45 protein-coding genes and 1 pseudogene (1 of these 46 running past the window's edge) are annotated in these 57671 nt (G+C 65.6%); 21 read left to right on the top strand and 25 right to left on the bottom strand.

The features are described 5' to 3' along the window. Positions 1-335, bottom strand: the 5' portion of a protein-coding gene (locus F3J43_RS00230; protein ID WP_166882814.1) for a type 1 glutamine amidotransferase domain-containing protein. It extends 355 nt beyond the left edge of the window; only the first 335 of its 690 coding nucleotides appear in the window; it begins with the start codon at positions 333-335; the stop codon falls past the left edge of the window. 128 nt (positions 336-463) lie between these two features. On the opposite strand from F3J43_RS00230, the gene F3J43_RS00225 reads away from it, so the two are divergent. Continuing rightward, positions 464-913 (top strand): nucleoside deaminase, encoded by a 450-nt coding sequence (locus tag F3J43_RS00225; RefSeq protein ID WP_205297541.1) that lies wholly within the window; start codon positions 464-466, stop codon positions 911-913. 58 nt (positions 914-971) lie between these two features. Next, entirely contained in the window at positions 972-2858 is a 1887-nt protein-coding gene (locus F3J43_RS00220; RefSeq protein ID WP_166882813.1) for an ATP-binding protein, read from the top strand. 4 nt (positions 2859-2862) lie between these two features. On the opposite strand, the gene F3J43_RS00215 is transcribed toward F3J43_RS00220, so the two are convergent. Then, positions 2863-3918: a tetratricopeptide repeat protein gene (locus tag F3J43_RS00215; RefSeq protein ID WP_166882812.1), complete on the bottom strand. Its 1056-nt coding sequence runs from the start codon at positions 3916-3918 to the stop codon at positions 2863-2865. Positions 3919-4307: 389 nt separating this feature from the next. Here F3J43_RS00215 and F3J43_RS00210 point away from each other — a divergent pair, with 389 nt between their 5' ends. Both F3J43_RS00210 and F3J43_RS00205 read left to right on the top strand, forming a co-directional pair. After that, entirely contained in the window at positions 4308-5459 is a 1152-nt protein-coding gene (locus F3J43_RS00210; protein WP_166882811.1) for a substrate-binding domain-containing protein, read from the top strand. A gap of 230 nt (positions 5460-5689) precedes the next feature. Continuing rightward, positions 5690-18325: a filamentous hemagglutinin family protein gene (locus F3J43_RS00205; RefSeq protein ID WP_166882810.1), complete on the top strand. Its 12636-nt coding sequence runs from the start codon at positions 5690-5692 to the stop codon at positions 18323-18325. Between the two features lie 24 nt (positions 18326-18349). Here F3J43_RS00205 and F3J43_RS00200 read toward each other — a convergent pair whose 3' ends face one another. Then, positions 18350-18955: an START domain-containing protein gene (locus tag F3J43_RS00200; protein WP_166882809.1), complete on the bottom strand. Its 606-nt coding sequence runs from the start codon at positions 18953-18955 to the stop codon at positions 18350-18352. An 89-nt stretch (positions 18956-19044) separates the two neighbouring features. Then, positions 19045-19881, bottom strand: a complete 837-nt coding sequence (locus tag F3J43_RS00195) for a bifunctional allantoicase/(S)-ureidoglycine aminohydrolase (protein ID WP_166882808.1) — start codon at positions 19879-19881, stop codon at positions 19045-19047. 287 nt (positions 19882-20168) lie between these two features. On the opposite strand from F3J43_RS00195, the gene F3J43_RS00190 reads away from it, so the two are divergent. Together F3J43_RS00190 and F3J43_RS00185 are read left to right on the top strand one after the other, a co-directional pair. Then, positions 20169-21077 (top strand): NHL repeat-containing protein, encoded by a 909-nt coding sequence (locus tag F3J43_RS00190; protein WP_166882807.1) that lies wholly within the window; start codon positions 20169-20171, stop codon positions 21075-21077. A 205-nt stretch (positions 21078-21282) separates the two neighbouring features. After that, the gene (locus F3J43_RS00185) at positions 21283-22035 is read left to right on the top strand and encodes a methyltransferase domain-containing protein (protein ID WP_166882806.1); all 753 of its coding nucleotides are present in this window, start codon (positions 21283-21285) and stop codon (positions 22033-22035) included. 82 nt (positions 22036-22117) lie between these two features. On the opposite strand, the gene F3J43_RS00180 is transcribed toward F3J43_RS00185, so the two are convergent. Next, positions 22118-23656: a P-loop NTPase family protein gene (locus F3J43_RS00180; protein WP_166882805.1), complete on the bottom strand. Its 1539-nt coding sequence runs from the start codon at positions 23654-23656 to the stop codon at positions 22118-22120. A 163-nt stretch (positions 23657-23819) separates the two neighbouring features. Here F3J43_RS00180 and F3J43_RS00175 point away from each other — a divergent pair, with 163 nt between their 5' ends. Continuing rightward, positions 23820-25034, top strand: coding sequence for a YeeE/YedE family protein (locus tag F3J43_RS00175; protein WP_166882804.1), 1215 nt, complete (start codon positions 23820-23822; stop codon positions 25032-25034). Positions 25035-25175: 141 nt separating this feature from the next. On the opposite strand, the gene ppnN is transcribed toward F3J43_RS00175, so the two are convergent. From ppnN to F3J43_RS00160, 3 genes are all read right to left on the bottom strand, one after another. Further along, the gene (gene ppnN, locus F3J43_RS00170) at positions 25176-26549 is read right to left on the bottom strand and encodes a nucleotide 5'-monophosphate nucleosidase PpnN (protein WP_166882803.1); all 1374 of its coding nucleotides are present in this window, start codon (positions 26547-26549) and stop codon (positions 25176-25178) included. 114 nt (positions 26550-26663) lie between these two features. Next, on the bottom strand, positions 26664-27863 hold the full coding sequence (gene pncB / locus F3J43_RS00165; RefSeq protein ID WP_166882802.1) for a nicotinate phosphoribosyltransferase: 1200 nt from the start codon (positions 27861-27863) through the stop codon (positions 26664-26666). After that, positions 27860-28540 (bottom strand): isochorismatase family protein, encoded by a 681-nt coding sequence (locus F3J43_RS00160; RefSeq protein ID WP_286184297.1) that lies wholly within the window; start codon positions 28538-28540, stop codon positions 27860-27862. Before F3J43_RS00160 ends, pncB begins: the two co-directional genes overlap by 4 nt. Before the next feature lie 111 nt (positions 28541-28651). On the opposite strand from F3J43_RS00160, the gene F3J43_RS00155 reads away from it, so the two are divergent. After that, on the top strand, positions 28652-29359 hold the full coding sequence (locus F3J43_RS00155) for an NUDIX hydrolase (protein WP_166882801.1): 708 nt from the start codon (positions 28652-28654) through the stop codon (positions 29357-29359). An 11-nt stretch (positions 29360-29370) separates the two neighbouring features. Here the strand turns inward: F3J43_RS00155 and F3J43_RS00150 are convergent, their stop codons facing one another. Both F3J43_RS00150 and F3J43_RS00145 read right to left on the bottom strand, forming a co-directional pair. Next, on the bottom strand, positions 29371-30459 hold the full coding sequence (locus F3J43_RS00150) for a GlxA family transcriptional regulator (protein WP_205297540.1): 1089 nt from the start codon (positions 30457-30459) through the stop codon (positions 29371-29373). Between the two features lie 95 nt (positions 30460-30554). Next, positions 30555-31304, bottom strand: coding sequence for an SIR2 family NAD-dependent protein deacylase (locus F3J43_RS00145; protein WP_166882800.1), 750 nt, complete (start codon positions 31302-31304; stop codon positions 30555-30557). Between the two features lie 124 nt (positions 31305-31428). Here F3J43_RS00145 and F3J43_RS00140 point away from each other — a divergent pair, with 124 nt between their 5' ends. From F3J43_RS00140 to F3J43_RS00130, 3 genes are read left to right on the top strand one after another with little or no spacing between them, the layout of a single operon-like run. After that, the gene (locus tag F3J43_RS00140; protein WP_166882799.1) at positions 31429-31641 is read left to right on the top strand and encodes a PLDc N-terminal domain-containing protein; all 213 of its coding nucleotides are present in this window, start codon (positions 31429-31431) and stop codon (positions 31639-31641) included. A gap of 11 nt (positions 31642-31652) precedes the next feature. Further along, positions 31653-32198 carry an AAA family ATPase gene (locus F3J43_RS00135; protein ID WP_205297539.1) on the top strand — a complete coding sequence of 182 codons (546 nt, stop codon included), beginning with the start codon at positions 31653-31655 and terminating at the stop codon, positions 32196-32198. Positions 32199-32243: 45 nt separating this feature from the next. Continuing rightward, entirely contained in the window at positions 32244-32663 is a 420-nt protein-coding gene (locus F3J43_RS00130; RefSeq protein ID WP_166882798.1) for a RidA family protein, read from the top strand. 12 nt (positions 32664-32675) lie between these two features. Here the strand turns inward: F3J43_RS00130 and F3J43_RS00125 are convergent, their stop codons facing one another. Then, a complete protein-coding gene (locus tag F3J43_RS00125) occupies positions 32676-33179 on the bottom strand; it encodes a hypothetical protein (protein ID WP_166882797.1) in 504 nt (167 codons plus the stop codon). 116 nt (positions 33180-33295) lie between these two features. Here F3J43_RS00125 and F3J43_RS00120 point away from each other — a divergent pair, with 116 nt between their 5' ends. Next, positions 33296-33799: a GNAT family N-acetyltransferase gene (locus F3J43_RS00120; RefSeq protein WP_166882796.1), complete on the top strand. Its 504-nt coding sequence runs from the start codon at positions 33296-33298 to the stop codon at positions 33797-33799. Positions 33800-33836: 37 nt separating this feature from the next. Here the strand turns inward: F3J43_RS00120 and F3J43_RS00115 are convergent, their stop codons facing one another. From F3J43_RS00115 to mrdA, 4 genes are all read right to left on the bottom strand, one after another. Then, positions 33837-35099: a M20/M25/M40 family metallo-hydrolase gene (locus F3J43_RS00115; RefSeq protein ID WP_205297538.1), complete on the bottom strand. Its 1263-nt coding sequence runs from the start codon at positions 35097-35099 to the stop codon at positions 33837-33839. A gap of 81 nt (positions 35100-35180) precedes the next feature. Next, entirely contained in the window at positions 35181-35498 is a 318-nt protein-coding gene (locus F3J43_RS00110; protein WP_166882795.1) for a DUF2388 domain-containing protein, read from the bottom strand. A 188-nt stretch (positions 35499-35686) separates the two neighbouring features. After that, positions 35687-36124 (bottom strand): GNAT family N-acetyltransferase, encoded by a 438-nt coding sequence (locus F3J43_RS00105; protein ID WP_166882794.1) that lies wholly within the window; start codon positions 36122-36124, stop codon positions 35687-35689. A gap of 111 nt (positions 36125-36235) precedes the next feature. Next, entirely contained in the window at positions 36236-38128 is a 1893-nt protein-coding gene (gene mrdA / locus F3J43_RS00100; RefSeq protein ID WP_166882793.1) for a penicillin-binding protein 2, read from the bottom strand. A 295-nt stretch (positions 38129-38423) separates the two neighbouring features. Between mrdA and pmrG the strand changes: the two genes are divergently transcribed. Together pmrG and F3J43_RS00090 are read left to right on the top strand one after the other, a co-directional pair. Beyond that, entirely contained in the window at positions 38424-39074 is a 651-nt protein-coding gene (gene pmrG, locus F3J43_RS00095; RefSeq protein WP_166882792.1) for a lipopolysaccharide core heptose(II)-phosphate phosphatase PmrG, read from the top strand. Positions 39075-39303: 229 nt separating this feature from the next. After that, positions 39304-42168: an HD domain-containing phosphohydrolase gene (locus F3J43_RS00090; protein ID WP_166882791.1), complete on the top strand. Its 2865-nt coding sequence runs from the start codon at positions 39304-39306 to the stop codon at positions 42166-42168. A 14-nt stretch (positions 42169-42182) separates the two neighbouring features. On the opposite strand, the gene F3J43_RS00085 is transcribed toward F3J43_RS00090, so the two are convergent. Beyond that, entirely contained in the window at positions 42183-43208 is a 1026-nt protein-coding gene (locus tag F3J43_RS00085; RefSeq protein WP_166882790.1) for an LLM class oxidoreductase, read from the bottom strand. Positions 43209-43376: 168 nt separating this feature from the next. Here F3J43_RS00085 and F3J43_RS00080 point away from each other — a divergent pair, with 168 nt between their 5' ends. Next, complete coding sequence (locus F3J43_RS00080; protein WP_166882789.1) at positions 43377-44270, top strand: LysR substrate-binding domain-containing protein; 894 nt, start codon at positions 43377-43379, stop codon at positions 44268-44270. Between the two features lie 42 nt (positions 44271-44312). Here the strand turns inward: F3J43_RS00080 and F3J43_RS00075 are convergent, their stop codons facing one another. After that, entirely contained in the window at positions 44313-44450 is a 138-nt protein-coding gene (locus tag F3J43_RS00075) for a hypothetical protein (protein ID WP_166882788.1), read from the bottom strand. Between the two features lie 103 nt (positions 44451-44553). Next, the gene (locus F3J43_RS00070; protein WP_166882787.1) at positions 44554-45780 is read right to left on the bottom strand and encodes an MFS transporter; all 1227 of its coding nucleotides are present in this window, start codon (positions 45778-45780) and stop codon (positions 44554-44556) included. Positions 45781-46010: 230 nt separating this feature from the next. Here F3J43_RS00070 and F3J43_RS00065 point away from each other — a divergent pair, with 230 nt between their 5' ends. The 5 genes from F3J43_RS00065 (at position 46011) to F3J43_RS00045 (ending at position 49694) form a co-directional block, all read left to right on the top strand. Further along, positions 46011-46775 (top strand): COG4705 family protein, encoded by a 765-nt coding sequence (locus tag F3J43_RS00065; protein ID WP_166882786.1) that lies wholly within the window; start codon positions 46011-46013, stop codon positions 46773-46775. A gap of 17 nt (positions 46776-46792) precedes the next feature. Continuing rightward, on the top strand, positions 46793-47212 hold the full coding sequence (locus F3J43_RS00060; RefSeq protein ID WP_166882785.1) for a hypothetical protein: 420 nt from the start codon (positions 46793-46795) through the stop codon (positions 47210-47212). Positions 47213-47294: 82 nt separating this feature from the next. Further along, positions 47295-47960, top strand: coding sequence for a response regulator (locus F3J43_RS00055; RefSeq protein WP_166882784.1), 666 nt, complete (start codon positions 47295-47297; stop codon positions 47958-47960). Then, entirely contained in the window at positions 47936-49279 is a 1344-nt protein-coding gene (locus F3J43_RS00050; RefSeq protein ID WP_166882783.1) for a sensor histidine kinase, read from the top strand. Before F3J43_RS00055 ends, F3J43_RS00050 begins: the two co-directional genes overlap by 25 nt. A 154-nt stretch (positions 49280-49433) precedes the next feature. Continuing rightward, complete coding sequence (locus F3J43_RS00045; RefSeq protein WP_166882782.1) at positions 49434-49694, top strand: hypothetical protein; 261 nt, start codon at positions 49434-49436, stop codon at positions 49692-49694. Between the two features lie 38 nt (positions 49695-49732). Here the strand turns inward: F3J43_RS00045 and F3J43_RS00040 are convergent, their stop codons facing one another. The 5 genes from F3J43_RS00040 to F3J43_RS24395 all read right to left on the bottom strand — a co-directional run bounded on the left by F3J43_RS00040 (position 49733) and on the right by F3J43_RS24395 (position 52955). Continuing rightward, positions 49733-50716, bottom strand: a complete 984-nt coding sequence (locus tag F3J43_RS00040; protein ID WP_166882781.1) for an IS5 family transposase — start codon at positions 50714-50716, stop codon at positions 49733-49735. 128 nt (positions 50717-50844) lie between these two features. Further along, positions 50845-51357 (bottom strand): Imm15 family immunity protein, encoded by a 513-nt coding sequence (locus F3J43_RS00035; RefSeq protein ID WP_166882780.1) that lies wholly within the window; start codon positions 51355-51357, stop codon positions 50845-50847. 216 nt (positions 51358-51573) lie between these two features. Continuing rightward, on the bottom strand, positions 51574-52038 hold the full coding sequence (locus F3J43_RS00030) for a hypothetical protein (RefSeq protein WP_166882779.1): 465 nt from the start codon (positions 52036-52038) through the stop codon (positions 51574-51576). A 231-nt stretch (positions 52039-52269) separates the two neighbouring features. Then, positions 52270-52515, bottom strand: coding sequence for a DUF7683 domain-containing protein (locus tag F3J43_RS00025; protein ID WP_166882778.1), 246 nt, complete (start codon positions 52513-52515; stop codon positions 52270-52272). After that, the gene (locus F3J43_RS24395) at positions 52512-52955 is read right to left on the bottom strand and encodes a colicin E3/pyocin S6 family cytotoxin (RefSeq protein ID WP_502706592.1); all 444 of its coding nucleotides are present in this window, start codon (positions 52953-52955) and stop codon (positions 52512-52514) included. Before F3J43_RS24395 ends, F3J43_RS00025 begins: the two co-directional genes overlap by 4 nt. Positions 52956-53163: 208 nt before the next feature. Between F3J43_RS24395 and F3J43_RS00015 the strand changes: the two are divergent. Continuing rightward, a pseudogene (locus tag F3J43_RS00015) lies at positions 53164-53307 on the top strand (IS5/IS1182 family transposase); the annotation flags it as partial. A 4-nt stretch (positions 53308-53311) separates the two neighbouring features. Here the strand turns inward: F3J43_RS00015 and F3J43_RS00010 are convergent. Both F3J43_RS00010 and F3J43_RS00005 read right to left on the bottom strand, forming a co-directional pair. Beyond that, positions 53312-53779 carry a Cdi1I family immunity protein gene (locus F3J43_RS00010; RefSeq protein ID WP_166882777.1) on the bottom strand — a complete coding sequence of 156 codons (468 nt, stop codon included), beginning with the start codon at positions 53777-53779 and terminating at the stop codon, positions 53312-53314. Between the two features lie 6 nt (positions 53780-53785). After that, a partial coding sequence (locus F3J43_RS00005; RefSeq protein WP_166882776.1) for a tRNase toxin domain-containing protein occupies positions 53786-57671 on the bottom strand: 3886 nt, incomplete at its 5' end.

Here is a 57671-nt window from a genome sequence, read left to right as displayed (position 1 = left end):
TTGCCGGGGAAGTCCCACATCACGCCATGCCCGCCGGTGTAGTAGATCGCGCCATAGTGCTCGGCCTTGACCTGGCCTGGGTTCAGGGTAGCGCCCAGGCGGTTCATGAACGCCTTGTCGTTGTACCAGGTCCAGTCCAGTTCTGGCGCCATCTGCAGGCTGTGCGGATCGATTGGCACGTAGCCGCCGGCCGGGCTGACATAGTCGACGCTGAAGCCGGCCTGCTGGACCTTGTCGACGAAATGCACCGCTTCGCCCAGCCACAGACCTGTGGCCCGATTCAGCCGTGGGTATCTGGCGGTGTTGGTCAGCACGACCAGGATCTTCTTGTTCATGTGCGCCTGCCCGTCGGGTCCAAGGGAGTACGGATGGCCAGCCAAACGAAAAGCCTATTGAGCATAGCCGTGCCAAGGCAAGTGGTGTGCTAGTCTGCTGCAAAACAATCGCACCCCGGGGATACACCATGGAACAGGGCACAGGCGTTTTCATGCAGGCGGCGATCGACGAAGCCCGCAAAGGGCTGGAGGAGGGGGGCATCCCGATCGGCTCGGTGCTGGTGCACGAGGGCCGGATCATCGGTCGCGGGCACAACCGGCGGGTGCAAAATGGCAGCGCCATCCTCCATGGCGAGATGGATGCCCTGGAAAACGCTGGCCGGCAGCCGGCCCGGGTCTATCGCGAGGCGACCCTCTATACCACCCTGTCACCTTGCGCCATGTGCAGTGGCGCGATCCTGCTCTATGGCATCCGTCATGTGGTCATCGGCGAGAACAGCACCTTCATGGGCGAAGAGCAGTTGCTCAAGAGCCGCGATGTGCACCTGGAAGTCCATGACGATGACACCTGCAAGGCGCTGATGCGCCAGTTCATCGAAGCCCAGCCCCAGTTGTGGAATGAAGATATTGGCCGCTGACGTTCACGGCCCCGGGAAACCTTCGCCAATCCCCAGTAGCGATACCAGGCCTGCGTCGATGCGCGAGGCAATTCTGCGCCACGCCTGGCATGGCACGCCGCTGGGGCCCTTGGTCCGCTGGCCTGCGCCGTTGCGCATCGCCGTCGACATGCTGCTGCTGTCGCCTTTCCCGAGCGCATTGGTCTGGGGGCCGGATCTCACGGTGATCCACAACGATGCCTACCTGGCCCTGCAAGGCGCCACGAGCGGGGCCCAGGGCGAGCGGTTCGACACCCTGTGGGCCGCAGCCTGGCCGAGCATGGGGGCGTCGGTGTTCCAGGCCCTCGAAGGGCAAGGCAGCCTGGTCGACCGCCTCGCTCTGCCGGTCTCACGCAACGGGCAATCGATGGAGGTCTGCTTCACCTGCTGCTATTCCCCGGTGCGCGACGATCATGGAGTGGTCAGTGGCTTCCTGCACACGCTGATTGAAACCCAGGCCGCCGAGTGGCAAGCAGCGGTGGATGTCATCCTGATGCTCGACGGGCAACAACGCATCGCTCAGGCGAGCCCGGCCTGGACCCGACTGCTGGGGTGGCAGGCGCCTGCCGAGGTGCCCGCCTCCCTGCCTGAACTGATGCACCCGGCCGACCGTACAGAAGTGCAACTGGCCCTGGATGGCGATACGCCGTCATTCGATGCCCGCATGCGGCATAAAGAGGGCCATTATTGCTGGCTGCGCTGGAGCGTGGTGCCGGGGAGCAGCTTGCCGGTTCTGATCGGCCGCGACCTCACGGGTGAGCGCAATGCGGTGCAGCGCTTCGCCGAAGCGGCAGTACTGGACAGCCAGCATATGGCGACGGTGGTCAAGCTGGCGGGTGATCTGGGCCATGAAATGAACAGTGTGCTGTTCGGAATCAGCAGCAGCCTGGAGTTGCTCGAGCGACGCCTGGCACAAGGGCGATTGGAGCGCCTGGACAGCTATGTACAAGTGGCCCGCGAGAGCGCCGAGCGGGCCATCGGCCTGACCCGCAACCTGTTGGCCTTTGCCCGTAGCCAGCCACTGGCGCCCACCGTGCTGGATGTGAACCGGCTGCTACGCGAGACTGAGCCTCTGCTGAGGCAGACCCTCGGTACCGAGATGCGTTTGCACTGGCAACTGGACATGGCGCCCTGGTTGGTCCAGCTCGACATCGAGCAACTGCGCAAGGCGCTGCTGCACCTGTGTGCCAACGCCCGCGATGCCTGCCTGGGACGTGGCCAACTGACGGTGCGCACGATCAACGAACGGCTGGCCGCCGCCCCTGGCGAGCGGCCCGGCCTTGCGCCCGGGGACTACGTGGTCGTTCATGTCGAGGACGATGGTCATGGCATGTCGGCCGACGATATCGCCCGCGCCTTCGAGCCGTTCTTCACCTCCAAGCCGCTTGGACAGGGCGCCGGCTTGGGGCTGCCGATGGTGCATGGCTTCGTCCAGCAGTCGGGCGGGCAGGTATGGATCGAGTCGGACCAGGAGCAGGGCACGCGAGTGGTGATGATGTTCCCTCGTTCACTGGATAGCCTGCCGCAGCCGCTGGCGCAGGAGCCTCTCCCACTGGCCAATGGCGAGCGGGTATTGCTGGTCGATGACGAAACCAACCTGCGCGGCCTGATGAAGGAAGTGCTGGTCGAGCAGGGCTATGAGGTGTGCGATGTCGAGGATGCCAATGCCGCGCTGGGCAAGTTCCGGCACGAAGGGCCTTATGACCTGGTGATCACCGACATCGGCCTGCCGGGTGGTTTCAGCGGCCGCCAGGTCGCCAGGGCCATGCGCATGCTCGAGCCGCAGCAGAAGATCCTGTTCATCACCGGTTTCACCGAGGAGCCGGTGGAACAGAGACTACTGGACGAGCCGGGCACTGCCTTGTTGCTCAAGCCCTTCAGGCTCGAGACCCTGGCCCATGAGGTTCGGCGCTTGCTGCACGACTGAAGGCTCACAACCCTTGCTGCAATACCGGGTCGTCCGGGTTCTGTCGCTCCAGTTCGGCGAGCAGCACCTGGACGTTCTGCAACTGCCCGGTCTCCTTCCAGTACTGGATCAGCAGCACGCGCGCCTTGCGGTTGGCCGGCTGGCGGCTGAGCACGGTCTCCAACTGCTTCTGCGCGGCCTCGACCTGCTCCAACTGGTGCAGGGTCTGCGCCAGGGTATAGCGGTAGTCGTTGTTGTCCGGCTCCAGCTCGACGGCACGGGCGAATGCCAGCAGGGCGTACTCCTGCTGTTCGTGGCGGGCTAGCCATAGCCCCAGTTCGTATTGCAGGAAGGCTGAGTCCGGGCGCAGGGCCAGGGCCTTGGCCAGCACGTCCCGGGAGGCGTCGTGCTGGCCCTGACGCTCCAGCAAGCGCACCTGCATGGCCAATGCATCCAGCCCCTGAGGGGCCACGGCCAGACTGCGCTGCAGGGCCTGCGCGGCTTGTTCGTAGGCTTGCTCATGCATATACAGGCGAGCCAGGTGGACCTGCGCAGCAGCATCTTCCGGTTGTTGCTCGAGGACCTGTTCGTACTGCTCAAGCACTTCCTGGAACGGGCCGAAATACAGGCCGATGGCATCCGGGTCCAGGCCCAGCAGGGCATCCACCACGGCGAAACGCACGCTTTGCTCGTCATCCTCCAGCAATGGCCCCAGCACCAGGCTGCGCTGGGCGGCCGGCAGCAAGCGATGGATGCTCGCCACCGCGGCGCGGCGGACCATCGGGTCGCCATGTTCCAGGTCCGCCTTGGCCAGCTTCAGGGCCAGGGGCGAGGGATAGTTGGGCAGCTCGGCGTACAAGGCGGCACGGCGGATCGCGGGCAGGTCGTCGCGCTGCAGTTGTTGGTACAGCACCCGCGCCGCGCCAGGCAAGCCGTCATGGGCCTGGCGCAGGGCCTTGGCATAGCTGTGCGCGGGCAGACTAGGCGGCGTGGCCTGCGGGGTATGCCACAGGTAGCCGATCACGCCCGATACCAGGATCAGGAGCGATAGGGCGATCAGCAAGGGGCGGCGTCTGGGCATCGCGCGGTCCGTGACGGCAGGGATCCCAGAGCTTGGGACAGGCGGGCGGCAAATGCAACCGACCACGCATTTGCACAGGGACAGGCGTCGGCGGATGGGCCGGGCCTGCCGAGCTCCCGTGTGCGTTGCCACGGATCCTCCTGAGCGTGCTCCCCCGGCACTGTTGGCCGCGCTGGCGCGACAGGCCGCTGCGGCGGCGAAATCGACGGCGAAAACCCGAGAAAATCCCTGTCGAGCTCCCGAGATTTTTTCCTTTGGCTGTCACCACAAGCTGCGAATGTTGGCTCCGTGGACAGGCCGCCAGCCCCTCTGGATCAGGGTATACGGTCTGTGGCCATAGCAATGCGCGACCCACTTAACGTACGAACACGACGATAGGAGATTGCTTCATGTTTAAGCGTACTGTGATCGCCGCCTCCCTGGTGGCTGCTACCCTGGCTTCGGCTCAATCCATGGCTGCCATTGTCGGTGGTGGCGCCACCCTGCCTGAGCCGCTGTACAACGGCAAAGGCGCCCTGGGCGGCATCCTGCCAGCCGGCTTCACCTATGTGGGCGTGGGCAGCGGCGGTGGCAAGACCGCCTTCCTGACCAACGATGGCGCCTCGATCAACCAGGCCGGTGTCGACGTCGACTTCGCCGGCTCCGACTCGGTGCTCAACGCCGATGACTTCGCCCGCTATGCACCGGTCAAATCCGCCTGGGGCAACTTGATCCAGATTCCTTCGGTCGGTACCTCGGTCACCATTCCGTACAAGAAATCCGGCAACACTACCCTGCAACTGAGCGGTGCCCAGCTGTGCGCCGCGTTCTCCGGTTCGGCCACCACCTGGGGCGCCTTGCTGGGCACCGCCGACGCCACGCCGATCACCATCGTCTACCGTTCCGGCAGCAGCGGCACCACCGAGTTGCTGACCCGTTTCCTGAACGACAGCTGCCCGGCCAGCTTCAAGGTCAGCAGCACCTTCTCCAGCGCCAAGCTCAGCGCCGTGCCGGCCAACTGGAAAGGCGTCTCGGGCAGCGGTGACGTGATGACCCAGATCAACGCCACCGAAGGCAGCATCGGCTACATCAGCCCTGACTACGTCAACCCAGGCAACAACGCCGTGGTAGCCCGCGTCAGCAAGCTGCCGATGGCCGCCGGTACCGCGCCGCTACCGACCTCGGCCAACGCCCAGGTAGCCCTCGGCACCGCCATCGCGCCGAGCAACGACACCGATCGCGCCGACCCGACCAAGTGGGTGCCGACCTTCGGCGCCGCTGCTGGCGACCGTCCGGTTCCGTCCGCCGGTTATCCGATCGTCGGCTACACCAACCTGCTGGTGGGTCAGTGCTACAAGACCGCTGCCGATGCCACCGCCATCCGTGGTTTCCTGAACGACCTGTACAGCGGCAACAAGTCGAGCCTGGTCACCGCCCACACCTTCGTCAACCTGCCGACCGAGTATGCCGGCGAGATCAAGAAGGTCTTCCTCGACAACACCTACGGTAGCGGCCTGGACATCAACAACCCGTCCGTGTGCAACGGTATCGGTCGCTGGTAAGCCATGCCTCCGGGATCGCCTGAAGTCTCGGTGATCCAGGCAAGCCCCTGGCGGCGGTCGCAAGACCGTCGCCAGGGGCTTTTTGCCGTGCGTCGGTACCAGCGCCACATAGCCCAGGCAGATGAACTTTGCATGACAAAGCTTCGGTGGCCCGGCGCCCGACCTGCCTTATGGCAAAGCGGCATCACGGCCGCGCCTCTTTCATGTCTTCAGCACAAGGAACCGAAGCGATGCCGCGCGGCCCCTCCCAGCCAGCCTTTCCCGCCCCAGCCGTTCAGCGCCGTCGTCCGTCGAGCGTCGGTGAGCCTTTGTCGCTCAAGCCGCTGGCCCAGGCCATTGCCTTGCTGATGCTGGCCAGCAGCGCCCAGGCCGCGCAGCCGTTCAGCTCGGCCTGGTTCGCCGCCAAGGGCGCCTCCAGCGCTCCGGCTGCGGGGACCGGTGCCGCCGGCACGCTGCCGCAGCCGGGTTCGCCACCGGCACTGGCCCAGCAGCAGCGGCTCAACCAGCAGTTCCAGCGTTCGCTGAGCAACCTCAACGACACCGTGGCCGCCATCGCCGCGCAGCAGGCCGCCCAGGCCAATGGCCGGACCCTGGCCCAGGTGCAGCCGCAGGTGGTGCCCAACGGCCTGGGCGAGGGCGGCCTGAAGGTCGACGACAATCCGCTGACCCAGGGCTGGCGCAACGCCAAGGCGCCACAGCAGACCCAGGCCGGCGGCAAGACCCAGGTGCGCATCGAGCAGACCGCCGACAAGGCCGTGCTCAACTGGGAAACCTTCAACGTCGGCCGCGATACCACGCTGACCTTCGACCAGCAGGCCCAGTGGGCGGTGCTCAACCGGGTCAACGACCCCAGCGCCCGGCCGAGCCAGATCCAGGGCCAGATCGAGGCGGCCGGCACGGTGATGCTGGTCAACCGCAATGGCGTGGTGTTCAGCGGCAGCAGCCAGGTCAATGTGCGCAACCTGGTGGCCGCCGCCGCCCAGGTCAGCGACGAGCAGTTCACCCAGCGTGGCCTGTACGTGGACAACAGCGCTAGCCAGGCGACTTTCACCCAGGCAGGTGGCAAGGTGCTGGTCGAGCGTGGCGCGCAGATCGCCACCCGTGAACCGGCGTCTTCCACCCAGGGCGGCGGCTATGTGCTGCTGCTCGGCAGCGAAGTGCACAACGACGGTACGATCAGCACCGCCAAGGGCCAGGCTACCCTGGCCGCCGGTGACGATTTCTACATCCGGCGGGGCCAGGGCACCGAGGCCAACAAGTACTCGACCACCCGTGGCAACGAGGTGGCCAGCAGCCTGCGCGCCGGCAGCAGTGCCGGGCAGGTGAGCAACAGCGGCCTGATCCAGGCCAGCGGTGGCGATATCACCCTCACCGGGCACCAGGTACGCCAGGACGGCGTGCTGCTGGCCAGCACCTCGGTAGATCGCCGTGGCAGCCTGCACCTGCTCAACTCCGCCAGCGATGCCAGCGGCAGCGTGAGCTTCGGCCAGGGCAGCGTCAGCGCCGTGCTGCTCGATGCCAGCAGCGCCCTGGACAGCCAGCGCGAGGCGGCCCTGACCCAGGTCAACGGCGTCAACGGCAACCAGGCCAGCGGCCGCTTCGACAACCTCGGTACCCTGATCGATCGCCCGGAGCAGTCGCGCATCGAGGTGGTCAGCGGCGGTACCGTGCACTTCCAGGAAGGCTCGCTGACCCTGGCCACCGGTGGCCAGGTCGCCGTCAGTGCCGGGCGCCGCAGCCTGGTGGACGACGGCGCCCGGCTGGATGTCGCCGGCGCCCTGGGGGTGAAGGTGGCGATGGAAAGCAACAACATCAAGATCAGCGTGCAGGGTAACGAGCAGCGCGATGCTGCCGGCAACCGTGACCGTGGCGGGTTGATCAACAGCGACGTGTGGGTGGACGTGCGCGAACTGGTGCACGTGGCGGCCGGGGTCAACGGCTATGCCAGCGAACGCTGGTACACCGGCGGTGGCCTGCTGGAAGTCGGCGGCTACCTGGGCACCCGTAGCCACGGTATTGGTGAGTGGATGGCCCAGGGCGGGACCCTGACCTTTACCGGCCAGGACTTGGTGACCCGCGCTGGCGCCGAAATCAACCTGTCCGGCGGCACCCTGGCCGTGCAGGACGGGGTGATTCGGCAAAGCTGGCTGCGTGGCGCGGACGGGCGCTTGTACGAGCTGTCGCGGGCGCCCGGCGACCTGCTCTACAGCGGTGTCTACCGCGGTTTCGAGGACAGCAGCGTGCGCTGGAACCAGACCCGGCTGTTCTTCAACCCGCTGATCGCCCCGCAACAGCGCCTGGAGCAGGGCTACACCGTCGGCCGCGATGCCGGCAGCCTGGTGGTGGCGACCCAGGCCGCGCTGCTCGAAGGACGGCTGGTCGGCCAGACCTGGCAGGACGAACGCCAGGTGCAGGCGCCGGTGAGCGGGCTGGACGGCTACCAGCAGGTGCACACTGCCCGTGCCCGTGGCGCGCAACTGGTGGTGGGGCAGCAGGTGCCGACCTACCTGGCGGCGAGCAAGACCCTGGCCTACAGCCTGAGCCCGGTGCTGCGCGAGGTGCAGTTGCGCAGCGGTGGTGGCGGCGAAGCCGCGGCGGTGACCCTGCAGGGCGCCACCGAGGCCGCGCGCCTTGGGCGCCTGCAACTGGACACCGAGCTGCTCGACAGCTTCGCCCTCGGCGGGCTGACGGTCGCCGCCCGCGAGCAGGTACGGGTCGAGGGCGCGCTGCACCTGGCCGACGGTGGCCAACTGGCGCTGCATGCCGCCCAGGTGGCGGTCGATGCCGACCTGGTCGCCCGTGGCGGCAGCATTCGCCTGGGGGATGTACTGCCCCAGCTCAATGGCAGCGAACTGGTCGACCGGGCCCTGGCCACCCCGGCGGGTCTGCGGGCCCAGGTGCAGGTGGCGCGGGATGTGCGCCTGGATGTCAGCGGCGTGCGCAGCGACCGCTTCGAAGCCGCCGCCCGGGCCTGGCGCAACGGCGGCAGCCTGTCGCTGCGCAGCACCGGCGATGTGCTGCTCGACAGCGGCAGCCTGCTGGATGTTTCTGCCGGCGTGGTGCGCCGCGAGGGTGGGCGCCTGCTCGGTGGCAGCGGCGGCGACATCACCCTGCAGACGGCCTTCGTCGGGGCGCGTGGCGGTGTCGACGGCAGCAGCCGGCTACAACTGGACGGCCAGTTGCGCGGGCATGGCAGCAGTGGCGCGGGGACCCTCGACATCCGTGGCGCGCGGGTGCAGATCGGCGGCGCACGGCCGGCCGACGCCGGCGTCTACCTGGGCGAAGACTTCTTCAACCTGGGCTTTGCCCGCTACAACCTGCGCGGCAGCGAGCGCCTGGAGGTCGCGGCGGACAGCCAGGTGCGGGTGGCCCGTCCGGTGCAACTGCTCGACAGCCTCCAGCCCCTGGGGGAGCCGCTGCCCTGGTGGCTGCCGCCACTGCTGCAGGAGGACGCGGTCAAGGGCGTGCTCGGGCAGCGCGGCGGCGCCAGCCTGAACCTGGCCGCCGGCGATGTGCTGCTCGATCAGGGCGCGCGTGAATCGGCGCGCTTGCTGGTCGGGCGCGGCGCGACCCTGGAAGTCGATCCGTTGCAGTCGATCGCCCTGAGCAGCACCGCCAGCCTGACCCTCGAGGGCAGCCTGCTGGCCCATGGCGGCGCGGTCAGCCTGCTGCAGGAGCGGCCGCTGTCGGTACGCGACGGTATTGCCGAGGCGCCGCACCAGCGCGCCATCCGCCTGGGCGACACGGCATTGATCGATGTCGGCGGGCGGGCCTATATCGCGCGTGACGCCCAGGGCCGTCGCTACGGTCGGGTCGACGACGGCGGCAGCATCGTCATTGGCGGCACCCTCGATCATGCCCGCGGGGTCAGCGATGCCGCCGACCTGTTCGTGGTCGTCGAGTCCGGCGCCCGATTGCGTGCCGACGGCAGCCAGGCGCTGCTCGACATCCGCGGCCAGGGACCGCTGGCGCTGGCCAGCGCTGGTGGCAGCATCAGCCTGGCTTCGAACAACGGCCTGCGCCTGGACGGAGCGTTCAGCGCTGCAGCCGGGGGCAGCGGCGCCGCCGGCGGCAGCCTGACGGTGGCGTTGGATACCGGTCTGTATCTGAACCGGGCGCTGGTCGACAGCCTGATCGCGCCCCGTGAGCTGTTGCTCGAGCAACAGGCCGGCGCGGTGCAGGACGGCCCGCTGCGCTACGGCCAGGCGCGCCTGGCGGTGGAGCGCGTGCAGGCCGGCGGCTTCACCCGTTTGTCGCTGCTCAGCGACGGGGTGCTGGCATTCGCCGGCGATATCGACTTGAGCCTGGCCCAGGACCTGCGCTTGTACAGCGGCTCGCTGGTGCTTGCCGACAGCGCCGATGCCAATAGCCGGGTGCGCTTGAGCGCGCCCTACGTGCGCCTGGCCGGCAGCACCCATGACAGCCTCGACCTGGCCAAGCGCCCGACCGTCAAGGGCGGGCAATCGCTGCGCGACAGCCAGGCACAGCTGCAGGTCGAGGCCAACCTGATCGAACTGCGTGACAGCCTGAGTCTCGGCGCCCATGGCAGCCTCGGCCTGGCCGGTGGACAGAGCCTGGTGTTCGATCGCCGTGGCTTTGCCCTCGGGCGCCTGCGCAGTGACGGCGACATCCGTTTGCTGGGCAGCAGTAACCTCAAGCAGAGCGACCGCGGCCGGCTCTCGGCCAACGCCGACCTGGAACTGCTGGCCGCGCAGGTCTATCCGGTGACGGGGGCTTTTGGTGCCCTCGAAGCCGGCAAGGACGCGACCTTGCGCATCGGCCGCAGCACGGTGGCGACACCGGCGCTGCCGCTGTCGGCGTTCGGCCGCCTGCAACTGCTCGCCGGCACGGTGGAGCAGGGTGGCGTGGTGCGCGCGCCTCTGGGGCAGGTGATGGTCGGCGGCGACAGTGGCGAGTTGCGCGGCGGCGACGTGCATCAGGTACGCCTGCTGCCGGGCAGCATCACCTCGGTCAGTGGCGCAGGGTTGACGATGCCCTATGGCGGTACGGTGGATGGCCTGACCTACCTGTATGGCGGCGAGGCGGTCAAGTTGCTTGGCGGCGCTGGCGACAGCGCCCATGGCGTGGTGCTCGGCGGCCAGCAGGTGGATGTGCAGGCCGGTGCTCTGGTCGATCTGTCCGGTGGCGGTCAACTGACCGGCGCAGGTTTCGTGTCCGGGCGCGGCGGCTCCACGGACGCTCGTTACCACCCGCTGGCGCAGCTGGATGCCGATGGGCGCCTGCTGTTGCCGTCGCTGACCAGCAATCCGGTCTACGCCATCGTCCCCGGCCTGGCCCTGGACTACGCGCCGCTGGCCGGTGCCTCGGGCGCGGCGGACCCGGCCATCGGCCAGCAGATCACCCTCGATCACGGCATTCCCGGGCTGGCCGCCGGCACCTACACGCTGATGCCGGCCAATTATGCACTGCTGCCGGGGGCGTTCCGCGTCGAGCTCAATGGCGTGGCCGCAGCGGGCCAACAGGCTGGCAGCCTGGCGCTGCGCAACGGCTCGTGGAGCACTTCGGCCAGCTTGTCGACGCGCCACACCGCCGTACGCCAGGCATTGCCGGGCCAGGTGATTCTCACCGCCGGCGAGGTCCTGCGTCGCTATTCGCAATACAACGAAACCTCCTACGCGGCCTTTGTCGCCGCCGATGCCGCGGCCAAGGGCGTGCCGCGCGCGGCCATCGAAGCCGACGGCAAGGGCCTGACCCTGGCCCTGCGTGCCGGCGCCAACGCGGCGGACAACCTGCGGGTGGCGGGCACGGTGAACTTCGCCGCGGCCAAGGACGGGCGGCCTGGCCATGCCACGGTGCTTGGCGCGCTGATGGGCATCGAGGTGCTCGCCGACGCTGCCGGCGATGCCAGCGGCGATCCCGCGGTACTGGCCCTGCGGGCCAGCCAGCTCAATGCGCTGAAGGCGCCGCGGCTGGTTGTCGGGACCCGCGCCGAGGTCACCTATGGCCAGGGCGGCAATCTGGTCAACTTCACAGGTGGCAGCCGCAACGTCTGGGTCCGCTCGGGGGCCGAGCTCAGGGCCGGGGAAATCTGGCTGTCGAGCAACTCGGCCAGCGGCGGCGTGTTCGTCGAGCAGGGGGCCGGCCTGGTGACCCTGGGCCAGGGCACGGTGCCGTTCGATGCCAGTGCCGGCTACCTGCTGGCGCCGGGCAAGCGGGCCTTGCTGGTGGTGTCCAACGGCCGGGTCGACGTGCAGCCCCCGGAGCCGGGCGACATTACCTCGAGTCCCGGCACCATCATTCTTGGCGAGTGCGCCAGCGGCAGTTGCCAGGGCAATACCCGGCTGTACTCCGAAGGTTCGCTGTTCGCCGCCACCGACAACAGCTTCAGCCTCGGCGAGCAGGTCAGTTTCGGCACCCGTCACCTGGGCCTGGCCGTGGGCCGGATCAACGTCGGCTCGGCCCAGGCCCTGGCCAGCGCAGCAGCCGATGGCGTGCTCGGGCGCGGCCTGACCCTCAACCAGCAGGTGCTCGACCGGTTGTTCCGCGGCGACGCCAGCACTGGCGTACCCGGGCTGGAAACCCTGACGCTGTCGGCGTCCGACTCGCTGAACTTCTTTGGCAGCAGCGTGCTCGACACCTTCGATCCACTGACCGGCAAGAACCGCCTGCAGGACCTGATCCTCGGGGTGCCAGCCATCTATGGCCAGGGCCACGCCGACGATCGCGCGGTGATTCGTACCGGCAGCCTGATCTGGAACGGCGCGCGCACGCCGGCCGGGGCACCGATTGCCGGCGGCGCCGGCAGCGGCGATGGTGTGCTGGATATCCAGGTGAGCGACATGGTGTTCGGCTATGGCCCTGCCAGCCAGCCTGACGGCAGCGCCGACATGGCGCGCCAGACCCTCGGCTTCGCCCAGGTGGCGATTCATGCCAGCCACCAGGTCAGCGCCAACCACAAGGGCAGTCTGCAGGTGCATCATCGCCGTGGCGACTACCAGGCCGACGGCGGCTTCCAGTACCGTGGCGGCGACCTGTTGGTCGATACGCCGCTGTGGACCGGCGCGGCCGGCTCGCGCAACCGCGTCAGCGCCGGTGGCACGCTGAGCGTGCGCGGTGGCGGCGGTGCCCTGGCCAACGGGCGCGACAAGCTCGGCGCCGAGCTGCTGCTCGAGGGCCAGCACCTGGACCTCGACGGCACCTTCAGCCTGCCCAGCGGCAAGCTGACCCTGGAGGCCCGCGACGACCTGCTGCTCGGCGAACACGCGCGCCTGGACCTGGCCGGGCGGGCCCTGGCGTTCAACGACGTGACCCGCTACAGCTGGGGAGGCGAGCTGGTCCTGCGTAGCCAGGACGGCAACATCCGCCAGGCCGCCGGCGCGCGCATCGACCTGAGCGCCAGCCAGAACCGTGCCGGGCGCCTGAGCGCCATCGCCCTTGGCGAGCAGGGGGGACGCATCGAATTGCTCGGGCAAATCCTCGGTGCCGCCAGTGGCAGCTACAACGCCGGCGGTACCCTGGTGCCCTATGCCCAGGCGCAGGTGGATATCCGCGCCCAGCAACTGGACGACTTCGCCGCGCTCAACCAGCGCCTGAACCGGGACCAGGTGTTCGGCGCCCGGCAGTTCCAGATCAAGCAGGGCGACCTGGTCATCGGCAACGAACTCAAGGCCCACGCTGTCGCGGTGTCCCTGGACAATGGCCGGCTCACGGTCGATGGACGCATCGACGCCAGCGGCGAGCAGGTCGGCAGCATACGCCTGGCCGCCCGGCAAGGACTCACGGTGACCGGCAACGGCCAGCTGGACGCCCATGGCAGCGTGCTGCGGGTCGACAGCGATGGCGCGATCATCGACGCGCCGAACCGCGCCAGCATCGAGCTGAGTAGCGGCGAGGGCCTGCTGAGCCTGGCCGGTGGCGCGCGCTTCGACCTGCGCCACGGCACCGCGGCGCCCGCCGGCAGCGGTCCCGGCCAGCACGACGGACGCAGCCTGGGCAGCATTCAACTGATCGCGCCACGGCTGGGCGGCGACACGGCCGGCGACATCGCCATCGAGGCTCGCGAACCGCTGCAGATCCTCGGTGCCCGCAGCATCGCGGTGGTCGGCAACCAGCAGTACCGCGATGCCCCGGACGGTGGCACCTCCGCCAGCGGCCGGCCCGTGCAGGTCATCGACCAGGCCTACCTCGACGGCAAGCACCTGCGCAGCAGCCAGTTCATCGACAACCTGCTGGGCAACCGCGAGCTGCTCGACCAGCGCCTGGCCGGGCTGAACAACGCCACCTACGCCAAGGCCTTGCACCTGCGCCCAGGGGTGGAAATCGCCAGCCGCGACAGTGCCACCGACCTGGTGGTGCAGGGCGACCTGGACCTGTCCGCGCACCGCTATGCCAGCCTCAACCCCGGCTTGCAGAAGACCACGAGCCCCGGCTCGGGCGAGGTTGGCAACCTGACCTTGCGTGCCGGTGGCAACCTGGAAGTCTACGGCAGTATCAACGACGGCTTCGCCCCGCCAGACCTGGCCAGCGACGAAGCGCGCATGGACGGGCGCGGCTGGCTGTTGCTGCCTGGCAAGCAGCCCTTCGACAGCGACCTGGTGATCCCGCGCAGCGGCGTCGAACTGGCCGAGGGCACCCAGTATCCGGCGGGCAGCGTGCTCAACTTCGACCTGCTGTTCGCCGAAGCCAGCCTGCCGGCCAATACCCGCCTGCCCAGTGCCATGAGCCTGGCCGCGCCACTGCAGCTGCCGGCCGGCACCGTGCTCGAGGCCGCCGTGCGCGACAGCGCCGGCAACCTGCTGCATGCCGCCGGCACCTTGCTCGGCCAGGCACTGACCTTGCCTGCCGGCTCGCGGCTGGACGCCGGCAGTCGTTTGCCGGTGGCCGTGACGGTGCAGGGTGGGACCTGGAACAAGGGCGTGGCGCTGCCCGACGGTGGCCTGATCCAGCGCGGCAGCCTGGCGCTGGCGCTGGGCTCGCGCCTGCCTGCCGGTACCGACGTCAAGCTGGCTGCCGGCGTCGATCTGGTGGAATTGCGACCTTCGCTCGGTGGCCAGCAAGGGCGCAACTGGGCCTTGGCGCAGATGCTGCCCGCCGGCAGCGAGTCGTGGTCGATGCGCCTGGTCGCCGGTGCCGACCTCGACGCCGCCGACAGCCGCCTGACCCGTCCGCAAGCGGACGCTGGGCTGCTGCGCCTGGCCGACCAGCACTACATCGCCGGCCAGGTCAAGACCGGTGGCACGGGCCCGCTGCCAGGCACCGGCAAGGTCTGGGCGCCGGATAACGGTGCTGGTTTCCCGGCGGGCGAACCGGTGGCCGAAGACCAACTGGTGTTCTGCGAACTGGTGCCTGACTGGTGCGTGGCGGCGCCTACCACGCCGAACAAGCCCGGACTGGTCTGGGCTCCTGACAACGGCGCCGGCTTCCCCGTTGGCGAGGCGGTGGGCGAGGACCAACTGGTGTTCTGCGAACTGGTCCCGGACTGGTGCGTGGCCGCCCCGGCGAAGAAGCTCATCGTCTGGACAGCGGATAACGGCGCCGGCTTCCCGGCAGGCGAGGCGGTGGCCGAGGACCAGTTGGTGTTCTGCCAACTGGTGCCGGAATGGTGCAGCGAGATCGACGGGCCGACGCAACCCAAGCCAGACCCCGAGCGGATCGTGGTCACCCCGAGCACCCAGCTGTACAGCGTGCTGCGTACCGGCACTGGCGACCTCGACCTGATCAGTGCCGGCGACTGGCGCCTGGACTCGCTGTACGGGGTCTATACCGCCGGTACCCAGGCGGCGCCGCTGACAGTCGCTGGCCGCGACCCGCACCAGATCGCCCGTGGCCGTCAGGCCGACGGCTCGCTGCTGGGCCAGCCGGGCGCGGCCTATGAGAGCGCCACCGCCCAGGCCTACCACACCTGGTACCCCGAGCTCGGCGGCAACCTGCGTATCGAGGCCGGCGGCAACCTGGTCGGCAATCTCCTGGCCGGTAAGCGCGAGCCTCAGGGCGTGCGCCCGCAGCAGGCCACGGCGGCGGTCGGCACCTGGCTGTGGCGCCAGGGCCAGAACGAGGCGGGGACACCGGCGGCCTGGGGCATCAATTTCGGCACCTACGCGCAACGTCCCGGCAGCGACGCCGTGGCTCCCTGGCTGGTCGGTTTCACCGGCATCGGTACCCTCGGTGGCGGTAACCTGGCCGTCAGTGTGGCCGGCGACGCTGGCCTGCAGCAGGCCAGCAACGCGCTGGAGTCCTATGTCGAGCGCAGCCAGGGCCTGAACCTGGTGGTGGCCAGCAGCGGCCGCATCGATGCCAGCGGGCGCTTGCGCCAGACCGGGGGCGGCGACCTCGACCTGCGTGTCGGCGGTGGCCTCAATCCGGGCCTTGCCGCGGTGACGGCGGCGCGCACCCGCGAAGACCTGGGCGGGGTCCTGGTCAACCTGCGCGGATCCACCCAGGTCGAGGCAGGCAGTGTCGGCGTGGTCCGGCCGATGTTCGGCAGCTTGGGCAATCAGCAGGACAACAGCGAGTCCCGCGCCTACGACCCGTACACCGCCACTCGCGCGCCGTCGCTGGGCGGCCTGACGCTGATGCCGGGCGACAGCCCGATGACCCTGCAGGCGCGCGGCGACGTGGTGCTCCAGGGTGTCGGCGACCCGGGGCGGATCCGTCAGTTCAACAGCCAGCCGTTCACCGGCAACGATGGCGTGGCCTACTCGGCCAACGGCGACAGTTGGTTCTCCTTGTGGCGTCCCGGCACGGCCATCGACCTGCTCAGCGCCGGTGGCAACCTGGTGCCGATCCTGGCGCAGAGCAACCTTGGCGACAGTGGCGACAATCTGCCGGTCCAGGGCGGACGCTACTTCTACCCGAGCGTGCTGCGCGCGGTGGCGGCCAACGGTAGCCTGTACTACGGCAGCTCGGCCATCGGTGCGCAAAGTGGGCCCAGCTCGCCTTACTCGCTGATGCTGGCACCGTCGCCGCTCACCGAGTTGCAGTTGCTGGCCGGCAACTCGATCTATGCCGGCGGTTACGTGATCAGCCAGAGCGGCACCGACAGCTCGGCGCTGGCCAGCGCGCAGCGTCCGGCATTCCTCGCCCGCGAGGGCGGGCAGGTCAAGGCCAGCAACCTGCATGGCGACCTGCCGCGCGCAGCCTGGAGCTACCCGCTGTTCACCTATGGCGTCAATACCTACGCCAGCGGCAGTGCCAGCCCGCAGGCACCAGCGCGCTTCTACGCCTTGGGCGGTGACATCGTCGGTCTGGCGACCGGCGAAATCCTGGCCTTCCGCGAAGATGGCCTGCGCCTGTTCCAGGGGGCAGGTCCGGTACGCATCATGGCCGGGCGCGATATCGTCAACGCCGGCGTGCCGCTGGGCAGTCGGCGCCTGGCCGCCGCCGGGGTGGTCGATGCACGCTTCGGCGGTTTCAACGACGTGACCTCGACCGGCAACCTGATCATCCATGGCGATGCCCGTGACGTGTCGCTGGTCAGCGCCGGGCGCGACATTCGCCTGAGCACCTTCAACGTCGCCGGCCCCGGCCAGCTCGAAGTGGTCGCCGGGCGCAACCTCTACCAGTCCGGGCAGGGGGTCGCCTCGGCCTACCAGGAAGCGGCGTTCAACAGTATCGGGCGCATCGGTGGCGCCGACAGCGGCAGCGACGGCGCGTCGATCGCGGTGATCGTCGGGGCCGGCGAGCGCGGCCCTGACTATGCCAGGTTGCTGTCGCGCTACCTGGGCGCCGGGCAACTGGCCGACCCGGCACTGTCGCTGGCGGCCCAGCCGGACAAAGTGGCCAAGGTCTACGACCGTGAGTTGCGGACGTGGCTGGGCGAGCGTTTCGCCTTCAGTGGCGACGACGAGGCGGCACGGGCGTTGTTCGCCAGCCTGCCGGACGAGCAGCAGCGGATCTTCGCCCGCCAGGTCTACTTCAGCGAACTGCGCGAAGGCGGGCGCGAGTACAACAATCCTGGCAGTGCGCGCAACGGCAGCTACCTGCGCGGCCGCCAGGCCATCGCCGCGCTGTTCCCGGAGAAGGACCTGGCCGGCAACACGATCCGTTACGACGGCGACGCAACCTTCTATGGCGGAGCGGGTATCCACACTGACTTCGGTGGGGCCATCCAGGTGCTGACACCGGGCGGCCAGCAGGTGTTCGGGGTGGAGGGCGAGGCGCCGCCGGCCAGTGCCGGGGTGATCACCCAGGGCAGCGGTGACATCCAGCTGTATGCCCAGGGCAGCATCCTGCTCGGCCAGAGCCGGATCATGACCACCTTCGGCGGCTCGATTCTTGGCTGGTCGGCCGGCGGCGACATCAACGCCGGGCGTGGTTCGAAGACCACCGTGGTATACACCCCGCCCAAGCGTACCTATGACAGCTGGGGCAACGTCGGCCTGGCGCCGAGCGTGCCGAGCACCGGCGCGGGCATCGCCACGCTGAACCCGATCGCCGAGGTGCCGCCGGGGGACATCGACCTGATCGCGCCGCTGGGCACCATCGACGCCGGCGAGGCGGGCATCCGTGTCTCGGGCAACGTCAACATCGCCGCGCTGCAAGTGGTCAACGCCGCCAACATCCAGGTCCAGGGCGATGCCAAGGGCATGCCGGTGGTGGCGTCGGTGAACACCGGGGCGATCGCCTCGGCCAGCGCCGCCGCCTCTTCGGCCAGCCAGGCGGCCGAGGACGTCGGCCGCCAGCAGCAGGCCGCGTCGCGTCAGCGTCAACCGTCGGTGATCACCGTACAGGTGCTGGGCTTCGGCGCCGAGCGCCTGGTGCCGGGGCAGGATGGCGCGAGCCTCAATCCGCAGTACCGGCCCCAGTACAATCGGCAGAGTCCGGTGCAGGTGCTCGGCGCCGGAGCGTTGGACGAGCGGGCGCGGGCGCAGTTGACCGAGGAGGAGCGCGGCAACCTGCTGCTGTGAGGCGTGGCGGCTGACGCCAGGCGCTCAGCGCTGGCGTTCGGCCACGGCGCGCAGGGTGCGCAGGGTCACCACCGGGGCATCGACCACGAAGCGGTTGGCCAGCCAGCCTGGCACATCGCCAGCGGGATCGGCCTGTAGCTGGTAGGTGACCTCGGTGCTGCGCTCGCCCAGGGGGTTCATGATCCACTCGCCACTCAGGTGGCGTACCCGGATCAGCCCCGGCTGCTCGGGCATGCGCTCAGGGTCGGCGCTCAGGTGACGCACCAGCGTGCCGTCGGCAAGGCGCTCGCTGCGCACCTGGAGCACCATGTCCCGGGGCAGGGTGGGCCAGGGCAGGTTGGTGGTCAGGTAGATCCAGGTACTGTCGCCCTCGACCGCCAGCAGGCGCATCTGCGCGCAGGCGTACAGCCACTTGCAGGCCACCCGCAGGTTCTCCTGCAGGTCAGCGAGGGTGTGCAGGCCGGCCTGGATCGTGCTGATCCCGCGAAACTGCTGGTAGGACGAGCCGGCGGCCTCGTTCAGGTAGACCCGGATCCCTTCGCGGTCGTAGGCCAGCTTCCAGTCGTCGGCGGCTGCCAGGGTGCTCGGCAATACCAGCAGCAGGGTGATGAGCAGGCGGCGCAGGGGCATGGTCGGTGGCCGGTGGGGGTGTCAACGGCAAGTATGGCCACAAAAGCAAAGCCCGCCATGAAGGCGGGCTCGCGGACATCGGCCTGGACTCAACGCTTGGGGTTGAGGGTCAGGTGCACGTGGCGGTTGACGTCCTTGTACAGCAGGTAGCTGAACGGGCCTGGGCCGCCGGAGTAGCAGGCCTGCGGGCAGAAGGCGCGCAGCCACATGAAATCGCCGGCTTCCACTTCCACCCAGTCCTGGTTCAGGCGGTACACCGCCTTGCCTTCGAGCACGTACAGACCGTGTTCCATGACGTGGGTCTCGGCAAACGGAATCACGCCGCCCGGCTGGAAGGTGACGATGTTGACGTGCATGTCGTGACGCATGTCGGCCATGTCGACGAAGCGGGTGGTGACCCAGCGGCCTTCGGTGCCCGGCATCTCGATGACGGTGGCGTTGTCGCGGTGGGTGACGAAGGATTCGGGCACGGCCAGGCCTTCGACTTTCTGGTAGTGCTTGCGCAGCCAGTGGAAGGTGACGTTGGCCTTGCTGTTGTTGCGCAGGCTCCAGTCGGCGCCTGGGGCGAGGAAGGCGTAGCCGCCCGGTACCAGGGTGTGGTGCTTGCCTTCGACGGTGATGTCGATCTCGCCTTCGACCACGAACAGCACCGCTTCGGCATTCGGGTCCAGTTCCGGACGCTCGCTGCCGCCTTCAGGTGCGACTTCGACGATGTACTGCGAGAAGGTCTCGGCGAAGCCGGTCAGCGGACGGGCGATGACCCACATGCGCATCTTGTCCCAGAACGGCAGGTGGCTGGTGACGATGTCACGCATCACGCCCTTGGGGATGACGGCATAGGCTTCGGTGAACATGGCACGGTCAGTCAGCAGCTCGGTTTGAGCCGGGTGCCCACCGTGGGGGGCGAAGTAGGAAGGTTTCGACATGAACGGTCTCGACTTGTTGTTCTCTCCCCGTGCCTTGGACCACACCGGCCGGTGCGTGCAGGGGATGCACCGACAGCATAGGGGGCGGCCACTGCCATCCACAAATTAAATGTTGAAATACCAGGTATTTGCCAGGTGAATGCGCAAGCCGGGCAACGCACGAGCGCCAGTTGCCGCAAGAGGCTATATACATACAGCGGCCAGGAGGCCGCACTGGGTTCCGTCCCGTGACATTTTTTTCACATTCCGTTGCTAGGATCCCCCGGCACTTTCAAGGAGCTTCACTCATGATCCATGCCCTGCGCACCCGCACAGCCCGCCTGGCCCTGGCGACCACGGCCGGCCTGTTCGCCAGCACCTTGGGTTTCTTCGCCTGGCAGACCTACTACCCGGTGCAGGCTGCCGACGGTTGGGAGGTGCAGGTGTTGCACGACAGCGTGGCCAATGCCGCCTCCTTGCTGCCCCAGGCCGACGGCAGCCTGCTGGTCAGCCGCGAGCTGCGTGACGGCCAGGGCAGCATCCTGCGCATCACCGCCTCTGGCGAGCGGGAGGTGGTGGTCGATGGCCTGTCCAAGCCCGATGGCATGGTCGGCGTGGACGGTGGCTGGGTGTTCAGCCAGGAAGTCGGCGAGGCGCCGGTCAGGCTGTCGCGCGATGGCCAGTTGAGCACCCTGTTCCAGGGCAACAACGTGCAGGGGATGTTCAACGATGGCCAGTACCTCTATGCCATCGAGGACCGCAAGGGCGATGGCCGCTTGCTGCGCTACGACTGGCACAGTGGGCAGCTCGAGGTGCTGCGTTCGGAGTTGACCGAGACCGAGGGCCTTACCCGCTGCACCGACGGCCGCCTGCTGTACACCGAGAAAGCCAGCGGTCGTATCCGCGCGTTCGACGACAGCGGCAAAGACCCGGTGGTGGCCGACGGCCTGCGCAACCCTACCTTCCTGTTCTGCGATTCGCGTGGCCTGTGGATCAGTGAAGACTCCACCCACCGTGCCCGGTTGCTGCGCATCGACAGCGATGGCCGTCGTCACACCGTCCTGACCTACCTGAAGGCGCCGCAGGCGATCGTGCCCGATGGCCAGGGTGGCTACCTGCTCGCCGAAGGCGGCCGCGACCGTATCCTGCGCTTGACCCCTCCGGTGGTCGCGCGTACCGCCCAGGCGCAGGGCGTAGCGACGGTGCCAGAGGCCTGAGGCTCCGTACGAACAGTCTTGTGGGAGCGGCTTGTTCCGCGATGGCGTGCCAAGCGCTCCTGTTCGGTCATGGGGGCAGGCTCCGGCACGTGTCAGCGCTATTGCGGTATGGCCGAGCAGCCCGGACGAGGCCTGGCGTACTGGCTGCGCTTGTATCCAGGGGGCCTGTCTCTGCACACTGGGGCCCGGGTCAAGGGGGGGCGCCATGGTACTTGCGAAAGCGGATTTCACCACGCGATTGTTGCTCGATGCCGGCATAGGCCCGGGCATGCGGGTGCTGGATGTCGGTTGCGGCAGTGGCGAGGTGAGCCTGACCCTGGCCCGGCTGGTGGACGGCGAGGGTGCAGTGGTGGGTATCGACCAGGCCGCCGCGCCTCTGGCGCTGGCGCGTCAGCGCGAAGTGCCCAAGGGCGCGGCGGTGCCGACTTTCGTCCAGGGTGACCTGCAGGGGCTGCCTGCGTCGCTGGGGTTGTTCGACGCCATCGTCGGGCGGCGGGTACTGATGTACCAGGCCGACGCGGCCAAGGCACTGCGCGCGCTGGCCCGGCATCTGCTACCAGGAGGATTGCTGGTGCTCCAGGAGCACGACACCACCCTGGCGCCAGCGAGCCTGGAGCCGTTCGCCCTGCACCGCAAGGCCACGCGCTGGCTGCAGCGCATGCTGGCGGCGGAGGGGGCCGACCTGCACATGGGATTCAACTTGCAGCGGGCCGTGGCCCAGGCCGGCCTGGTCGTGGAAGACTTGCGTGCCGAAGCCCTGGTGCAGACGCCTGACAACGATACCGGCCTGGCAGGTATTGTCCGCGCCTGCCTGCCGCGAATCATCGCACTGGGCATCGCCACGGCCCGGCAGGTGGATGTAGATACCCTGCCGGCACGGCTCGAGGCCGAGCGCCGGCAGGCGCAGGGCATCTTCATCGGTGACATGGTGTTCGGCTGCGTGGCGCGCAAGCCCTAGGCCCTGTGTGAAAAGCCTTGATACTCGGTGATGCTGCGTTGAAGTCAGCCTGACCTTCGTCTCAAGACTGTTCACGCAGACCCTAGTCTTCCATGGCCTCGGCCAGCAGTTCCACCGGCTTGTGGGCCGGCAGCGAGGCCACGATGTTGTTGATCTTGGCCTGGTCGAGCACGGGCGCCGAGCGCATGCGCTCCCGGGCGGCGGTATCGGAGACATCGATCTCGTTGAAGCGCTTGTCCAGCTTGCGGTAGTGGGCATAGCAGCCGATGTCGACGGCGAAGGCCTGGAAGGTGCCCTCGGCCGACTTGTGGGTGAGGGCGGTGGCGCAGCTGTGGATGATGCGGTAGTCCAGCAGCCGGTAGATCAGCGCCCGCAGGGCGTCGTTCTGCTGCAGCAACTTTTCTTCGATGACGAAGATGTTGTTCTTCTTGTCCAGGCAGAAGCTCTTGATGATGTAGATGCCCTTGAGCAGGTCGTCCTGCTCGTCGTCCTTGGAGTCCTGCTTGAGCTCCTCGATCTTGCGTTCGAAGTTGTGGCGCGACAGCAAGCGCACCTCGTCCTTGCCGATCCTGCCGGCTTCGTCCTGGACCGTTTCGTTGAGCAGGTGCAGGAACAGCGACAGCACGTCCCGTGGCACACCGCCGCCGGCCATCACCAGGCGGGTGAAGCCTTCGCCCTTGAACAGGCCCATGATCTGCGCTTCGCTGATGCCCGCCTGGGCGCCGAATTGCAGGAGGATGGCGTGGTTCTGTTTCAGCGTGCGGGCGAAGTTGTTGAAGGTGTAGTCGATGTCGATCGGCTGGTAGTCGTGGCGCTCCTGGGCGCCGATGGGCTGGCCGTCGCGATCGACGTAGAGGGTCGAGGAGTGGCGCAGGGTGGCGATCTTGAAATAGATCGGAATGTCCTTGCACAGGCGGTGGACATAATCGACGACGAAGGCCTGGTCGGTGCGCTTGAGGTGATAGAGGTCGTCGATCTGCAGGATGATGCCCTTGACGGTGCTCGAGGCCTCGAACAGCTCACGCAGGTTTTCCTTCAGGTTCGGCAGCCACCGGTCGAGCTCCTGCAGTTTCTGGTGGTGGATCTTGAATGAGCGTTCGACTTCGTGGCTTTCGCGGGTACCCCCGGTGGCGGCCAGGGCGATGTCCTCGATGTTGATCCCTGCATCGAAACCGCTGTTCTGCTCGCTGGCGACCCGGCTGCGAATGGCTTCTTCGCGGTTATCGGCCTCGACATGCAAGGCCCTGAGTTTTTCGAGGATGTCCTTGATGATCTGCTTGAGTTTCTTTTTCTTGCCGAACCAGCCGGAAATGTTCTTGTCCAGTTCGCGGAAGATGGACGCCAGGATCTCCACCAGGACATTGGGGAAGGAGTGGCGTTTGAAGTCCTCGCAATTCAGGTAGATGCTCTTGAGCTCGGACTTGAGGTGCTGCGAGGAGTGGTGCAGCAGCAGTGTCTTGCCACAGCCGCGGCGGGCGAAGATGGCGTGGTTCTGCTTGGACTTCGCATCCTGCAGGGCGGTACCCACGCTGATGTAGTCCACCGGGTTGTTGTTGCGCTGGACCCGGAGGTTTTCCGAGATGACTTCGCGAAGTTGTTCGAGCTGGTCGGCCGTGAGCATTGCACTGTCCTGTTGCCGGGAAAATTCCAGGCCGTAGCAAATCACAACTGCTGAGCTGAAATTTCTGCGTCTCTCGTAGGATTGTTCTTCGTGATTGGTACAGGACACAGGGCCTGGTGGCGGTATACTCCCCGGCCATTCGACTGTTATTCCGAGTATCCCAATGGGTCTTTGCGCTACCGCTTCACCCCAGCCCCGGCGCCTTGGCGCGCCATTGATCGCCCTGGCCCTGCTACTGGCCGGGGCGTGGTTCCTCAACATCAATGCCGGCTTCAAGCAGGTGCTGCTGTTACTGGTCGGCGCCGCCCTGGGTCTGACCCTGTACCACGCCGCCTTTGGCTTCACCTCGGCCTGGCGGGTGTTCATCAACGAGCGCCGTGGCGCCGGCCTGCGCGCGCAGATGGTCATGCTGGCCCTGGCGGTGCTGCTGTTCTTCCCGGCCCTGGCCGCAGGCAGCCTGTTCGGTAATCCGGTCAGCGGGCTGGTGGCGCCGGCCGGGGTGTCGGTGGTGTTCGGCGCGTTCATCTTCGGCATCGGCATGCAGCTGGGCGGTGGTTGCGCCTCGGGCACGCTGTTCACCGTGGGCGGTGGCAATGCGCGGATGCTGGTGACCCTGCTGTTCTTCATCATCGGTTCGGTGAGCGCCACCCATCACGCCGACTGGTGGTTCGCACTGCCGTCGTTCCCGGCCACCTCGATCGTCCAGGCATGGGGCGTGGGCCCGGCGCTGGTTGCGAGCCTGGCAGTGTTCGGCCTGATCGCCTGGCTCACGGTGGTGCTGGAAAAGCGCCGTCATGGTGGGCTGGAGGTGCCTGCGGACAGTTCGCGGCAAGGGCTGCGGCGCTTGCTGCGCGGCCCTTGGCCGCTGCTGTGGGGCGCGATTGCCCTGGCACTGCTGAACTACGCGACCCTGGCCCTGGCGGGACGCCCATGGGGCATCACGTCGGCGTTCGCCCTGTGGGGGGCCAAGACCCTCAGTGGGTTGGGCGTGGATGTCGGCAGTTGGGTGTTCTGGCAGGCACCGGCCAATGCCAAGGCCCTGGCTGCGCCGCTGTGGCAGGACATCACCACGGTGATGGACCTCGGCATCGTCCTGGGGGCGTTGCTGGCCGCAGGCCTGGCCGGACGCTTCGCGCCGAGCCTGAAGATTCCGTTGCCGTCGCTGCTGGCCGCAGTGCTTGGAGGCCTGCTGCTGGGCTATGGCTCGCGCCTGGCCTATGGCTGCAACATCGGTGCGTACTTCAGCGGCATCGCTTCGGGCAGCGTGCATGGCTGGCTGTGGCTGGTCGCGGCCTATGTCGGCAACCTGCTGGGGGTGCGCCTGCGCCCGCTGTTCTTCGCCGGCGAGCGTCGTGCCCCGGCCTTGAGTGGCTGCTGAGGTCGTTGGTTCGACGCGCAGCCTGCGATTCATGGGGATGGCTACTCGACTCCCGATTGCCGGGGCTGCAAAGCAGCCCCCGGCAATCCCAAGCCGGGCGCTACTTTCCCGACGCCTGAAAGGCCTGGTCCTGACGACCGGTCAGGTCACCACCTGGTAGCACGGCACATACGCCGCGCCGCCCGGTAATTTCATCCGGTGCTGGTCGACGAAGGCCTGCAGCAGTCGGCCAAGCGGGTCGAGGACCGCGGCGTCGCCGTGGATCTGGTAGGGACCGTGCTCCTCGATCAGGCGAATGCCCTTGTCCTTGACGTTGCCCGCGACGATGCCGGAAAACGCCCGGCGCAGGTTCGCGGCCAGTTCGTGGGGCGGCAGGTCGCGGCGCAGTGCCAGGTTGGCCATGTTTTCGTGGGTCGGGTCGAACGGGTGCTGGAAGCCCTCGGCAATCTTCAGCAGCCAGTTGAAGTGGAACGCATCGTTGCGCTCGCGACGGAACTGCTTGACCGCCTTGAGCCCCTCGACCATCTGCCGCGCCACTTCGGCGGGATCGTCGATGATGATCTGGTAATGGCCCTGGGCCGCCTCGCCGAGGGTGGCGCCGACGAAGGCGTGCAACTGCTGCAGGAACGGCTCGGCGCTGCGCGGGCCGGTGAGAATGACCGGGAAGGGCAGGTCCTGGTTGTCCGGGTGCATGAGGATGCCGAGCAGGTAGAGGAACTCCTCGGCGGTACCGGCGCCGCCGGGGAAGATGATGATGCCGTGGCCGACACGGACGAAGGCCTCCAGGCGTTTCTCGATGTCCGGCAGGATCACCAGCTCGTTGACGATCGGGTTGGGCGCCTCGGCGGCGATGATGCCCGGCTCGGTCAGGCCGAGGTAGCGGCTGCCGTGCATGCGCTGCTTGGCATGGGCGATGGTCGCGCCCTTCATCGGCCCTTTCATCACGCCCGGGCCGCAGCCGGTGCAGATGTCCAGCTTGCGCAGGCCCAGCTCGTGGCCGACCTTCTTGGTGTACTGGTACTCCTCGGTGCTGATCGAGTGGCCGCCCCAGCACACCACCATCTTCGGCTCCACGCCCGGGCGCAGGGTGCGCGCGTTGCGCAGCAGGTGGAAGACATAGTCGGTGAGGCCCTGGGAGCTTTCCAGGTCGATGCGCTGGCTGGCCAGCTCGCTCTCGGTGTAGACGATGTCGCGCAGGGCGCTGAACAGCATCTCGCGGGTACTGGCGATCATTTCGCCGTCGACGAAGGCGTCGGCCGGGGCGTTGAGCAGTTCCAGGCGCACGCCGCGGTCCTGCTGGTGGATGCGGACCTCGAAGTCCTGGTAGGCCTCGAGGATGGTCTTGGCATTGTCGACATGGGCGCCAGTGTTGAGGATAGCCAGGGCGCACTGGCGGAACAGGGTGTAGAGGCTGCCGGTACCGACTTCGCTCAGTTGCTGTACTTCACGTTGCGACAGCGTCTCCAGGCTGCCCTTGGGGCTGACGGAGGCGTTGATGACATTGCGTTGGGGCATCTAAGTCTTTCCTGTGCGGGTAAAACATCCTTCTTGGACAACACCATACAAGCAAACGTGCGTGGCAACGAGGGGGCGCTCGAAAAAGCTTGCCGGGCCTCGCGACAAGGTCCCTCAGGCCACCTTGAACACATGCCGCAGGTAGGCGACGAAGTTTTCGTCACGGCACTGGGTCTTGCCCGGGCTGTCGGAGATCTTCGCCACCGGCGCACCGTTGCAGGCGGTCATCTTGATCACCATGTTCATCGGCGCGACGCCGGGAATGTCGCAGGTCAGGTTGGTGCCGATGCCAAAGCTCACGTTGATCCGCTCATGCAGGGCGCGGTACAGCGCGAGCATCTTCGGAAAGTCCAGGCCGTCGGAGAAGATCAGGGTCTTGCTCCTGGGGTCGATACCCAGGCGCTGGTAATGGGCGATGGCCTTCTCTGCCCAGGCCAGCGGCTCTCCCGAGTCGTGGCGCAGGCCGTCGAACAGCTTGGCGAAGTACAGGTCGAAATCGCGGGTGAAGGCGTCCATGCCGATGCAGTCGGTCAGGGCGATGCCGAGCTGGCCACGGTACTCGCGCACCCAGCACTCCAGCGCCGCGGCCTGGCTGTCCACCAGTCGCGGGCCGAGCTGCTGGTGGGCCATGAACCATTCGTGGGCCATGGTGCCGATGGGCCGTAGCTGATACTCGCGGGCCAGGTGCACATTGCTGGTGCCGACGAAACGGCCGGGGAAGTCGTGCTTGAGGATGTGCACCACCTCTTCCTGGACCCGGTAGGAAAAGCGTCGACGGGTGCCGAAGTCGGCCAGTTGCAGGCCGTCCAGCTCCGCGGCGCTGGCCTGCGTCTTGAGCCAGTCGAGCTTCTGGTACAGGCGCTCGCCGACCTGCTCGATGACCACGTCGCGGTAGCGGACGCGGTTGCGCACCTCGGACACGATCGCCAGCAGCGGGATTTCGAACAGGATCACATGCAGCCACGGCCCGCGGATGCGGATCGCCAGCTGGCCGCTGTCGTCCAGGCCCACCTGGACATAGCGCAGGTTGAAGCGGAACAGGCTGAGAAAGCGGATGAAGTCCGGCTTGATGAAGGGGATCTTCTCCAGGTAGGCCAGTTGGTCGAGGGTCACCGAGACGTCGGCGAGTTGGCTAATCTGGTGGCGAATCTCGGCCAGGTAGGGGGACAGGTCCTCGTCGTTGCGGCAACGGAACTCCCATTCCACTTCGGCGTTGGGGTAGTTGTGCAGCACCGCCTGCATCATGGTGATCTTGTAGAAGTCGGTGTCCAGCAGGTTCTGGATGATCCGTGGGCCGAAAACGCTGTCGCTCATGGGCGGGTCTCCTTGAGTTGGCCGAGGTGGCTGTCGAGTGCCTGTGGGTCGGCGCACAGGTGGATGCCGGCGGCGGCCATGTCGGCGCAGGCAGCCTGGGCGCCCGCGACGCTCAGGGCGCGGCAGGCCGGCAGGTACAGCAGCACCTCGAAGCCGGCGCGGCGCAGTTGCAGGGCCGTGGTGCGCACGCAATAGTCCAGGGCCAGGCCGCCGACGATGATCGCCTGCACCTGTTGCACCTTGAGGAATTCGATCACCCCGGTGGAGCGGCGTTCGGCCAGGTCGTGGTAGCAGGCGCCGTAGGGGTGCAGGTCGGGCTCGACACCTTTCCAGACGAAATAGTCATAGTCGATGGGGGCGGGCAGGCCGGGCAGCAGCGCGAAGCCCGGGGTGCCGGGGACGCAGTGGCTGACCCAGGTCAGGTCGGCGTCGGGCAGGGCCAGGGGTTGCAGCATCTGCTCGTGGTTGGCGACCACCCAGGCAGCATTGGCCGGGTGGGCGTCCTTGCTGCCCAGGCGCAGGGAGGCGCGCAGGGCCATGGCGTCGAGAGCGGGGACGATCTGCTCGCCGTCCGGCACCGGCAGTTCCTGGGGCGCGTGGGCGGTGAAGCCGTTCTGCGCGTCGACATCGAAACTGGCGATTTTCATGGTGACGGTCTCCTTGGCTGGGATGCTCATATAATTCACCTGGTGCATTAAGTGTGTCAAGCGTGAACTTTTATTGAAAGGTGCTTGATCGATTTAATCGCCCTGGTGGAATATAGCGCTCGCACAGAGAGGAACCATCCAGTGAGTACAGCCGAAGTTCTGGCCAGCGTGGACATCGTGGCCCTGCGCCTGTCGCCGGAAACCCGCCAGTTGCAGGTGCTGCTGCACCAGCGCAGGCACGAACCCCATGGCGGCCAATGGGCATTGCCGGGAGTGATCGTCAACGGCCGCTGCGCCGACCCCAGCCTTGACGCTGCCGCTGAGCGGGCGTTGGCGGAGAAGGCGCGGGTGCGACCGCGGTTTCTGGAGCAGGTCGGCACCGAAGGCAACGCCGTGCGCGATCCGCGGGGCTGGTCGCTGAGCACCTACTACCTGGCCTTGCTCGATCCGGCACTGGAGCTCGACACGCCCGACCTGGCGTTCTTCGATCTCGACGCACTGTGTGCCGGGCGCCAGCCGTTGCCGTTCGACCATCGCCTGCTGGTGGAGCGCTGCCGCGAGCGACTGGCGGCCAAGACGGTCTATACCAGCCTGCCGCTGTACCTGGTGGGCGAGCGCTTCACCGTGCTCGAGGCGCTGGATGCGGTACAGGCATGCCTGGGGCAGGCGGTGAACAACACCTCGCTGCGCAAGCGTCTGGAGCGAATGAAGGCAGCGGGATGGATCGAGGATACCGGCGAGCGCCACCAGCCGCGCCTGGGCCGGCCGCAGCAGGTGTACCGGCACACCCCGCCTGGCGCGAGCGGTGCTTTCGTGTTCGACCGCAGCCTGCTGGCGGCCGGTGCTTGAAGCGGATGACGCTACTCGCCCAGGCGTTGCTCCCGCGAAGGCGGGTAGCCGAAGTAGGCGGCGTAGCACTTGCTGAAGTGCGACACCGAGACGAAGCCGCAGGCCACCGCCACTTCCATCACCGACAGGTCCGAGTACTGCAGCAGGCGCCGGCTCTTGGTGATGCGCAATTCCATGTAGTAGCGCCGCGGCGAGGTCCCGAGCTGGGCCTGGAACAGCCGGTCGATCTGCCGCCGGGAGCGCCCGGAGTAGGCCGCCAGTTGGTCGAGGCTGAGGGTCTCCTCGAGGTTGTTCTCCATCAGCTCGACGATGGTGCGCAGGTGCAGGCTCATGGATTTCTTCGCCCCCGGGCCGACCTGGCGATAGCGGGCGCCTGAGAACGACAGGATCTCCTCGACCCCCTCGGCCAGGGCGTCGCCGTACAGGCGTCGCACCAGCCCGAGCATCAGTTCCATGGCACCGTTGGGGCTGGCGGCGGTAAGGCGATCGCGGTCGAGGGTGAAGCTGGCCGGGGTGATGCGGGTTTGCGGGCTGCACTCGGCCAGGCTGGCGCGCTGCTCGGGGTGCACGCTGCAGCCATAGTCGTCGAGGACCCCGGCGCGAGCGAGGAACCAGGCGCCGTTCCACAACCCGCCCAGGGTCATGCCCTGGCCGGCGCAGTCGCCTAGCAGGCGGTCGAGGTCGGGGTACTTGAGGGGGGTACGCAGGCCACCACAGATCACCAGCAGGTCGAGGTCCTGCAAGTCGCCCGGAGCGAGCGGGCGGGCCACCAGTTCCAGGCCCAGGTCGCTGAGCACCCGGTCGCCGGCCAGCGACAGCGGGGTGGAGGCGAAGCAGTCGGCGCGCAGCAGGTTGGCGGTGACCAGCACATCCATCGCCACGGTGAAACTGGCCATGGAGAAGTGTTCGAGCAGGACGAAGTCGACGCGGTAGGTACGCTGAGCGCCGCTGTCGTGGCGCTTGAGGCGCAGCATGTTGCTGGTGCTGGTCTTCTTGCTGAACTGGCGTGGCGTGGGCACTGCGGACTCCGCTTCCTGGCTGGCGCGCTCGAGTGTGCTTGGCGGCGACAGGAAAGACAACAGCTGTCGTGCCTGGCCCATGCCGTGAAGCCCGGCTGGCGCCCTGGACCGATGGCAAGGGACTGACGATGGCGCTGGAGGCTGTGGGCGCATGCTGACCGAAGCCGTCAGGCAGCTCAGCCGAAGGCCGCCTCCAGCAGCTCGGGCAGCACCTTGCCGGCGTTGCCGGTCAGGGCGAATTCGCGCGGGTGCCCGGTCATCACCGGCTGCGGATTGACATGCAGCAGCGTCGCCCCCGCTGCCAACGCCAGCCGTGGTATCGAGGCCGCTGGCTGGACCACCCCGGAAGTCCCCACCGACAACAGCAGGTCGCACTGTTGCGCGGCCGCGAAGGCCTGGTCCAGCACCTGCTCAGGCAGCGTCTCGCCAAACCAGACCACCCCGGGGCGTAGCGGTCCGCCGCAGGAGGCACAGCAGGGTGGGTCGCTACGGCGGCCTTCGCGCGCGTCGGCGGCAAGCGCCACCGCGGTGGTGGCCGGACGGCTGCAGGTGAAGCAGCGAAAATCCTCCAGCCGGCCATGCAGGTGCAGCACGTCGGTGCTGCCGGCGCGCTCGTGCAGGTCATCGACGTTCTGTGTCACCAGGGTCAGCCTCGGCACCCGCCGCGCCAGCGCGGCAATGGCCAGGTGCGCGGGGTTGGGCCGGGCCCGGGCGATGCCGGCGCGGCGCATCTGGTACCAGCCCCAGACCAGTGCCGGGTCTGCGCGAAAACCCTCGGCGCTGGCCAGTTGGGTCGGGTCGCAGCGCGCCCACAAGCCGTCGAGCTTGTCGCGAAAGGTGGCGATGCCACTCTCGGCGGACACCCCGGCACCGGTGAAGACCAGTAGATGCCGGGTATGGGCGAGCAGGTTCGGATCGAATGGCATGGGGGTTCCAGGCGGGTGGTCGCGGCTTGTCAATGTGCCAGCGCGACTCGCTCGCAACAAGATCCGACGGAACCCTCGGCCTGAGTCGCCACCCAGACCCGTACATGCCATCGGGAGAGTCTTCATGGAAATCGCAACAATCTGGATCATCGTCGCTTTCGTGGTCATCCTCTTGGAGATCGTTGCCATCTGGCACATCATCGGCAGCGACCGACGCGCCGAGCGCAAGATGCTGTGGGTGGTGTTCGTCGTCTATGCGCCGTTCCCCGGGCTGCTGTTCTGGGCCTGGCGCGGGCCGCGCGCGGTGAAGGGCAGGGCGGTGCTCGAGGAAAAATGACCGGAGGGCGGATGAGCGTGGCAAAACGGGTGGTGATTTCCGGGTGCTCGGGAGGCGGCAAGTCGACCCTGCTCGACGAGTTGGCCCGGCGCGGCGAGCGGGTGGTCGAGGAACCCGGGCGGCGGATCGTCCGCGAACAGCAGGCCCGCGGTGGCCAGGCCTTGCCCTGGCTGGACCTCGCGGCGTTCCTCGAACAGGCTATCGCCCTGGCATTGCGCGACCGTGCCCAGTTGCCAGACGATGGCCAGCGGGTGTTCTTCGACCGTGGGCTGGTGGATGCCGTGGCTGCCCTCGACAGCCTGGGCGGCCCGGCGCAGTTGCAGGCCCTCGGCCAGGCCCACCGCTATCACGCCACGGTATTCCTGACGCCCCCCTGGCCGCAGCTGTTTGCCCAGGACGCCGAGCGGCGTCATGACCTGGCGGCGGCACTGGAGGAATACCAACGGCTGCTGCAGGCCTACCCGGCCCTTGGTTATCGCGTGGTAGAGATCCCGCGCCTGCCAGTGGAGCAGCGCGCCGATTTTGTGCTGCGCACGCTTGACCTCGAGTTAACCTGAGGTCCGATACTCGCCCGCTCCAACCCTTTCCCATGGAGCGTCAGCATGAACCCATCCGCCGCCTTCACCTTGAGCAACCCTGAAGGGCTCTACGACCCCAGCGCCAATGCCTATTCCCACGTTGCCGAGGTCCAGGCCGGCAGTCGCCTGGTGTACATCGCCGGGCAGGGCGGCGAGGACCTCGCGGGGCATCTGTCCGCACGTTTCGACGAGCAGGCGCGCCAGGCCCTGGTCAACCTCAAGATCGCCCTGGCCTCGCGGGGCGCGAGCCTGCAGCAGGTGTTCAAGCTGACCCTGCTGGTGGTCGATCATTCCGAGGAGCGCCTGCGCCAGTGGGTGGCGCAGGCCGAACGTGCCTGGGATGGCGCCATGACCCCCACCTGCACGCTGATTCCGGTGCCACGCCTGGCGCTGGACGGCATGCTGGTGGAGGTCGAGGCCGTGGCGGCCCTGCCAGCCGCTTGAGAGGCCGCGCGATCAGTGAGCGACGCGGCGTTGCAGTTCCTCGACGTTGCGCCGCAGGTCGCTGATGGTGCGTGTCTGTTCGGAGACTGTGCGCTTGAGGTCGTTCAGTTCGCTGCTGGTCGAGGACGAGCCGGAGCCGGTGCTGCGCTTGAGATCGTCAAGGGCGCGTTGCAGTTTGTCGATCTCGCGACCCTGATCCTCGACCTTGCGCTGCAGGTTCGAGGTGTCGCTGCTGCCGGTGTTGCCGTTGCGCTTGAGCGTGTCGAGCGTACGCGCCTGGTCCTCGACCTTGCTGGCCAGGGCCTCGTGTGCGCGCATCAGCTTCTCGAGGTCGCCGATGGAGATCTGGCTTTTCGCGACCACGTCCTTGCCGAACTGATAGTCCACGACGGCGACCGAGCCGGACCCCCGGGCGTCGCCCAGCTCGAGGGCGTGGGCGCTGCTGGCGAGGCCGCCAAGGGCGAGGGTGGCGGCCAGCAGGGTGATGGCGCAGCGGCGAGAGGTGTTTCGAGGCATGGTGGCGCATTCCTTGTCAGGTGCCGATATGGCACATCGCTATGATTGCGCACAGGCTCTTTTGTTCCGTGACCGCGCTGGTAAAATCGCCAGCCCCATCGTAGCGAGCGTCGACCATGCCAGGTGTGCCCATCGAACTGTTGCCGACCGGCCCCGAGCAGGCCGAACTGGTGCGCAACCTCTACCAGTTCTATGCCTACGAATCGTCCGCTTTCGAACAGGAGGACGTCGAGGTCGACGGGCGTTTCTACATCCATGAGCCGCATCTGCAGCGCTACTGGCAGTCCCCAGGCTGGAGCGCCAGCCTGGTGCTGGCCGATGGTTTCATCGCCGGTTTCGTGCTGGTCGAACGCAGCGAGCTGCCGGGCATGGATGCGTTCGAACTGGCCGACCTGTTCATCCTGCCCAAGTACCGCCGTCAAGGCATTGGCCTGGCTGTCGCCCAGCAGCTGTTGTGCAGCACAGGCAAGGACTGGTTGCTGCGCTGCTACGCCGAGGACGCCTCGGCGCTGGCGTTCTGCCAGGCGGTGCTGGCCGCGCTGCCGCGGGCGGTACGGGAGATCAGCCTCGACGATGATCCACAGTTGCGCAACTACCTGGTCAGCCAGCGCCGGCACTAAATACTCGCCATCCCCGGGGGGCGCAGCAGGCCCAGGGTCAGCGTGCCAGTTGGCGAATCAGCGCCACCGTCAGGTACAGCCGTGGGGCAATGCTCGACAGTTCGATGTACTCGTCGTCGCCATGCAGGCCGGCGCCGACCACGCCCAGGGTCTCCAGCACCGCTGGCTTGGCGCTGTCCGGCACATAGGCGTAGCCGGCATCGGTGCCAAAGCGCATGGCGATCGGGATGAGCGACAGGTCGATCTTGTTGTAGAGGTCGCTCGCGGTTGCGGCCAACTGATTGGAGGCGGCGTTCTTCGCCAGGGGCGGGCGGCCCTTTTCCAGCACCACGCTGACCTGGGTATCCGCTACCCGTTGTCGTTTGACGATGCGCTGGGCGTCGGTCTGGACACGCTCGGTCTCGCTGAGGTCGGCGTAGCGCATGTCGGCCTCGGCGGTGGCCAGCGCCGGGATGATGTTGGCCTTCTCGCCGGCCTTGGCCAGGGTCCAGTTGACCGTGGTGCCCTTGGCCGGATCGCCCAGTTCGTTGAGCTGCAGCAACTGGTTCGCCAGTTCGATCAGCGCATTGCGTCCCTGTTCCGGAGCGGAACCGGCGTGGGCGGCACGGCCCTTGACCTCGAGCCTGAGGCGGTTGATGCCATTGGTGGCGACGGTGACGGCGTCCTGATCCGGTGGCTCGTAGCTGAAGACATAGTCGTGTCGGCGCGCCAGTTCGGCGATCAGCTGCTTCGAACCGGCCGAACCCATCTCCTCGTCCGGGTTGAACAGCACGGTGAGGTTGCGATAACCCTTGAACTGCTGGTCGTTCAGCAGCTTGAGCGCGTGCAGGATCATCGCCACGCCGCCCTTGGCGTCGGCCACGCCGGGGCCGAAGGCGCGCTGAGCGTCGATGCGAAACGGCCGCCTGGCCGCGGTGCCGGGACCGAACACCGTGTCGTAATGGACCATCAGCAGGAAGTCCTTGCTGCCATTGCCCTTGAAGGTCGCGACGATGTTGTCGCCGACCGAGGGCGTGGCGGCCTGGGTCTGCACTTGGGCACCGAGTGCCTTCAAGCGCTTGACCAGCTCGGCGCCAACCTGGGCGAGGCCGGCCTCGGTACCGGTGCCGGTGTCGATCGAAACCAGCGACTTGAGGGTATCCAGGTAGTGGGGCTGTTCGGCGCGGGCCTGGGCGAGCAGGTCCTGGGGCGAGGGTTCGGCGGCCTGGGCGGTGGCGCAGGCCAGTGACAGGGCAAGGGCGATGGACGGGTGGAACAGGTGCATGGGCAGGGCCTCGGTCCATGAAGGGGTCGTTGTCATGAACCCTTCAGACTAGACCCTGCCGCTCAACATGCAGCGTCGGGCAAGCCCACTTTGGCCATCCGGCCTGCTTGCGATGACTCAGTGATCGGCCACCGGGTCGTCCTGGGACAGCAGCGCCTTGGCCAGCTCTTCGTCGCTGGCCTGCAGGCCAGGATTGGCCTGACGCACCTGCTGCAGCGCCGACTCCAGGTAGGCGCCGCGGATGGCGCCGCCGCTGGCGACGAAGGCCGACAGTTCGTCGCGGGCCGGGATGATTCGTTTGTCGTCCTTGAACGTCGAGTACAGCGAGGCGGAAATACCTGCCGAGGTGGCGACGTCACGAGCATCGACGCGGGCCAGGGCGGTGCCGGCGGGCAGCAGCAGGAGCAGCGAGGAAACGAGCAGTAGGCGACGCATGGTGAATCCTCCGCAAGGATGAAGCCGAGGGAATGACTGCATGTTGTTAAGAACACTGGCCGTCGGCGGGAGTTCCATCGTGGGGGCCGGGCGATTGCCAGGGGGCCCAGCAATCAGTGTAGTTGCCAGGTCGGCACCTCGACGGGCAGGACACCTGCTGTGTCTGCGCCGCTTGCGCGGTCTTGGTTTCAGCCCGACGAGCGCAGCAGGCGGTAGTCGCCGTCTTCGGCTTGTCCGGCGCCCACCTCGATGAAACCGCAGGCGGCGTAGAAAGCCAGCGCCCTCTGATTGCGGGTCAGGCACTTGAGCTGGTAATGGGTCGTTGGCCAGCCGGGCAGGGCGCCCAGCAGTGCCCGGCCCAGGCCGCGGCGGGCATGATCGGTGTCGATGTAAAGGTGATGAATGAAGCGATCGGGCGTCCAGACCGAAATGAAACCCAGGCACTGCCCGGCGGACTCGGCCAGCAGGATCTGCTCGCCCAGCGTCTGTTCGTCGAAATCGCCCAACTGGAAATGCGCCGCTGGCTGCCAGTCGAAGGTCTTGCGGCGGGCATGCAGGAACAGCGCGCGCAGGCGCGGCAGGTCGGCCGGCATGGCGGGGCGGATGCACAGGTCGGGCGGGAGCATGGAGCAACAAGGCCTGCAAGGTGAGGGAGGGCAGCGGCAACGATATACCGATTGGCGGCGCCCGTGTACGGGCACGCTGCGGGCCAGGCCATGGACCGGTCCTGGCGTTGCTCAGCTGTGCGGCACGTCTCGCGCCTGGCCGGTGCCGGCATATTGCGCCTTCAGGTGCCCCTGCGCATCGAGCAGATAGGCATCCATCACCTCGCGCACCACCGGCCCGGCCACCCGGCCGCCGGCCTCGCCGTTCTCGATCATCACCGCCACCACCAGCGCTGGGTGGTCGGCGGGGGCGAAGCCGACGAACAGGGCGTTGTCGCGGTGCCGCTCGAGGGTCTTGTCGCGGTTGTAGCGTTCGCCCTGCTTGATCGCCACCACCTGCGCCGTGCCGCTCTTGCCGGCGATGCGGTACTGGGCGCCGGCGGCGGCGGCGCGAGCAATGCCGCGCGGATCGTGCATGACCATCTGCATGCCCTGGCTGACCTGGTCCCAGGCGCGCTTGTCGTGCAGCACGATGTCGGGCATGGGGTTGGGGTCGACGGGCGCCTGGCCGCCGATGCTCATCGCCAGGTGCGGGCGATGCCAGGCGCCCTTGCTGGCCAGCAGGCTGGTGGCCTGGGCCAGCTGCAGCGGGGTGACCTGCATGTAGCCCTGGCCGATGCCGAGGATCAAGGTCTCGCCGGGGAACCAGGCCTGGCGCCGGGTGGCGCGCTTCCAGGCCTGGGACGGCATCAACCCGGGGGCCTCCTCGAACATGTCCAGCGAGACCTTCTGGCCCAGGCCGAACTCGGCCATGTAGTCGTGCAGGCGGTCGATGCCCAGCTTGTGCGCCAGGTCGTAGAAGTAGGTGTCGTTGGAACGCATGATCGCGGTGTACATGTCCACCCAGCCATCGCCCGTGCGGTTCCAGTTGCGGTACTTGTGGTCGTAGTTGGGCAGCTCGTAGTAGCCGGGGTCGAACACCCGGCTGCCGGGGGTGATCACGCCGCTGTCGAGCCCGGCGATGGCGACCTCCGGCTTGACTGTCGAGCCCGGCGCGTACAGCCCGCGCAGCACACGGTTGAACAGCGGCCGGTCGATGGAGTCGCGCAATGCGGCGTACTGCTTGTAGCTGATGCCCTTGACGAACAGGTTGGGGTCGAAGCTGGGGTTGCTGACCATCGCCAGCACGTCGCCGTTGGCCGGATCGAGTACCACCACCGCGCCGCGGCGCTCGCCCAGGGCCTGCTCGGCGGCCTGTTGCAGGTGCGCGTCGAGGCTCAGCACGATGTCCTTGCCGGGTACCGGGTCGTGGTGGCGCAGCACCCGCATCACCCGGCCCTGGGCGTTGGTCTCGACTTCCTCGTAGCCGACCTGGCCGTGCAGCTCGTTCTCGTAGAAGCGCTCGATGCCGGTCTTGCCGATCGACTGGGTGCCGCGGTAGGCGCTGCTGTCGAGGGTCTTGGCCTCTTTCTCGTTGATCCGCCCGACATAACCCACCGAATGGGCGAAGTGCCCGGCCAGGGGGTATTCACGGATGAACTGCGGCTCGACATCCAGCCCCGGCAGGCGGAACTGGTTGACGGCGATCAGGGCGATCTGTTCCTCGCTCAGGCCGACCAGCAGGGTGACCGGCTCGAACGGCTTGCGGCCACGGCGCAGGTCCTTGTCGAACTGCTGGCGGTCGTCCTCGGACAGGCCGAGGATCTGCGCCAGGCTGTCGAGTACCTTGGCCGAGTCGCCGGCGCGCTCACGGGTCATGGTCAGGTTGAAGCTGGGCTTGTTGTCGGCCAGCACCACGCCGTTGCGGTCGTAGATCAGCCCACGCTCAGGGGGGATCGGCAGCACGTGCACGCGGTTGTTCTCCGACACCGCGGTCTGCTGGTCGTGCTGCAGCACCTGCAGCACGTAGAGCCGGCTCACCAGCACCGCGCACAGGCTCATCACCAGGACGGCGCAGGCCAGCAGCCGGCGATTGACCAGGCTCTTTTCCGTTTCGTGGTCCTTGAGGGGGATGGGTTGGGGCATGCTGTCTCGTGGTCTGATCCGCTGCCCTGTTTCAGCGCTGGGCGCGCGGGTGGTTTGTCCGGGGCGGCGATGCTACGCAAGCGGGCCATGCCGCTCAAGGCGAGCCCCGGCGCGCCTTGAACGGGTCCTGGCCGTGGCCCCGGCCACTGCGGGGCTGTGGCCAACATGAAGATTCGTTCATGTGACCGGTGGCTGGCCAGCTGGGTGGTTGATGGCGGCGTGACGGATCTTTCACGAGGCTTTGACCTCGGCGCTCCTAACGTGCGCGCTCTCTGAAATCGGGAGTTGAGCGCGCATGGGATTCGAACAGGTAGTGATGGCGCGAGGCCTTGGGCGCAAGTGGAAAGTGCTGGCTGTGCTGCTGATTGTGGCCGGCCTGGGTCTGTGGGGCGTGCTCGAGTTCTGTGGTCGGCTGTCGTTGCAGGTGGATCCGGACGTGCTGGAACCGGCCTGGACCCGGGGCGAGGTGGTCGTGCTGGTGCGCCATGAGGAGCGCTGCGACCGCTCGGACAACCCTTGCCTGGGCGCGAAGGACGGTATCACCGAGCAGGGCCGCCTGGAGGCCCTGCGCCTGGGGGCAGCCTATCGCAGCCTGGGGCTGGCGGGCAGCGAAGTGGTCTACAGCCCCAGGCTGCGCACCGAGCAGACGGCCAGGGCAATGTTCGGCAACGAGGGCGATGAACAGACCTGGGCGGCGGATTGCACGGGGGATGTGCTGCTGCAGTTGCGCAGCCACAAGGAGCCAGGGCGCAACCTGGTGGCGGTGACCCACAGCGAGTGCATCCAGCGTGCGCTGGACCAGTTGGGCGTCGATGTCGACGACTATGACGTGGGCTATGGCGCCTCGTTGTTCCTGCAGGTGCAGGATGACGGCAGCCTCAAGCCGATGGCGCTGGTGGCTGCGGCTGACTGGATCGGCTATCGCCAGGGCCCGGTCGAGTATTGAGCCTGTAGCTTGTCATCGGGCTGCAGGATCACTGGAGTGCGTGGTGCCAATATGCCACTATTCGGCCTGCCTGGCTGACGGCTGTGTGGCTGCCCGGCAAGATCGCATGGGCTGATTACACTGTCTGAATCGCCATACATGGAGTACCTGGAATGGGCTGCGTGTCGCTGAGTAGTACTGGGATGTGGGCGAATCGGGGTACAGGCGGGACAAGGTGGGGCCGGCTGCCATGAACAACCGTGGCCGCACGCTCTCGCTGCAATGGCTGGTGGCCCTGGCCATCATGCTCGGCATGCTGCTGCTCGGCGCCGCCCTGGCCTGGCAGGGCTACCTGGGGATCCGCCAGACACTGGTGGCCGCTGCCGGTGACGCGGCCCAGCAGGTGGGCCGGACCATCGACGAGCGTGCCAGGCGCCTGGTCGATCCGGTGCAGAGCAGCATTCGCCTGCTGGCCTTCGATCCGATCGCCGACACAGAGGAACAACGCCTGGCACGTTTGCCGCAACTGGCCGAGAGCCTCGAGGCCAACCGCATGCTCAGCGCGGCCTATATCGGCTATCCCAACGGCGAGTTCCTGCTGGTGCGGCGCTTGCGCGACCCACAGTTGCTCGAGCGTTTCACCGCGCCGGCCGGCACGGTGTTCCTGGTGCAGCGCATCAGTCGTGGTGGTGACGGTACGATGCACGGGGAATGGCGCTTCTACGGCCACGGGCTGACCCTGCTCAAGACCGAGGCCAGGCCGGACTACCGCTACGATCCGCGTACCCGCCCCTGGTTCACCGAGGCCAGTGCCCAGGCCAGCACCGCGCTGACCCGCCCCTACGTGTTCTTCACCACCCGCGAGATCGGCCTGACCATGGCCCAGCGCAGCGCCGACGGTGCGGCGGTGATCGGCATGGACGTCTCGGTCAACGACCTGGCCAGCGAGAGCGCCGACCTGCGCATCACCCCCGGCACCGAGATCGCTGTGGTCGACGACCAGGGCAGCGTGGTGGCTTATCCGGACCTGCAGCGGGTCATCGTGCACGAAGGCGAGCAGGTGCGCCTGGCACGCATTGGCGAGCTGGGTATTCCGAGCCTCGAGCACCTCTATGGCGATCGCCTCGAAGGAGCCCGGCCGCTGCCGTTCCAGGTGGACGGGCAGACCTGGTATGGCATGCGCGTGCCGCTGACCACCCTGGCCGGCCAGGACCTGCAGGTGCTGATCGCGGTACCGGCCCACGAACTGCTGGCCGGCGCGCGCAAGGTGCTGCTCGAGCAATTGCTGTGGACGGCGGCCTTGATGCTGGTGCTGCTGGTGCTCGGCGGCCTGCTCGGACGCCGTATCGGACGCCCGCTGAGGCTGCTGGCGGCACAGGTGCGCGGCCTGGCCGACTTCGACTTCAGCCGCGAGGTCGGGGTGTTGTCGCGGGTCAGCGAGGTGCGCGAACTGAGCCGCGTGCTCAGCCGCATGTCCGGAACCATCCGCAGTTTCCAGGCGATCACCCTCACGCTCAGCCGCGAGACCCAGCTCGAGCGCATGCTCGATGGTGTGCTCAGTCACTTGGTCGCGGCCGCTGGTGCCCGTGCCGGCGCGGTCTACCTGCTCGACGATGGGCACGCGCACCTGCGCCTGGCCGCGACCTGCCAAGGCGAGCAATACCCCGCCGAGCTGGCGATGCGCGAGGGCGACGACCTGGCCGTGACCGTGACCGAGGCCCTGGCGCTGCAAGGGCGCTGCCAGGCGGTGGTGCTCAACGACCGCGGCCAGGCACTGCTGGGGCTGCTGGTGCTGGAGCTGGAGCCGGGCCAGGAGGCGATGGGCGCGTCGTTCCAGCGCTTCGTCGAGGAACTGTCCGGGGCGGCTGCCGTGGCCATCGAGACACGTCAGCTGGTAGAAGCCCAGCAACGTCTGCTGGACGCCATCATCAAGTTGCTGGCCGATGCTATCGATGCCAAGAGCCCCTATACCGGCGGCCATTGCGAGCGTGTGCCGCAACTGGCGCAGATGCTGCTGGAGCGCGCGGTGCAGGCCGACAGCGGCCCGTTCGCCGACTTCGCCATGAGCGACGAGGAGCGCTACGAGTTCCGCATCGCGGCCTGGCTGCATGACTGCGGCAAGGTCACCAGCCCCGAGTACGTGGTGGACAAGGCCACCAAGCTGGAAACCCTGTACAACCGCATCCATGAAGTGCGCATGCGCTTCGAGGTACTCTGGCGCGACGCCGAGCTCGCCTATTGGCAAGGCCTGGCCGACGGCACCGAGGCCTCGGTGCTGCAGCGCACGCTGGTACGCTGCCGGGCCGAGCTGCAGGATGAGTTCGCCTTCGTCGCCCGGGCCAATATCGGCGGCGAATTCATGGAGGAGGCGGACATCGAGCGCCTCAGGCGCATCGGCCAGCGGCGCTGGTTGCGCCATTTCGACAACCGCCTGGGCATCTCCCGCGACGAGGCGGCGCGTTTCGCCGGTACCGCGCCACCGGCCCTGCCGGTGCAGGAGCCGTTGCTGGCCGATCGCCCCGAACACCGCGTGCCTTGGGGCGAGCGCAAGCCGCCCGTGGTGAAGGGCGACCCGCGCAACGTCTGGGGTTTCGACATGCGCCTGCCGGCCCACGCCAGCGACCAGGGCGAGCTGTACAACCTGTCGATCCGCCGCGGCACGCTCAACGACGAAGAGCGCTTCAAGATCAACGAGCACATCGTGCAGACCATCATCATGCTCAGCGCGCTGCCGTTCCCCCGGCAGTTGCGCCGGGTGCCCGACATCGCCGGCAACCACCACGAGAAGATGGATGGCAGCGGCTATCCGCGGCGCTTGGCTCGGGCGCAACTGGGGGTGGCCGAGCGGGTGATGGCGATTGCCGACATCTTCGAGGCGCTGACCGCCGCCGACCGGCCGTACAAGCCGCCGAAGACGCTGTCGGAGTCGGTGAAGATCCTGGTGTTCATGGCCCGCGACAACCATATCGATGCCGAACTGTTGAGCCTGTTCCTGAGTAGCGGGGTCTACCAGCAATATGCCGAGCGCTTCCTGCGCCCGGAGCAGATCGACGAGGTGGATGTGGCGTATTGGCTGGGGCAGATCCAGCCTGCGCTGTCCGACGCGCCCCTCTAGCAACCGGGGCTTGTCTACCACGACTGCGCATGCGGCTCAGGCCCTGCCAGGCTCGGGAACAACGGCAACACGTGTTCGGCCAGTTCCTGGATGATTGCCTGCGGCGGGCGACGGGCCATCTGCAGGCCCAGTGCCGCATGGTTGACGCCAGCCTCGCGCCACTCGCCCAGCAGGTCGATCAGCCCGTTGCGTCCCGTACGCAATACATAGCCGCCACGCTGTGGCGTACGCGGGAAGTCCGGGTCGTCATCCAGGTCGATCCATTCGTTGGTCACATGCGGGCGGAAGCCGCCGCCAGGAATCAAGGCGCGCCAGGCGCGAATCTTCTCGGCCAGGCGACGCGGCCCGAGGATGTTGTGCGTGGCCTCTGGGTAGGTGAGCCAGCCGTCGGCCTGTTCGCCCAGCCATTGCAGCGACTGGCGCGAGGCACCGGTCACCAGCAGGGGGATGCGCCGGCTGACGGGCCTGGGCAGCAGCAGGGCATCGCTGAGCTGCCCCAGGGGCGACTGGATCGGTGTCGGTCGCTCGGCCAGTAGCCGGCGGAAATATTCCACGCTCTGGGCGAAGCGCTCGCCGCGGCTGTCAGGTTCCAGGCCGTAGGCCGGGAATTCCACGGGGCGGTCGCCCGAGGCGATACCCAGCACCAGCCGGCCACCGGACAAACAGTCGAGGGTGGTGGCGGCCTTGGCCAGGTCTATGGGGTGGCGCAAGGTGAAGATCGCACTGCCGGTGGCCAGGGTGATGTTGCGCGTGTGGGCGGCGAGGTAGGCCAGGTAGGCGAACGGGTCGAACACCTGGCCGGCATCGCCGAAGGCCGGGTCGAACAGCGGCACGTCGCGCACCCAGGTCGCGGCGAAGCCCAGGCGATCGAGCTCGCCGACCAGTTGTGCCTGATGGGCGAGCACTTGCATGTCGCCCTCGTAGAAACGCAGCGGCAGGAAGATGCCCAGGGTCAGTTGGTCTGGCGCGAACAGGCGGCGGTAGCCGGGATGCTGGGCGAAGGCATCGGCGCTGGCGCCTTGGGGGGTGAGGGTGTCCATGCGGGTTCCTTGAAGGGCGAGGGGCGGCGGGTTATCCGCCTGGACACAGACAGCCTTAGAAAAACTGATTCAGGCTGCTTGTCTTGAACGCTATGCTATTCGCCAGATTGGCCATTAACTAACGATCGTTTCAGTCGTTTACATCAGTTTTTCTAAAGTGAGGTTTGAATGGGCGCGGTCCTTCCATTGCTGGCCCTGCGGGCCTTTTGTGAAACCGCCCGGCTGGGCAGTCTGAAAGCCGCTGCCGAGCGCATGGGCGTCACACCGGGGGCTACCAGTCAGCAGATTCGCCAGTTGGAGGATCGCCTGGGTGTGGTCCTGTTGACCCGTGGCCGACATGGCGTGCAGCTCACCGAGGCGGGCGCGAGCCTGTATCCCGGCCTCTCGCGTGGCTTTGGCCATATCGAAAGCGCGCTGCTCGACCTTGAAACCCTGACCCGCGCCAGCACCTTGACCCTGAGCACCCAGCCCTCGTTCGCTTCCAGCTGGCTGGTGCCACGGCTGGCGCGCTTCAGCGCGTTGCATCCAGGTATCGAGGTGCGGGTACAGGCGACGGCGGAGCTGGTCGACCTGCACCGTGAACCGGTCGATATCGCCCTGCGTCATGGCCTGGGCGATTATCCCGGGCTCGAGTCGATAGCGTTGCTGGCACCGGTCCTGCTGCCGGTGGCCAGCCCCGGGCTGCTCGCGAGCGGCCCAGCGCTGCGCCAGCCGGCCGATTGCCTGGATTACCCGCTGTTGCAGGATGCCGACCGTGCCGACTGGACGTTGTGGTTGCAGGCCCATGGCGCCGAGCCCGATGGCCGCAGCCGCCGGGGGCCGAGCTTCGACGAAGACCTGCTGCTGCTGCGCGCGGCACTCGGCGGCCAGGGCATCGCCCTGGTCGAGTCGCAACTGGCAGAAGACGACCTGCGCAGCGGGCGCCTGGTGACGGCGGGGGACTGGGCCTGGCCGTCGCGTTTCGCCTACTACCTGGTGGCCCGCAAGCAGAGCCTGCAGCGCCCTCAGGTGCGGGCGTTCGTCGAGTGGATCGAAGGGGAGATCGACCTAGAAGGGGCATGAGCGTGGGCGGGACCTGGTGGCAGGCCCGCCCCGCGTCGGATCTCAGCGCGGCAGCACGATCGGTACGAAGATTGCCGTTGGCGGTGCCGGCGGCTTCATCATCCCTTCGCTTTTCACCACCTGGACGCCACGTTGCAGGATGGCCATGGCAAGCGACAGGCCGGCGAAAATTCTACGCACGGAAAACATCTGGGGAGGTGGTCCGGGCCTGCGAGAGGCCCGGTAGCCGGTGTCAGGGTAACGGCAGTGAAGGCGCAATGCCGTCACTGTTTGCGGCAGCGCATCAGGAAGGTTGCGCCGCCAGGCTGTTGCTGACGTTGCGCCCCAGCACCAGCACCGTGACAAAGCCACAGCCCACCAGCGCCGTGGCCAGGCTGAACAGCACTGCGCTGCCCATCTGGTCGACGATCTGCCCGCCGAAGAACGAGCCCAGGGCGATGATCACCTGGAACATGGCGACGAACAGTGGCATGCCCCGTTCGACATCCTTGGGCGCCACCACGAACATCCAGATGCTCGAGCAGGCCGGGAAGGCGCCGAAGGCGAAGCCCCACAGCGCGATCAGCATCGCGGCGCCAGTCAGGTCGGTGGCGAAGTAGGGGAACAACGCCGTGCCGGCGCCGATCATCAGCGCCACCAGCATCAGGGTGTGACGCACACTCTGGTTGGCGGCGAACCCGGCGAAGAGGTTGCCCACGACCCCAGCCACGCCATACAGCAGTAGCAACGAGCCGATGGTCGGTCCGTCGAAGCTGGCATTGTGCTTGAAGAACGGCGCGACGTAGGTGTAGGCGGCAAAGTGCGCCAGGCCGATCAGCAGCACCGCGATCAGGCCGACCCGGGCCTTCGGGTTGATGAACAGCGCCGGCAGGTCGCTGATGCGAATGGCCTTGTCCGGGGTCAGCCGCGGCAACAAGAACACCTGGGCCAGCAGCACGGGCACGCCCAGCAGGGCTGTGACCAGGAAGGTCGTGCGCCAGCCCATCAGTCCGCTCAGCCAGGTGCCCACGGGCACGCCCAGCACGGTGGCCAGGGTCACCCCGACCATGATGATCGAGGTGGCCTGGGCCACGCTCACGCCCTTGGGCGCCAGGCGCCCGCTGAGGGCGATGGCGGTGGCCCAGAAACCGCCGATGCTGATGCCGAGCAGTACCCGGCCGAACAGCAGCAGGCTGAAATCGCTGGCATAGGCCACGACCAGGTTGGCGACGATCATGATCAGGGTCAGGCCGGTCAACAGGTAGCGCCGGTCCAGGGCGCCGATGCCCACGGACAGCAGCGGCGCGGCGAGGGCGGCCATGATCCCGGGCAGGGTGACCATCAGGCCGGCGTGACCGGCGCTGATACCCAGGTCGCTGGCGACATCGTTGAGCACGCCCACCGGGAGGAACTCGCTGGTGACCAGGGCGAAGGCGCCCACGGCCACCGAGAGGATCGCCAGCCATTGCTGGACGACGCTTTGCTGGTTGTGTTCGGGGCGGCCGCGAGGGGCCTGGCTGGGGGTTGGCATGGCGTGGGGTTCCAAGACGGATGTCGCCTGTGGCAGGCGAGGGGGGAGGAGGTGGTTTGGCGGCGATTATAGGGGGCGCCTCGGCTCGTCCGACAGCCGGGCCCTTCGATAGTCATCATCAGCCGGATCGATGGAAAGCGCCTCGGACATCCGCGTGCAGGGCTCAGGCTCACCTAAGTTTGTCTGCGTATCGTCGCCCCACGTACTGCGACCACGAGGAGGCGAGCACGATGAACACTTCCAGCACCCGCTGGCTCAACAAGGTCCCGGAGGTGACGCTGTCCTTCTGGATCATCAAGATCATGTCCACGACCGTCGGCGAGACCTTTGCCGATTTCCTGGCGGTGGATGTCGGTTGGGGCCTGGGCATCACCAGCGTGGTGATGGCCCTGCTGCTGGGCGGCGCGCTGACCCTGCAGATGCGCCGGCGCGACTGCGAGCCCTGGATCTACTGGCTGAGCGTGGTCCTGGTGAGCATCCTCGGCACCCAGATCACCGACATTCTTACCGATGTCCTGGACATCAGCCTGTATACCAGCACAGCGTGCTTCTCGTTGCTGCTGATCATCAATTTCGTGGCCTGGTATGCCCTGGAGCGCAACCTGTCGATCCGCCAGATCGTGACCCCGCGCCGCGAGCTGTTCTACTGGACCACCGTGTTGTGCACCTTCGCCCTCGGCACCGCCGGTGGCGACCTGGCCACCGAGGCGCTGGGGCTTGGCTTCGGCATCGGCACGGTGATCTTCGGCGTGCTGCTCGCCGGTTGCCTGGTGGCCTGGCGGCTGGGGGGCAACAGCGTGCTGATCTTCTGGATCGCCTACATCCTGACCCGTCCGCTTGGCGCGTCGCTGGGCGACCTGCTCACGCAATCGCGCGACTACGGCGGGCTCGGAATGGGCGCCACCTGGACCAGCGCGATCTTCCTCTGCGTCATTTTCCTGCTGGTCGGCATTGCCCAGATCGGTGCCGTCCAGTCCAAGCGACTTGCCCCTTGAATACGAGGTATACCCATATGTCGAATCGCAAACTGTTGTGTGTCCTGGCGCTCACTGGCCTGGCGGCTGTGCTTGGCGCCACCCAAGGCTGCTCCAAGACGGACGAGCCGCAGGCGTCCGGCTCCGCGCTCCACGCCCCCAGCAAGCTGGGCGACCTGAGTGCCTTCCGGACCATCGCCCAGGATGTCGCGACCAAGGTCGACGCCCAGGACCTGCCAGGCGCCAAGGCTCGCATCAAGGACCTGGAGAAAACCTGGGACGATGCGGAGGCAGGCATCAAGCCGCGCGCCGCCAGTGATTGGCACCTGTTGGACAAGGCCATCGACCACGCCCTCGATGCGCTGCGTGCCAGCCAGCCGCAGCAGGCCGATTGCAAGGCCGCGATGCAGGCCCTGCTGGGCGTGTTCGATACCTTGCAGGGCCCGCGCCAGGGCTGAGCCGGGCAGGGAACGACGGGCTTTCGCGCCAGCGCCGCGCGGGCTATCGTTCCCTGCGTCCACTCTCGTTCAGGAACAAGCAATGCGAGTACTGTTGGTCGAGGATGACGCCATGATCGCGCAAGCGCTGCAGGCGTCGCTGATATCTGCCGGCTACGCCGTCGACTGGGTGGCCGACGGCCTGGCGGCCGAGTCGGCGCTGCGCGGCCAGGAGTATGACCAGGTCCTGCTCGACCTTGGCCTGCCCGGACAGGACGGCCTGCAACTGTTGCAACGCCTGCGCGCGGCCGATAACCCTGTGCCGCTGCTCATCATCACCGCCCGGCCTGGGCTGGATGACCGCCTGCGGGGGCTGGACGGTGGCGCCGATGATTTCTTGCAAAAACCCTTCGAGATGGCCGAGCTTTTGGCCAGGATGCGTGCCGTCATGCGCCGCAAGGGTGGACGCGCCGCGCCCGAACTCGGCAACGGCATCGTCACCCTGGACCCGGTCTCGAAATGTGCGCGCCTCATCGATCAGCAGGCCGTGCAGCTTTCCAGTCGCGAGTTCGCCTTGTTGCAGGCCTTGCTGGTGCGGCCCGGGGCGATCCTGTCGCGGGCCGAACTCGAGGACAGGCTCTACGGCTGGGGCAACGAAGTCGAGAGCAATGCCGTGGAGTTTCTCATCCACGCCGTGCGGCGCAAGCTGGGCAAGGACGTGATCCGCAATGTCAGGGGGCTGGGATGGATGGTCGCCAAAGGTTCCTGAAGCACTCGCTGCAACTGCGTCTGTCATTGGCGTTGTCGCTTGCGATTCTGCTGGTTGCGACCCTGGCGGGGGTGTTCAGCTATGTCTCGGCCTACGATGAAGCACTGGAGCTCCAGGACCGCAGCTTGCGGCAGGTCGCGGCGTTGTACATGCGACAGGGCATCACCTTCCACTATGGGGCCAGCCAGGCCACCGCCGCGGGTGATGACGAAGAGACCCGGATCGTCATCCAGCGCCTGGCCGACGGTGCCCAGGCCAGCCATGGCGATGACAGCCAGCTGCCGCTGCCGATTCCGGCGTCGGTCAGCGATGGCCTGTCGACCGTGGTGGTGGGGAACGAGCCGTTCCGTGTCCTGGTGGAGCAGGATGCAGCCGGGACGCGCTTCGTCGTCGCCCAGGAAATCGACAGCCGCAACCGCGAAGCCCGCAGCAGCGCCTGGCGCGCGTTGTTGCCGTTCGCCATCCTGTTTCCCATCCTGTTGCTGGTGGTCGCCGACCTGATCCGCAAGTTGTTCAGGCCCGTTGCGTTGCTGGCTGCCATGCTCGACAGTCGAGAAGACCAGGACCTGCGCCCGATCGACGACCAGGCGTTGGCCAGCGAAATCCGCCCCTTCGTGCATGCCATCAATCGCCTGCTCGAGCGTGTCGCCCGCACACTCGAGGGGCAGAAGCGCTTTGTCGCCGACGCGGCCCATGAACTGCGTACGCCCTTGACGGCGTTGTCCCTGCAGGCTGAGGGGTTTGAGTCCGAAGCGCTGTCTGTCCGTGCCCAGGCGCAATGGCTGCAATTGCGCCGTGGGATCAGCCGGAGCCGCAAGCTGGTCGAGCAACTGCTGGCACTGGCCGGTGCCCAGCTTGGCGCGCCGCCCACCGGCACGGTCTCGGTGCATGGGATGTGTCGGTTGGTGCTGGAAGACCTGATGCCGCTGGTGGAGCAGAAGCAGCTCGACATCGGCGTCGAGGGCGCGGACATGGAGCTGCTCATTCGCGAAGTCGACTTGCGCGCGGTGATCAAGAACCTTGTCGAGAATGCCATTCGCCATGCCCCGGAGGGTGGGGTTGTGCTGGTGCAGACCGGCGCGACTGCCGGTGTGGCGCACCTGAGCGTTCGGGACAATGGGCCGGGGATCGCCCCGCAGGAGTGGGAGCGCGTGTTCGATCCATTCTATCGCGGGCAGGAGAACGGGCAGGAGGGGGCCGGGCTTGGGCTGTCCATCGTGCGGAACATTGTTCAACGTACCGGGGGGACGATAGACGTGGGGTTTGCCGATCCGCTCAGGCAACAGGGGTGGATGGTTCGGCTGGGGTGGCCGCAGTGATGCTGTGGAAGGGATTGGTTGACCACTACAATCTTCAGTCGCCATCCCAGCCGAACAGGGTGAAGCCACAACCAAGTTCACGTTGACGCTTGACCCGTTGCAGTTGGTTCCTGCCGGTCCCTGCATCGGGGCGGTCCCAGAAGTGCGCTACCGAATGCTTGTGCAGGCGCAGGCCAAGGGCGTCGTAGCTGCTGTCACTTTGGTGGGGTGTCGTTCTAACTGGCCAGTAGCTCGAAAATTATCTAAACGAAAAACGGTCTACCAAATATTCAAACTTGAACTATGCAGTTACAACCTCTTTGCTGGTTTATTTTTATACAGCAGCCTGTCGCTTGAGGGATTCTCCGAACAAGTTACCCACCAGCCGGAAATGGACGGCTTGGAGATGCCGAAAATCCCGATTTTCAGCCGCTGATTATTGGAAAACCAAGGCATAGCCTTGGTTTTCTGCCCTCATGGGCGCATCTCTCCCGCAGCAGGCAATAATTGCCGGCGCACCATCCACAGATTCGATAGCGCGAACAGTGTGGTCAATTGCGCCGTATTCTTGGCCAGGCCGCGGAAGCGGGTCTTCACATAACCGAACTGACGCTTGATCACCCGAAACGGATGTTCGACCTTCGCACGTACCTGGGCTTTGGCCTTCTCGATCTTGCGCCTGGCCTTGTACAGCGCACTGCGTTTGCTCAAATGCTTGTAGGTGCTGCGTCGCGCAGCGATCTGCCAGATCACTTGCCGACCGTCGTGCTCAGGCCGTTTCTCTACGCCGGTGTAACCGGCATCAGCACAGACAACGTTCTCGCCACCGTGCAACAGATGGGTAACTTCCGTCACATCAGCCACGTTGGCGGCGGTGCCATGGACATGATGTACCAAGCCCGATTCTGCGTCGGCTCCGATATGCGCTTTCATGCCGAAGAAGTACTGGTTGCCTTTCTTCGTCTGGTGCATTTCAGGATCGCGTTTGCCTTCCTTGTTTTTGGTCGAACTGGGTGCGTGGATGATTGTGGCATCGACGATGGTGCCCTGGCGCAACGACAGGCCCTTGTCTTGCAGGTAATTGTTGATGGTTTCCAAAATGCCCGCCGCCAACTGATGCTTCTCCAGCAGGTGCCGGAAGTTCATGATCGTCGTGTCTTCGGGGATCGGAGCGCTGAGCGTCAGACGAGCAAACTGGCGCATCGAAGTAATCTCGTACAGCGACTCTTCCATGGCTGGATCGCTCAACGAGAACCAGTTCTGTAGCAGGTGAATGCGCAGCATGGTTTCCAATGGATACGGCTTGCGGCCACCACCAGCCTTGGGGTAGTGAGGCTCGATCAACGCCATCAACCCGCTCCACGGCACCACCAGTTTCATCTCGGCCAGGGAACGCTCGCGACGGTTTTTCTTGCGCTTACCGGCGTACTCGAAATCGGAAAAGCTCATTTGACTCATGGAATGGCGGGCTTGTAGAGGGCAGTTGGACGGAGGGCTATTTCAGCACGGGTCAGATGGCCTGTGCTGACTTGATCGGAAATGCTTAAGTCAAGAGGTGTCGAACGAGTCGAGCGCTTCGAACCACATTATCTGTGTCGCGGAATAGCGTATATTCGTATTAGTTCTTCATTGCAGGCCTTATCGAAGAATCTACTCTCAAGAAAAATAAAGCTTTCAACAAGGCCGCAGGATGTAAATATTTTTTTGACTCTGTTCATTTCATCGGAGTCTTCTTTGGGCTGGTTGTTTATTAACCACTGGCGAAGGGTGTTGCTGGCATCGCTCGGGTATACGAAAATTCTGGGGACTAATATCAAGCCGTGGCGGTCGTCAAATTGTGTAAACGTAATTGCGGTTAGCTCGATTTTTTTCTGATTATTCCTAGCGAGCGCATGTAAGGTGTTAAGCAGGAAAAAAGCGAGCCCTAAAAGGAAGTCTGATATGTTGTCTTCCTTTAGGGTCTTCTTTATTTTTTTTATCCTGCTGTCGCGTGAAATAACTGGAAACTCTTCGAAATTTTCGAAATTAAAAAGCAACTCATTGAGGTCGTTGTATGACTCATTTTCTATGATTTTTTTATATATTTTTAGCAGGTTCATTTGCTTATTTTTAGTCGTGACTGTTTAGCTATTCAATTTTTTCCTGCTGAAGGTGACGTCGCCTTTATTTTTGTCGTGAATGGTCCTGTCCTGATTGTAGCCAGAACCACATTTGTAGTGTGCATGCCATTGACTATTTGGTACTGAAATCTCAGGCTCGTCAATCATGCAATACATAAACTGCGGGTCGGCAGGTGTCGCCCCTATTAATTCTACCTATGCTGAGTCCCGATCAAGATTCAATCCTAGTGCTTTACATTGTTTGGCCAAGGTTTCTCTAAGGTCATGCATGAACTTTATATAATTTGACTCGCTTATATCTAATAGGGAGGGGTTTTCTTCCCTCCAAAGTTTGATTGCCATGCTCTCGTGATTGTTAATTCTTACAAATCCTGCAAAGTCGCCGTCAAAACTTTCTACTCCAATTGGTAAGTAGGAGTTTCTTGTATTTGCCTCGGCTTCTTCTATTTTTTCTTTCAGGTTGCTGGTTGTTGATTGTATTGGCTTGTTAATTTTTGCTCGGTTAAATAAGTCCTTGATTGCGACATCTAGAGCGCCGGCGAGCATTAGTTGGTCATAGTCACCGACTGTTACATCACCGAGGATTAAACAGCACTGCGTAAAGTAAGAGCTTCCATCATCGGATTTGAATGTGTTAATCCTGGCCTTTAGTTTAACCATTTTTCTTTATTCCGCATGTGCAATCTTTTTTCATTTCTGCAAATCTCCGCTCAACCTCTGGAGGTGGTTTTATTCCTTGGTTTTGAACCGGATCTCCGTCCCAGTGAACCTTTTCATCATCACTGTTGCAAAATCGTTGGATAACGCCTTCCTCGTCCATGGCCTACCAATGAAGCCCATCTTTGTCAGGGGCGCCTTTTTACAGATATCTTTCACATTTTTTGGAGTTATTTAAGTGCGGTAGGCAGACAAAAAATAAAGGTGCTCGTCAGTATTCAAGTCTTCCGCGATGAACTGGCGGATTGATTTTGCGATCGCTGCGCTTATTTCGTACTCGTCATACATAGGGTTGTCGCTTGGGATATTGAATGTTTTTTGCAGCCAGTCTAGCTCTGGAGTAGTGATAAAATGAATGTCGCATATGTGTTTTTCGTCATTCATGTTGAATTTCGAGATGTATCTTGTAAGGTTTTTCATGGTTCGACTCTCCTTGTTGGGTCAGCAGGTTTTATCTGGCCACCTGTTTCGGGATCAAACGCTCCAAGATGTTGGCCGCGCTTATTATACTTCTCCACTTCTGCATGTTGTGAATCCCATTCGCAGAGGCAGCCATCAGGTAGTTTCCAGCGCTTTCTCAAGCCGCCACCACCTCTAACCGGGGTTTTTGACTTTGCATGTGCTGCACCTGGGAATCCGGGTAAGATTTTCGGCGCGGGTGTATAGTCCGAAAGACCCAGGGGGTCGACTCGGTCTATTGGGTTTATTGCATAGGCAAAGAAATTTAAGCCGCCCGAGTAGCTAATTGGATCATGACTAATAAATCTCCCTGCATCCGGATCGTAGTACCGATGCCGATTGTAGTGCAGCCCCGTCTCATGATCGTGGTATTGACCCTGGAAGCGAATTGGGTTGCCCAGGCCCTGCTGCTTGGCCCAGTCCGAGCGCTCCTCACGGACTTCGCCCCGCGCCTTGTACTGCCCGGCCCAGGCGGTATCGCCTTGCTCATCGGCCGCTTAGTCGGGGCCGGCCCCGGCCATGGGTTTCGATGAAGAGATCGGAGACCACATCCCAGGCCTCGTCCGTGAGTTCGTAGCGCCTTGCCATCACAGAGTTCCTTTCCGTTGAATCATCGAGCGCATGTTTGGCTGGCTGAAAGAGAACCGCCGGATCGTGACTCGCTTCGACAAGCTCGCGAAAAGTTATGCCGCCATGGTCCCGCTGGCTTGCTCCATGCGGTGTTTGCGACATCTCTTTTCGTACAGAGCCTAGCCTTTCAGCCCAAAGGCCCTAAAGTATTGCCAGTAAAATATCTAGTATCAATATCCGCTGCAGGTTCAAGTCCGCCGTAGAACTCCTTTATATGAAATTTCTTTGATAGTTCATCGGTATACCTCTGCATGGCAAACATTATGCGGCCAATGTCAAGCGGCGGGGTATCATTGAAAGATAGTTCAATATCCACTTCGTCTTTATGTTTAATGACTCTCAAGAAAACTAGAGGAAGGCGTATGCTTCTTGAAACATTAAACTCATGTAAATGCGCCATTAGGCACGCATCTCCCTCGTGGGCAAGAAACGCATCAACCAATTTCTTGTTGACTCCCGCCGAAACGATTCCTCCAAATTTTTCAGAAACAGCTAAGCCAGAGAGGGTTTGAGATCCCATCTCTATGCACTCCAGTAATGCATGCAAGTCGCTTTTTGCAACTTGCTGAAGAACAATCTCATAGAGCTCAGACATAAGTGCTCAATCAATAAATCCTTTGAAAGTTCCGTTCATATTCAGCCGGACACCGCGACCATCAGGCAGTCGCTTCTCTATGAAGTTAAGCCCTTTGTCGGTTGTAATCTGCTTGAACTCCCCTGGAGCCCGTGCAATTTCCCGCAAGTGCTTCATAGCCTGACCGTTCCAGGTAGCCATTGATCCTGTAGTTTTACCCCAGATATCTGGGTTTCTACCGGCATGTTTAGATAGTCCGTGACCGATTACCGTGCTGCCCTTGTAAGGCGCTTGGGCAGACTCAAGCACCGTTTTAACTTCCCCGAAAGACGCAGGTTTTTTTGCGCAAGCGCAAAGGCCTAATGGGTCTACCCAAGCTACAGGGTTTTTCGCATACGAATAGAGATTTAGGCCCCCTGCATAACTAATTGGGTCCTGATTTATGAAACTTCCGATCTTTGGATTATAGTACCGATGGCGGTTGTAGTGCAGCCCAGTCTCATGATCGTGGTACTGCCCCTGGAAACGGATCGGGTTGTTCAGGCCGTGCTGTTTGGCCCATGCCGAGCGCTCCTCGCGGGCTTCACCCCAGGCTTTGTACTGCCCGGCCCAAGCGACATTGCCCTGCTCATCGGTCAATTCCATCGGCGTGCCGAGGTGGTCGCAGTGGTACCAGGCAATCGCCTCGAATGCCTGTGGTTTCACCTCGGTGTGCCACAACGGGTCCTGATCGAAGTCGTACTCGCGCTGGCTCCAGTCTGGTTGCTTGTGCAGCCGGATCGGACTTTTGCGCAGGGCCTGGGCAACCGGCACGAAGCTGCCCGGTTCATACAGGTAGTGCACGGTGCGACCGGTATCACTATCGTCACGCGGAGGTGAACTCTCCCAGGCCAGGGTGTCGCCGTCCCAACCAAACAGGGTGAAGCCGCAGCCGAGTTCGCGTTGCCGCTTGGCCCGTTGCAGTTGGTTCCAGCCAGTGCCCGCTTCGGGGCGGTCCCAGAAGTGCGCTACCGAATGCTTGTGTAGGCGTCGGCCCAGGGCGTCGTAGCTGTAGTCGACCTTGAGCTTATCGTCGTTGTAGCTGGCCAGCCGGTCGAACAGGTCCCAGGTGAAGTGCGCGTGGGCACCGTTGTGCAGGCGGTGGATCAAATTGCCGCGTTCGTCGTAGCGGTAATGAGTACCCGCGTACTCGCGCAGCAGGTTGTCCATCAACTTGTTGCGGCGCGGATCGGCTTCCAGCGGTCGGTTCAGCTCCTGGGTCTTCTGATCGAGCAGGTTACCAGCCGGGTCGAAGGCGAAGGTTTCCACGCCGAGGCGGCTGGTGGCCTTGAGCAGGTGGCCCACCGGATCGTACTGGTACTCCAGCGCCCCGCGACGGCTGTCGTGGATGTTGGTCAGCTGCCCCGCCGCGTCATAACGGTACTGACGCTTGAGCAGCGTGGACTGGCTGTCATGGCTGCCCAACAACTGCTCCTGCAAACGCCCGGTCGGGTCCCAGGCCTGGGTCTGCATCAGCTGATTGCCCTGATGGCGCACGATTTCGCGGTGCAGGTCATCTCGCTCGTAGGCCAGCATCTCGTGTTGGTCGAGGGTCATGCCGAGCAGGTGGCCACTGCCATAGGTCAACCAGCTGACCTTGTGGCCGTCCGGGCGGATGGTGGCGGTGCGCTGGTTGAGCGCGTCGTACTCGTGCTGCCATACCGCGACCATCGGCGTGCCGGTGGCCAGGTAATGCTGGTGCTCGCGGGTCAGGTTGCCAGCGTCGTCAAAGAACCATTGCAGCTTGCTGGCGGCGTTGACCGCCTGGATCAACTGGCCGTTGCCGTCGTAGGCGAAGGTTTCGCTCTGGCTCTGGTTGCCCAGGCGGGCCGTGCGCTCACTCAAGCGGCCCATCGGGTCGAAGGTCAGCTCGATCCGGCGTTGGCCAACCTGGGTGCTCGCCAACCGACCGCTGTACGGGTCGTACTGGTAACGGGTGACCAGGCCATCGAAACCGGTTTCTTGCAGTAGCCGACCGACCGGGTCGTAGAGGAAGGTGGCTTTGCTGGTGTTTTCGTTTTCCAGTCCGATCAAGCGGCCGAGCTTGTCCCAGCGGTAGCGCAGGGTGTGCTCGTTGGCGTCGATGCGTTCGGCGAGCATGCCAGCGGCGGTATAGGTCCAGGTGGTACAGCGATCAAGCGCATCGACATGCGCCAGCAGGCGACCTTCGGCATCGTAGTTGAAGCGTTCCTCGGTCTTGTCCGGGTGGGTGACCTTGGCCAGCTGACCGGCCTGGTACTCATAGGCGGTCGTGTTACCCGCCGCGTCGGCGAATTTGGTCAGTTGGCCGAAGGCGTTGTACACCCAACTGCTGGTCTTGCCGGAACAGTCGGTGTATTCGAGCAACTGCCCGGCGTCGTTGTAGGCGAGTGTCTTCTCGTTGCCCAGCGCGTCCTTGATCGCCTTGACCAGCCCGGCTGGGGTGTAGGCGAACTCGGTCTTGTTCCCCAACGGATCGACGCTCTCGACCAGGTTGCCGCGCTCGTCATAGTCGCGTAGCCACAAGCCCCCCTCGGCATCGCGCAGCTTGATCGGCTGGTCGTGATCGTCGTAGGCGTAATGCACCGTGCTGTGGTCGGCACGGATGTGCTGCCGCAGGTTGCTGCGTTCATCGTAGGTGTAGCGGTCCTGGCTGCCGTCGGGGTGGACGTGGCGGATGACGTTCTGGCGTTCATCGCGGAACAGCCACTCCTCGCGGCCGTCGGGGTGGATCAGGCGGTAGGTGTAGCCCAGGGCGTCGTAGTAGTGCCAGGTTTCCTGGCCGTGGGCGTCGGTGACGTAGGTCAGGCGGATGTTCGGGTCCCAGGCCAGGCGGGTCTCGAAGCTGCCGTCGTCGGCCCATTCGTGGATGGCTTTGGCGTGCGGGCCGCTACCGTCCCAGCGCAGGTTGATGCCACGGTCGGTGCGGTCGGTGTAGCGGGTGACCAGGTGATGCTGGTAGGCATAACGCCAGGCGGCGCCGTGCTCGTCCTGGGCGGCGATCAGGTCGCCGTGGCTGTCGTAGTGGTAACCGCACAGCTGCCGCAGCGGCGTGCCATCGACCACCTGCCACAGGCCCTGGATATGCCCATGGTCGTCGAGCAAGGTGCCCAGTTGCAGGTGGAGTTTTTCGGGGTCGTTGTCGGAATAGGTGTTGATGTCCGACAGCACCGGGCGACCGTTGAATTGGTGCTCGTAGTGCAGCATTGCCCCGGCGCCACTGCGCAGCTGGATATGCGTCAGGTAGAAGCGGTCGCCCTGGCGGGCATAGGTTTCGCGGCGGTCCAGGCCACGCAGCAACACCAGTTGCTGCTCGGCGGTGCGTACCAGGCTGAGGTACTCGATCGGGTCGTAGTGCGGCTTGCCGACCTTGGGCAGCGGGTAGTCGTGGCTGCGGCCGTCGCTGTCGTGGAGCACCACGCCTTTTTCCACGACATCGATGCAGGTGGTGAACTCGGTGATCCAGCGGGCGCCGAGGCTGCCGTCATCCAGCTTGGCCAGCCGCGAGTTGTACACCCGCGTCCAGTTGACCGGGAACGGCCCGGACAGCGCGAAATCCTGATGGGCCAGCGTCTCGTCGCCGAGCGCATGGCCGATGCTGAAGCCGGTGCAGGCGCACGGGCCGTTCTTCTGCGGCTTGGGCGCCTTGCGCGGACGTACCTGGCGGCTGACCACCTCGGTCGGTCCTTCCGCGTGGACATGCCGGGCCTGCTGGGTGGCGCCGACGCGGATGTTGGTGGCCACGGCGGCGCGGCGCGGGTGCCTGAGCACGGTCTCGAGCAGGCGGGTCAGCAGCCAGGCGATGCTGTTTTCCATACCCGCGCTGCCCAGGGCCTGCAGGCGCTGGGGCACGACCTTGGCCAGGTCCTCGAGGGTGCGGATCAGTGGCCCGAGC

Origin of the sequence: Pantoea sp. Cy-639 (assembly GCF_011752525.1) — a bacterium.
Taxonomy (GTDB): domain Bacteria; phylum Pseudomonadota; class Gammaproteobacteria; order Pseudomonadales; family Pseudomonadaceae; genus Aquipseudomonas.
The sequence above is the reverse complement of the archived record's forward strand: the minus strand, read 5'-3'. Positions and strand labels throughout refer to the sequence as shown.

What these genes read in the sequence shown, in the direction of transcription:
- F3J43_RS00050 (WP_166882783.1), top strand. Translation starts at nt 47,936, where the DNA reads ATGGATGGTCGCCAAAGGTTCCTGAAGCACTCGCTGCAACTGCGTCTG.
- F3J43_RS00200 (WP_166882809.1), bottom strand. Translation starts at nt 18,955, where the DNA reads ATGCCCCTGCGCCGCCTGCTCATCACCCTGCTGCTGGTATTGCCGAGC.
- F3J43_RS00070 (WP_166882787.1), bottom strand. Translation starts at nt 45,780, where the DNA reads ATGCCAACCCCCAGCCAGGCCCCTCGCGGCCGCCCCGAACACAACCAG.
- F3J43_RS00055 (WP_166882784.1), top strand. Translation starts at nt 47,295, where the DNA reads ATGCGAGTACTGTTGGTCGAGGATGACGCCATGATCGCGCAAGCGCTG.
- F3J43_RS00140 (WP_166882799.1), top strand. Translation starts at nt 31,429, where the DNA reads ATGGAAATCGCAACAATCTGGATCATCGTCGCTTTCGTGGTCATCCTC.
- F3J43_RS00195 (WP_166882808.1), bottom strand. Translation starts at nt 19,881, where the DNA reads ATGTCGAAACCTTCCTACTTCGCCCCCCACGGTGGGCACCCGGCTCAA.
- F3J43_RS00115 (WP_205297538.1), bottom strand. Translation starts at nt 35,099, where the DNA reads ATGACAACGACCCCTTCATGGACCGAGGCCCTGCCCATGCACCTGTTC.
- pmrG (WP_166882792.1), top strand. Translation starts at nt 38,424, where the DNA reads ATGGGATTCGAACAGGTAGTGATGGCGCGAGGCCTTGGGCGCAAGTGG.
- F3J43_RS00145 (WP_166882800.1), bottom strand. Translation starts at nt 31,304, where the DNA reads ATGCCATTCGATCCGAACCTGCTCGCCCATACCCGGCATCTACTGGTC.
- F3J43_RS00065 (WP_166882786.1), top strand. Translation starts at nt 46,011, where the DNA reads ATGAACACTTCCAGCACCCGCTGGCTCAACAAGGTCCCGGAGGTGACG.
- F3J43_RS00125 (WP_166882797.1), bottom strand. Translation starts at nt 33,179, where the DNA reads ATGCCTCGAAACACCTCTCGCCGCTGCGCCATCACCCTGCTGGCCGCC.
- F3J43_RS00150 (WP_205297540.1), bottom strand. Translation starts at nt 30,459, where the DNA reads ATGGGCCAGGCACGACAGCTGTTGTCTTTCCTGTCGCCGCCAAGCACA.
- F3J43_RS00225 (WP_205297541.1), top strand. Translation starts at nt 464, where the DNA reads ATGGAACAGGGCACAGGCGTTTTCATGCAGGCGGCGATCGACGAAGCC.
- F3J43_RS00045 (WP_166882782.1), top strand. Translation starts at nt 49,434, where the DNA reads ATGCTTGTGCAGGCGCAGGCCAAGGGCGTCGTAGCTGCTGTCACTTTG.
- pncB (WP_166882802.1), bottom strand. Translation starts at nt 27,863, where the DNA reads ATGAGCGACAGCGTTTTCGGCCCACGGATCATCCAGAACCTGCTGGAC.
- F3J43_RS00180 (WP_166882805.1), bottom strand. Translation starts at nt 23,656, where the DNA reads ATGCTCACGGCCGACCAGCTCGAACAACTTCGCGAAGTCATCTCGGAA.
- F3J43_RS00190 (WP_166882807.1), top strand. Translation starts at nt 20,169, where the DNA reads ATGATCCATGCCCTGCGCACCCGCACAGCCCGCCTGGCCCTGGCGACC.
- F3J43_RS00090 (WP_166882791.1), top strand. Translation starts at nt 39,304, where the DNA reads ATGAACAACCGTGGCCGCACGCTCTCGCTGCAATGGCTGGTGGCCCTG.
- F3J43_RS00185 (WP_166882806.1), top strand. Translation starts at nt 21,283, where the DNA reads ATGGTACTTGCGAAAGCGGATTTCACCACGCGATTGTTGCTCGATGCC.
- F3J43_RS00160 (WP_286184297.1), bottom strand. Translation starts at nt 28,540, where the DNA reads ATGAGCATCCCAGCCAAGGAGACCGTCACCATGAAAATCGCCAGTTTC.
- F3J43_RS00210 (WP_166882811.1), top strand. Translation starts at nt 4,308, where the DNA reads ATGTTTAAGCGTACTGTGATCGCCGCCTCCCTGGTGGCTGCTACCCTG.
- F3J43_RS00215 (WP_166882812.1), bottom strand. Translation starts at nt 3,918, where the DNA reads ATGCCCAGACGCCGCCCCTTGCTGATCGCCCTATCGCTCCTGATCCTG.
- F3J43_RS00080 (WP_166882789.1), top strand. Translation starts at nt 43,377, where the DNA reads ATGGGCGCGGTCCTTCCATTGCTGGCCCTGCGGGCCTTTTGTGAAACC.
- mrdA (WP_166882793.1), bottom strand. Translation starts at nt 38,128, where the DNA reads ATGCCCCAACCCATCCCCCTCAAGGACCACGAAACGGAAAAGAGCCTG.
- F3J43_RS00205 (WP_166882810.1), top strand. Translation starts at nt 5,690, where the DNA reads ATGCCGCGCGGCCCCTCCCAGCCAGCCTTTCCCGCCCCAGCCGTTCAG.
- F3J43_RS00120 (WP_166882796.1), top strand. Translation starts at nt 33,296, where the DNA reads ATGCCAGGTGTGCCCATCGAACTGTTGCCGACCGGCCCCGAGCAGGCC.
- F3J43_RS00035 (WP_166882780.1), bottom strand. Translation starts at nt 51,357, where the DNA reads ATGAACCTGCTAAAAATATATAAAAAAATCATAGAAAATGAGTCATAC.
- F3J43_RS00040 (WP_166882781.1), bottom strand. Translation starts at nt 50,716, where the DNA reads ATGAGTCAAATGAGCTTTTCCGATTTCGAGTACGCCGGTAAGCGCAAG.
- F3J43_RS00220 (WP_166882813.1), top strand. Translation starts at nt 972, where the DNA reads ATGCGCGAGGCAATTCTGCGCCACGCCTGGCATGGCACGCCGCTGGGG.
- ppnN (WP_166882803.1), bottom strand. Translation starts at nt 26,549, where the DNA reads ATGCCCCAACGCAATGTCATCAACGCCTCCGTCAGCCCCAAGGGCAGC.
- F3J43_RS00030 (WP_166882779.1), bottom strand. Translation starts at nt 52,038, where the DNA reads ATGGTTAAACTAAAGGCCAGGATTAACACATTCAAATCCGATGATGGA.
- F3J43_RS00110 (WP_166882795.1), bottom strand. Translation starts at nt 35,498, where the DNA reads ATGCGTCGCCTACTGCTCGTTTCCTCGCTGCTCCTGCTGCTGCCCGCC.
- F3J43_RS00105 (WP_166882794.1), bottom strand. Translation starts at nt 36,124, where the DNA reads ATGCTCCCGCCCGACCTGTGCATCCGCCCCGCCATGCCGGCCGACCTG.
- F3J43_RS00025 (WP_166882778.1), bottom strand. Translation starts at nt 52,515, where the DNA reads ATGAAAAACCTTACAAGATACATCTCGAAATTCAACATGAATGACGAA.
- F3J43_RS00060 (WP_166882785.1), top strand. Translation starts at nt 46,793, where the DNA reads ATGTCGAATCGCAAACTGTTGTGTGTCCTGGCGCTCACTGGCCTGGCG.
- F3J43_RS00085 (WP_166882790.1), bottom strand. Translation starts at nt 43,208, where the DNA reads ATGGACACCCTCACCCCCCAAGGCGCCAGCGCCGATGCCTTCGCCCAG.
- F3J43_RS00010 (WP_166882777.1), bottom strand. Translation starts at nt 53,779, where the DNA reads ATGTCTGAGCTCTATGAGATTGTTCTTCAGCAAGTTGCAAAAAGCGAC.
- F3J43_RS00130 (WP_166882798.1), top strand. Translation starts at nt 32,244, where the DNA reads ATGAACCCATCCGCCGCCTTCACCTTGAGCAACCCTGAAGGGCTCTAC.
- F3J43_RS00175 (WP_166882804.1), top strand. Translation starts at nt 23,820, where the DNA reads ATGGGTCTTTGCGCTACCGCTTCACCCCAGCCCCGGCGCCTTGGCGCG.
- F3J43_RS00135 (WP_205297539.1), top strand. Translation starts at nt 31,653, where the DNA reads ATGAGCGTGGCAAAACGGGTGGTGATTTCCGGGTGCTCGGGAGGCGGC.